The sequence below is a fragment of the Micromonospora sp. NPDC049645 genome (genome assembly GCF_040675155.1).
GTDB lineage: Bacteria > Actinomycetota > Actinomycetes > Mycobacteriales > Micromonosporaceae > Micromonospora.
Genome location: NZ_JBFAOI010000003.1, coordinates 1 through 57,671, shown reverse-complemented (window position 1 = coordinate 57,671; position 57,671 = coordinate 1). Strand labels below are relative to the sequence as shown.

The 57,671-nt window shown below is 71.0% G+C and carries 46 protein-coding genes and 1 pseudogene (1 of these 47 running past the window's edge); 27 read left to right on the top strand and 20 right to left on the bottom strand.

Translation table 11 applies throughout. The annotated features are described in order from the left end of the window. From AB0J33_RS08740 to AB0J33_RS08720, 5 genes are all read right to left on the bottom strand, one after another. Positions 1–69 carry the start of an ABC transporter permease gene (locus AB0J33_RS08740; protein WP_363611463.1) on the bottom strand. The gene continues 1,194 nt to the left of window position 1, outside the view, so 69 of the gene's 1,263 nt are visible here — the first part of the coding sequence; its start codon is at positions 67–69; its stop codon lies off the left edge, out of view. Next, the gene (locus AB0J33_RS08735; RefSeq protein WP_363611461.1) at positions 66–884 is read right to left on the bottom strand and encodes an ATP-binding cassette domain-containing protein; all 819 of its coding nucleotides are present in this window, start codon (positions 882–884) and stop codon (positions 66–68) included. Before AB0J33_RS08735 ends, AB0J33_RS08740 begins: the two co-directional genes overlap by 4 nt. 114 nt (positions 885–998) lie before the next feature. Then, positions 999–2,093: a substrate-binding domain-containing protein gene (locus AB0J33_RS08730; RefSeq protein WP_363611459.1), complete on the bottom strand. Its 1,095-nt coding sequence runs from the start codon at positions 2,091–2,093 to the stop codon at positions 999–1,001. Between the two features lie 178 nt (positions 2,094–2,271). After that, the gene (ybaK, locus tag AB0J33_RS08725; RefSeq protein WP_354974164.1) at positions 2,272–2,751 is read right to left on the bottom strand and encodes a Cys-tRNA(Pro) deacylase; all 480 of its coding nucleotides are present in this window, start codon (positions 2,749–2,751) and stop codon (positions 2,272–2,274) included. A gap of 29 nt (positions 2,752–2,780) precedes the next feature. Further along, on the bottom strand, positions 2,781–3,974 hold the full coding sequence (locus AB0J33_RS08720) for a methyltransferase domain-containing protein (RefSeq protein WP_363611457.1): 1,194 nt from the start codon (positions 3,972–3,974) through the stop codon (positions 2,781–2,783). A gap of 259 nt (positions 3,975–4,233) precedes the next feature. On the opposite strand from AB0J33_RS08720, the gene groES reads away from it, so the two are divergent. From groES to AB0J33_RS08705, 3 genes are all read left to right on the top strand, one after another. After that, positions 4,234–4,548 (top strand): co-chaperone GroES, encoded by a 315-nt coding sequence (gene groES, locus AB0J33_RS08715; protein WP_030330046.1) that lies wholly within the window; start codon positions 4,234–4,236, stop codon positions 4,546–4,548. A gap of 70 nt (positions 4,549–4,618) precedes the next feature. Next, complete coding sequence (groL, locus tag AB0J33_RS08710) at positions 4,619–6,259, top strand: chaperonin GroEL (protein WP_363611454.1); 1,641 nt, start codon at positions 4,619–4,621, stop codon at positions 6,257–6,259. Between the two features lie 134 nt (positions 6,260–6,393). Then, the gene (locus tag AB0J33_RS08705) at positions 6,394–8,214 is read left to right on the top strand and encodes a molybdopterin-dependent oxidoreductase (RefSeq protein WP_363611452.1); all 1,821 of its coding nucleotides are present in this window, start codon (positions 6,394–6,396) and stop codon (positions 8,212–8,214) included. Positions 8,215–8,453: 239 nt separating this feature from the next. On the opposite strand, the gene AB0J33_RS08700 is transcribed toward AB0J33_RS08705, so the two are convergent. Beyond that, positions 8,454–9,038 (bottom strand): hypothetical protein, encoded by a 585-nt coding sequence (locus tag AB0J33_RS08700; protein WP_363611450.1) that lies wholly within the window; start codon positions 9,036–9,038, stop codon positions 8,454–8,456. 807 nt (positions 9,039–9,845) lie between these two features. Beyond that, on the bottom strand, positions 9,846–10,229 hold the full coding sequence (locus tag AB0J33_RS08695) for a WhiB family transcriptional regulator (RefSeq protein ID WP_091406539.1): 384 nt from the start codon (positions 10,227–10,229) through the stop codon (positions 9,846–9,848). A gap of 252 nt (positions 10,230–10,481) precedes the next feature. Between AB0J33_RS08695 and AB0J33_RS08690 the strand changes: the two genes are divergently transcribed. After that, positions 10,482–11,300: a response regulator transcription factor gene (locus AB0J33_RS08690; protein WP_363611448.1), complete on the top strand. Its 819-nt coding sequence runs from the start codon at positions 10,482–10,484 to the stop codon at positions 11,298–11,300. A 42-nt stretch (positions 11,301–11,342) separates the two neighbouring features. On the opposite strand, the gene AB0J33_RS08685 is transcribed toward AB0J33_RS08690, so the two are convergent. Continuing rightward, complete coding sequence (locus AB0J33_RS08685; protein WP_363611446.1) at positions 11,343–11,762, bottom strand: DUF5319 domain-containing protein; 420 nt, start codon at positions 11,760–11,762, stop codon at positions 11,343–11,345. Between the two features lie 209 nt (positions 11,763–11,971). Between AB0J33_RS08685 and guaB the strand changes: the two genes are divergently transcribed. Next, positions 11,972–13,534 (top strand): IMP dehydrogenase, encoded by a 1,563-nt coding sequence (guaB, locus tag AB0J33_RS08680; protein WP_363611444.1) that lies wholly within the window; start codon positions 11,972–11,974, stop codon positions 13,532–13,534. Between the two features lie 30 nt (positions 13,535–13,564). Further along, positions 13,565–14,683, top strand: coding sequence for a GuaB3 family IMP dehydrogenase-related protein (locus AB0J33_RS08675; protein WP_091406427.1), 1,119 nt, complete (start codon positions 13,565–13,567; stop codon positions 14,681–14,683). 67 nt (positions 14,684–14,750) lie between these two features. Here the strand turns inward: AB0J33_RS08675 and AB0J33_RS08670 are convergent, their stop codons facing one another. Then, positions 14,751–18,068, bottom strand: coding sequence for a ThuA domain-containing protein (locus AB0J33_RS08670; RefSeq protein ID WP_363611442.1), 3,318 nt, complete (start codon positions 18,066–18,068; stop codon positions 14,751–14,753). A 212-nt stretch (positions 18,069–18,280) separates the two neighbouring features. Beyond that, positions 18,281–19,396 carry a sugar phosphate isomerase/epimerase gene (locus AB0J33_RS08665; protein ID WP_363611440.1) on the bottom strand — a complete coding sequence of 372 codons (1,116 nt, stop codon included), beginning with the start codon at positions 19,394–19,396 and terminating at the stop codon, positions 18,281–18,283. 322 nt (positions 19,397–19,718) lie between these two features. Here AB0J33_RS08665 and AB0J33_RS08660 point away from each other — a divergent pair, with 322 nt between their 5' ends. Both AB0J33_RS08660 and AB0J33_RS08655 read left to right on the top strand, forming a co-directional pair. Further along, on the top strand, positions 19,719–21,122 hold the full coding sequence (locus AB0J33_RS08660; RefSeq protein ID WP_363611438.1) for a M1 family metallopeptidase: 1,404 nt from the start codon (positions 19,719–19,721) through the stop codon (positions 21,120–21,122). 110 nt (positions 21,123–21,232) lie between these two features. Then, on the top strand, positions 21,233–22,690 hold the full coding sequence (locus tag AB0J33_RS08655) for a M1 family metallopeptidase (protein ID WP_363611436.1): 1,458 nt from the start codon (positions 21,233–21,235) through the stop codon (positions 22,688–22,690). A 6-nt stretch (positions 22,691–22,696) separates the two neighbouring features. Here AB0J33_RS08655 and AB0J33_RS08650 read toward each other — a convergent pair whose 3' ends face one another. Next, on the bottom strand, positions 22,697–23,815 hold the full coding sequence (locus tag AB0J33_RS08650) for an LCP family protein (RefSeq protein WP_363611434.1): 1,119 nt from the start codon (positions 23,813–23,815) through the stop codon (positions 22,697–22,699). 145 nt (positions 23,816–23,960) lie between these two features. Between AB0J33_RS08650 and AB0J33_RS08645 the strand changes: the two genes are divergently transcribed. Both AB0J33_RS08645 and guaA read left to right on the top strand, forming a co-directional pair. Next, positions 23,961–25,658, top strand: coding sequence for a GMC family oxidoreductase (locus tag AB0J33_RS08645; RefSeq protein WP_363611432.1), 1,698 nt, complete (start codon positions 23,961–23,963; stop codon positions 25,656–25,658). A gap of 66 nt (positions 25,659–25,724) precedes the next feature. Beyond that, on the top strand, positions 25,725–27,281 hold the full coding sequence (guaA, locus tag AB0J33_RS08640) for a glutamine-hydrolyzing GMP synthase (protein ID WP_363611430.1): 1,557 nt from the start codon (positions 25,725–25,727) through the stop codon (positions 27,279–27,281). 7 nt (positions 27,282–27,288) lie between these two features. On the opposite strand, the gene AB0J33_RS08635 is transcribed toward guaA, so the two are convergent. Beyond that, positions 27,289–27,657: a PspC domain-containing protein gene (locus AB0J33_RS08635; RefSeq protein ID WP_363611428.1), complete on the bottom strand. Its 369-nt coding sequence runs from the start codon at positions 27,655–27,657 to the stop codon at positions 27,289–27,291. Between the two features lie 143 nt (positions 27,658–27,800). Between AB0J33_RS08635 and AB0J33_RS08630 the strand changes: the two genes are divergently transcribed. From AB0J33_RS08630 to AB0J33_RS08620, 3 genes are all read left to right on the top strand, one after another. Continuing rightward, the gene (locus AB0J33_RS08630; RefSeq protein ID WP_363611426.1) at positions 27,801–28,751 is read left to right on the top strand and encodes an NUDIX domain-containing protein; all 951 of its coding nucleotides are present in this window, start codon (positions 27,801–27,803) and stop codon (positions 28,749–28,751) included. A 626-nt stretch (positions 28,752–29,377) separates the two neighbouring features. Further along, positions 29,378–30,310 carry an NUDIX domain-containing protein gene (locus tag AB0J33_RS08625; RefSeq protein WP_363611424.1) on the top strand — a complete coding sequence of 311 codons (933 nt, stop codon included), beginning with the start codon at positions 29,378–29,380 and terminating at the stop codon, positions 30,308–30,310. 345 nt (positions 30,311–30,655) lie between these two features. Then, positions 30,656–31,606, top strand: coding sequence for a CDP-alcohol phosphatidyltransferase family protein (locus AB0J33_RS08620; protein ID WP_363611422.1), 951 nt, complete (start codon positions 30,656–30,658; stop codon positions 31,604–31,606). A 57-nt stretch (positions 31,607–31,663) separates the two neighbouring features. Here AB0J33_RS08620 and AB0J33_RS08615 read toward each other — a convergent pair whose 3' ends face one another. The 3 genes and pseudogenes from AB0J33_RS08615 to AB0J33_RS08605 all read right to left on the bottom strand — a co-directional run bounded on the left by AB0J33_RS08615 (position 31,664) and on the right by AB0J33_RS08605 (position 35,608). Continuing rightward, a complete protein-coding gene (locus tag AB0J33_RS08615) occupies positions 31,664–32,917 on the bottom strand; it encodes a phosphatidylserine decarboxylase (protein ID WP_363611420.1) in 1,254 nt (417 codons plus the stop codon). Between the two features lie 706 nt (positions 32,918–33,623). Further along, positions 33,624–33,806 (bottom strand): annotated as a pseudogene (locus AB0J33_RS08610) (hypothetical protein); the annotation flags it as partial. After that, on the bottom strand, positions 33,803–35,608 hold the full coding sequence (locus AB0J33_RS08605) for a PspC domain-containing protein (protein ID WP_363611419.1): 1,806 nt from the start codon (positions 35,606–35,608) through the stop codon (positions 33,803–33,805). The gene AB0J33_RS08605 and the pseudogene AB0J33_RS08610, both read right to left, overlap by 4 nt. Before the next feature lie 157 nt (positions 35,609–35,765). Between AB0J33_RS08605 and AB0J33_RS08600 the strand changes: the two genes are divergently transcribed. The 7 genes from AB0J33_RS08600 (at position 35,766) to AB0J33_RS08570 (ending at position 44,034) form a co-directional block, all read left to right on the top strand. Next, positions 35,766–37,031 (top strand): PspC domain-containing protein, encoded by a 1,266-nt coding sequence (locus tag AB0J33_RS08600; protein ID WP_363611418.1) that lies wholly within the window; start codon positions 35,766–35,768, stop codon positions 37,029–37,031. Positions 37,032–37,033: 2 nt separating this feature from the next. Continuing rightward, a complete protein-coding gene (locus AB0J33_RS08595; RefSeq protein ID WP_363612352.1) occupies positions 37,034–37,717 on the top strand; it encodes a response regulator transcription factor in 684 nt (227 codons plus the stop codon). Between the two features lie 580 nt (positions 37,718–38,297). Further along, entirely contained in the window at positions 38,298–39,938 is a 1,641-nt protein-coding gene (locus tag AB0J33_RS08590; protein ID WP_363611416.1) for an ABC transporter substrate-binding protein, read from the top strand. Positions 39,939–40,086: 148 nt separating this feature from the next. Continuing rightward, positions 40,087–41,013: an ABC transporter permease gene (locus AB0J33_RS08585; protein ID WP_238657510.1), complete on the top strand. Its 927-nt coding sequence runs from the start codon at positions 40,087–40,089 to the stop codon at positions 41,011–41,013. Continuing rightward, positions 41,006–41,974: an ABC transporter permease gene (locus tag AB0J33_RS08580; protein ID WP_363611414.1), complete on the top strand. Its 969-nt coding sequence runs from the start codon at positions 41,006–41,008 to the stop codon at positions 41,972–41,974. Before AB0J33_RS08585 ends, AB0J33_RS08580 begins: the two co-directional genes overlap by 8 nt. Before the next feature lie 25 nt (positions 41,975–41,999). Further along, the gene (locus AB0J33_RS08575; protein ID WP_363612350.1) at positions 42,000–43,028 is read left to right on the top strand and encodes an ABC transporter ATP-binding protein; all 1,029 of its coding nucleotides are present in this window, start codon (positions 42,000–42,002) and stop codon (positions 43,026–43,028) included. After that, the gene (locus AB0J33_RS08570) at positions 43,021–44,034 is read left to right on the top strand and encodes a dipeptide ABC transporter ATP-binding protein (protein WP_363611412.1); all 1,014 of its coding nucleotides are present in this window, start codon (positions 43,021–43,023) and stop codon (positions 44,032–44,034) included. The genes AB0J33_RS08575 and AB0J33_RS08570 overlap by 8 nt, the downstream gene beginning before the upstream one ends. Before the next feature lie 140 nt (positions 44,035–44,174). Here AB0J33_RS08570 and AB0J33_RS08565 read toward each other — a convergent pair whose 3' ends face one another. Next, entirely contained in the window at positions 44,175–44,570 is a 396-nt protein-coding gene (locus AB0J33_RS08565; RefSeq protein WP_363611410.1) for a chorismate mutase, read from the bottom strand. A gap of 326 nt (positions 44,571–44,896) precedes the next feature. Here AB0J33_RS08565 and pcrA point away from each other — a divergent pair, with 326 nt between their 5' ends. Next, complete coding sequence (pcrA, locus tag AB0J33_RS08560) at positions 44,897–47,302, top strand: DNA helicase PcrA (protein ID WP_363611408.1); 2,406 nt, start codon at positions 44,897–44,899, stop codon at positions 47,300–47,302. A gap of 166 nt (positions 47,303–47,468) precedes the next feature. On the opposite strand, the gene AB0J33_RS08555 is transcribed toward pcrA, so the two are convergent. Both AB0J33_RS08555 and AB0J33_RS08550 read right to left on the bottom strand, forming a co-directional pair. Further along, the gene (locus AB0J33_RS08555) at positions 47,469–48,239 is read right to left on the bottom strand and encodes a M23 family metallopeptidase (RefSeq protein ID WP_363611406.1); all 771 of its coding nucleotides are present in this window, start codon (positions 48,237–48,239) and stop codon (positions 47,469–47,471) included. Positions 48,240–48,512: 273 nt separating this feature from the next. Then, on the bottom strand, positions 48,513–49,220 hold the full coding sequence (locus AB0J33_RS08550; protein ID WP_363611404.1) for a M23 family metallopeptidase: 708 nt from the start codon (positions 49,218–49,220) through the stop codon (positions 48,513–48,515). A gap of 460 nt (positions 49,221–49,680) precedes the next feature. On the opposite strand from AB0J33_RS08550, the gene AB0J33_RS08545 reads away from it, so the two are divergent. From AB0J33_RS08545 to sucD, 3 genes are all read left to right on the top strand, one after another. Continuing rightward, on the top strand, positions 49,681–50,085 hold the full coding sequence (locus AB0J33_RS08545; protein WP_363611402.1) for a cobalamin B12-binding domain-containing protein: 405 nt from the start codon (positions 49,681–49,683) through the stop codon (positions 50,083–50,085). A gap of 478 nt (positions 50,086–50,563) precedes the next feature. Beyond that, a complete protein-coding gene (gene sucC, locus AB0J33_RS08540; protein WP_030491850.1) occupies positions 50,564–51,742 on the top strand; it encodes an ADP-forming succinate--CoA ligase subunit beta in 1,179 nt (392 codons plus the stop codon). Positions 51,743–51,744: 2 nt separating this feature from the next. Further along, positions 51,745–52,632 carry a succinate--CoA ligase subunit alpha gene (gene sucD / locus AB0J33_RS08535; RefSeq protein WP_363611400.1) on the top strand — a complete coding sequence of 296 codons (888 nt, stop codon included), beginning with the start codon at positions 51,745–51,747 and terminating at the stop codon, positions 52,630–52,632. Between the two features lie 73 nt (positions 52,633–52,705). Here the strand turns inward: sucD and AB0J33_RS08530 are convergent, their stop codons facing one another. After that, the gene (locus AB0J33_RS08530) at positions 52,706–52,972 is read right to left on the bottom strand and encodes a DUF4190 domain-containing protein (RefSeq protein WP_363611398.1); all 267 of its coding nucleotides are present in this window, start codon (positions 52,970–52,972) and stop codon (positions 52,706–52,708) included. Positions 52,973–53,170: 198 nt separating this feature from the next. On the opposite strand from AB0J33_RS08530, the gene AB0J33_RS08525 reads away from it, so the two are divergent. After that, positions 53,171–54,484, top strand: a complete 1,314-nt coding sequence (locus AB0J33_RS08525; protein WP_363611396.1) for a DUF6350 family protein — start codon at positions 53,171–53,173, stop codon at positions 54,482–54,484. Positions 54,485–54,536: 52 nt separating this feature from the next. Here AB0J33_RS08525 and AB0J33_RS08520 read toward each other — a convergent pair whose 3' ends face one another. Then, positions 54,537–55,082 carry a DUF4190 domain-containing protein gene (locus tag AB0J33_RS08520; protein ID WP_363611394.1) on the bottom strand — a complete coding sequence of 182 codons (546 nt, stop codon included), beginning with the start codon at positions 55,080–55,082 and terminating at the stop codon, positions 54,537–54,539. Between the two features lie 288 nt (positions 55,083–55,370). Between AB0J33_RS08520 and purN the strand changes: the two genes are divergently transcribed. Both purN and purH read left to right on the top strand, forming a co-directional pair. Beyond that, positions 55,371–55,991 (top strand): phosphoribosylglycinamide formyltransferase, encoded by a 621-nt coding sequence (purN, locus tag AB0J33_RS08515; RefSeq protein WP_363611392.1) that lies wholly within the window; start codon positions 55,371–55,373, stop codon positions 55,989–55,991. Next, positions 55,988–57,559, top strand: a complete 1,572-nt coding sequence (purH, locus tag AB0J33_RS08510; protein WP_363611390.1) for a bifunctional phosphoribosylaminoimidazolecarboxamide formyltransferase/IMP cyclohydrolase — start codon at positions 55,988–55,990, stop codon at positions 57,557–57,559. Before purN ends, purH begins: the two co-directional genes overlap by 4 nt. Positions 57,560–57,671 lie beyond the last annotated feature (112 nt).

Here is a 57,671-nt window from a genome sequence, read left to right as displayed (position 1 = left end):
GTGGCTCCCGACGGTCGGCGGCGGTGTGACGGCCGCGGGGCCGTCCTTCCGCACGGCGGTGGTGGTCATCGGACGCCTCCTGAGATCGAGTCGGCCGGCTGCGGGCCGTCGCCGTTGCTGCCCGGGTCGGTGGCGAGGCCGAGCCCGCCCGAGCGCCCGGCGGTGATCAGTTCGACCACCTGGGCGTGGGTGATGTCGGTGGTCTTCACCTGGGCGACCATCTGGCCGAGGTACAGCGCGGCGATCCGGTCGGAGACGGCGAAGACGTCGTTCATGTTGTGCGAGATGAGCACCACGGCCAGGCCGTTGTCGGCGAGACGGCGGACCAGTTCGAGCACCTGGGCGGTCTGTGCCACGCCGAGCGCCGCGGTCGGCTCGTCAAGGATGACCAGCTTGCTGTTCCACAGCACCGCCTTGGCGATGGCCACGGTCTGGCGCTGGCCGCCGGACAGGCTGGACACGTGCTGGCGAAGTGAGGTGACGGTGCGGATGGAGAGCCCCGCGAGTGTCTCGGCGGCTAGCTGTTCCATGGTCGGCTCGTCCAGGACGATGCCGTTGCGCTTCTCCCGGCCGAGGAACATGTTCTGCACGATGTCCAGGTTGTCGCAGAGCGCGAGGTCCTGGTAGACGACCTCGATACCGAGCGCGGCGGCGTCGCGGGGGCTGCCGATGTGTACCGGTTCACCGTTGAACAGGAACTCTCCGGCGTCGGTGGGGTGGATGCCGCTGATGCACTTCACCAGGGTCGACTTACCGGCGCCGTTGTCGCCGACGAGTGCGGTCACTTCTCCCGGGTGGACGGTCAGGGCGACGTCGCGGAGCACCTGGACGGGACCGAAGCTCTTGTCGATCCCGCGGAGTTCCAGCAGGGGGGTCGCGGACACGGGGGTCTCCTTCTTAAGGGAGGGTCGGGGCCCGTCCGGCGGGCGCCGCCCGGCACGGGAGGGTGCTCCCGTGCCGGGCGGCGTTGTTCGTCGCGGCGGGTACTACGGCGTCGGTCAGCTGATGCCGGCTTCGCCGCAGAGCTTGGCGTACGCCCCGGCGCAGACCTCTTCCTTGGTCACGTAGCCGTCGGCGATGACGTCCTTGATGGTGTCCTTGTAGATGGCCTTCGGGGTGAGCAGCACCGAGGGCACGTCGCGGCCACCCTCGGGGTCCTTCACCGTCTGGCCGGTGTCCTTCTTCTCGCCCTTGGCGAGCGCGATGGCCAGGTCGGAGGCCGCCTTGGCCTCTTCCCGGACCGCCTTGTAGACGGTCATGCACTGGTCACCGGCGAGGATGTTCTGCAGGCCCTCGGTGCTGGCGTCCTGACCGGTCACCGGCACCTTGCCGTTGAGCTTGTTCTTCTTCAGGATCGAGATGGCCGCGTTGCCGAGACCGTCGTTGGCGGCCAGCACGCCGTCGATCTTGCCGTTGGCCTTGGTGAGCTGCTGCTCGAAGATGGTCGCGGCCTGCGCGTTGTCCCAGGCCGGCACGGCGTCCTCGGGGCCCTTGACGTACTCCTTGGCGTCGAACTTCGGCTTGAGCACCGAGTCGTAGCCGGCCTTGAACAGGGTGGCGTTGTTGTCGGTGGGGGAGCCGTTCAGGTACGCCACGACGGGGTTCTTGGCGCCCTTCTCGGTCAGGCACTTCGACAGGCCCTCGCCCTGGAGCTTGCCGACGGTCTCGTTGTCGAAGCTCACGTAGTACTGGGCCGAGCCGCCGAGGGTGAGCCGGTCGTAGTCGATGGTGGCGACGCCCTGCGACTTGGCCTTGTCGAGCACGGCCTTGCCGGTGCCCGAGTCCAGGTTGACGATCATCAGGGCGGTGACGCCACCGGTGATCATCTGGTCGGCGATGGTCTGGAAGGCGGTCTTGTCGTTCTGGGCGTTCTGGATGTCGTACTGGACGCCGGCGGCCTTGAACGCCTCCTCCAGGAAGCGACGGTCCGCGGTCTCCCAGCGGGCGGAGGACTTGCTGTCCGGAAGGATCACGCCGATCTTGGGAGTCTTGTCGGAGCCGGCCGACCCGGAGCCGGAGTCGTCGCTACAGGCGGTCAGCCCGCCGGTCGTCAGCAGGCCCACGGCGGCAATGGTGAGGATCCCCTTACGCATGTGCAGGGTCCTTTCGGGGTGGGGGAGGTGTTGTTTTGTTGTGCCCGGCAACGTATTTCGCGTCACACCGGCTCCACAAGACCGCGCAGCTACCTAGTTTGTTGGGGGCGATAACAATTCAGCAACGCGACTGTTACTCCCCGGGTATCCCACCCAGGAGCCGATGTAACGGCGGTCGTCAGCGGGTCTGCAACGGCGCGGTGCGAGCGTCGGTCAGCGCCACCAGATCCGCCGCCGCCAGTTCGAGTTGCAGGCCGCGTCTACCAGCCGAGACGTAGATCGTCGGAAGATCCAGCGCGGATTCGTCGAGCACCGTGGGCAACCGCCGACGCTGCCCGAGCGGGCTGATCCCACCGCGTACGTAGCCGGTGGCCCGCTCGGCGACCGCCCGATCGGCCAGTGCCGCCCGCTTGCCGCCGACCGCCGCCGCGAGCGCCTTGAGGTCCAGCTCGCCGGTGACCGGAACGACCGCCACCGTGAGCGCGCCGTCGACCTCGGTCACCAGCGACTTGAACACCCGCTCGGGTGCCACGCCGAGCGCCACCGCCACCAACGCGCCGTAGTTCGGGGCGTCCGGCGCCACCCGGTACGGATGGGTGCGATGCGCGATCCCGCGCTTGACCAACAGTGCCGTCGCCGGCGTGCCCTGTCCCGCCACGGCGACGAGGTTAGTGCCTGTGTCAGGTGCTAATCGACCGGCCGGCCGATCAGCACCGTCGGTGCGCCGTCGACGCGGGTGAGCACCAGGCTCGCCGCCGCGTCCCCGTTCAACCGCAGATCACGCCGCAGCTGCTCCGGGGTGAGCGCCGAACCCCGCTTGAGGATCTCCACCCGGCCCACCCGACGCTCGCGCAGCAGCGCCCGCAGCCGCTTGAGCGAGAACGGCACAACGTCGGTGATCTCCAGGCAGCGCGCGTACGGGGTGCGGACCGGCTGGTCGGCGTAGAGGTAGGCGATGCTCGGATCGCCCAGGGTGGCGTCCAGCTCGGTGGCCAGTTCGGCGACGAGGTGCGCGCGGACCACGGCCGGGTCCGGGTCGTACAGGTAGCGGCGCGGCGGCCCGACCGGTGCCTCGGCGGCACCCGACCCGGTGAGCTGGTGGCGGGCTCCGGTGCCCTGCTGGCGGTAGAGGGTGGCGCGGCGGGGCACCTCCGCCAGCTCGCCGCACCACAGCGCGGCCTCGACCAGGTCGCCGTCCACGCCGACCCACTCCGCCTCCGCGCCGGCCGGAATGAGCGCGTGGTCCAGGCCCGGTGCCACCTTCACCACCGTGCGCGGCACCCGCTCGGCCAGCCCGGTGACGAAATCCCACGGTGGCGAGTAGGCGCGTGGGTCGAAGATCCGTCGCCCGGTGCCGGTGCTGCGTCGGGCCGGATCGCAGAAGACCCCGTCGACCCGCGACACGTCGAACGCGGTCGCGTCACCGCACTCGACCGTGAACAGCTCGGCCAGCCCGGCCGCCTCGGCGTTGGCGGCGGCCATCGCCGCGGTCACCGGGTCGGCCTCCACCCCGTACACCCGGATGCCGGCGCGGGCGGCGGCCAGCGCGTCGGCCCCGAGCCCGCACCCGAGGTCGGCCAGGGTGCGCACGCCGGCCGCGGACAGCCGGGCGGCCCGACGGTCGGCGACCACCCGGCGGGTGGCCTGCTCCAGGCCGGGGCGGGTGAGGAACATCCCGGCGGCGGCGGCACCGAACTTGCCCACCGCCCGGTGGCGCAGCTCGGCCTGGGTGAGCGCCGCCGCGGCCAGCGTCGGTGGCACCCCGGCCGCGCGCAACGCCGACGCCGCGGCCAGTGGATCACCGCCGGCCAGCCCGGCCGCCGCCGTGAGCGCGGCCGACCCCTCGGGGGTACGCAGCGCCGCCAGCTGATCGAGATCCACAAGGCCATTGTCCCGGCCGACCCGGAAATCCTGCCTGGCGGGGCGCGACGCGCTGGCACTCTCCTTGACGGAGTGCTAGCTACGGAATAACCTGCGATTAGCACTCTCACCCTGAGGGTGCCAGCTTCCGGGTCTCGCGACCCGGGTGCGCACGCCAGGCGGACCGGCACCCGCGACGACGGCCCCGCCCGGTGGCATGAGGCAGATTGACGCTGGTCAGCCCCGCTGGCCAGCAACGAAACCAGTACCCCAGGAGGGTATGCCCGTGACTACCGCGACCAAGGTTGCGATCAAGCCGCTCGAGGACCGCATCGTGGTCCAGGCGAACGAGGCTGAGACCACCACGGCGTCGGGCATCGTGATCCCCGACACCGCCAAGGAGAAGCCGCAGGAGGGCACCGTCCTCGCTGTTGGCCCGGGGCGCGTCGACGACAACGGCAACCGGGTTCCGGTTGACGTCCAGGTCGGCGACACCGTCCTCTACTCGAAGTACGGCGGCACCGAGGTCAAGTACGCCGGCGAGGAGTACCTGGTGCTCTCCGCCCGCGACGTCCTCGCGGTCATCGAGAAGTAACCAACCGATCAGTGCCACTGCCCCGGTCCGGCTCGCCGGGCCGGGGCAATGGCGCTTCGAAGGGACATTAATGGCGAAGATCCTGAGCTTCTCGGACGACGCCCGGCACCTGCTGGAGCACGGTGTCAACGCCCTCGCGGACGCGGTCAAGGTCACCCTCGGCCCGCGCGGGCGCAACGTCGTCCTGGACAAGAAATTCGGTGCGCCGACGATCACCAACGATGGTGTGACCATCGCCAAGGAGATCGAGCTCACCAACCCGTACGAGAACCTCGGCGCGCAGCTGGTCAAGGAGGTGGCGACGAAGACCAACGACGTCGCCGGCGACGGGACCACCACCGCGACCGTGCTGGCCCAGGCGATGGTTCGCGAGGGTCTGCGCAACGTGACCGCCGGGACCAACCCGGCCGGCCTCAAGCGGGGCATCGACGCGGCGGCCACCAAGGTCTCCGAGGCGCTGCTCGGCCGTGCCGCCGAGGTCACCAGCAAGGAGTCGATCGCGAACGTGGCGACGATCTCCGCACAGGACTCCACCATCGGCGACCTCATCGCCGAGGCGATGGAGCGCGTCGGCCGCGACGGTGTCATCACCGTCGAGGAGGGCTCGATGCTCACCACCGAGCTGGACGTGACCGAGGGTCTCCAGTTCGACAAGGGCTTCATCTCGCCGAACTTCGTCACCGACCTGGAGAGCCAGGAGTCCGTCCTCGAGGACGCGTACATCCTGGTCACCACCCAGAAGATCTCGGCGATCGAGGAGCTGCTGCCGCTGCTGGAGAAGGTCCTGCAGAACAGCAAGCCCCTGCTGATCATCGCCGAGGACGTGGACGGCCAGGCGCTCTCCACCCTGGTGGTCAACTCGCTGCGCAAGACCCTCAAGGTCTGCGCGGTCAAGGCCCCGGGCTTCGGTGACCGGCGCAAGGCGATGCTCCAGGACATCGCGATCTCCACGGGCGCCGAGCTGGTCGCCCCGGAGCTGGGCTACAAGCTCGACCAGGTCGGCCTGGAGGTGCTCGGAACCGCTCGGCGCGTCGTGGTCGACAAGGAGAACACCACGATCGTCGACGGCGGTGGCCAGAAGGCCGACGTCGCCGACCGGGTCGCCCAGATCCGCAAGGAGATCGAGGCCTCCGACTCCGACTGGGACCGGGAGAAGCTGGCCGAGCGGCTGGCGAAGCTCTCCGGTGGCATCGCCGTCATCAAGGCTGGCGCGGCCACCGAGGTCGAGATGAAGGAGCGCAAGCACCGCATCGAGGACGCCATCGCGGCGACCAAGGCTGCGGTCGAGGAGGGCACCGTGCCCGGCGGCGGCGCCGCCCTGGTGCAGGTCCTCTCGGTGCTCGACGACGACCTGGGCTTCACCGGTGACGAGAAGGTCGGCGTCTCGGTCGTCCGCAAGGCGCTCGTCGAGCCGCTGCGCTGGATCGCCCAGAACGCCGGTCACGACGGCTACGTCGTGACGCAGAAGGTCGCCGACCTCGAGTGGGGCAACGGCCTCGACGCCGCCAAGGGCGAGTACGTCGACCTGGTCAAGGCCGGCATCATCGACCCGGTGAAGGTGACCCGCAACGCGGTCACCAACGCCGCCTCGATCGCCGGTCTGCTGCTCACCACGGAAAGCCTCGTGGTGGAGAAGCCGGAGCAGGCCGAGCCGGCCGCCGCCGGCGGGCACGGCCACGGTCACGGCCACCAGCACGGCCCGGGTTTCTGACCCGGTAGCGACACCCGTCCCGGGGCACACCGTCGTACGGCGGTGTGCCCCGGCTCGTTCTGCGGTCGCTGCCGGGTCTTACCGAACGCTGACGTTGTTGGCGACCCGGCAGCATGATCGCGCACACTGGGCCGATGAGCACCACGTCACGGCGATACGCCGCGTTGGCCGGGATCACCGCCGCCGCCGTCGCGATCGGGATCGCCGAACCGGTCGCGGTGTTGACCGGCCCCCGGTCGGCGCCCCTGGTCGCGGTCGGCGGGGTCGTCGTCGACGCCGTCCCCGAGTCGCTGAAGCAACTCGCCATCGACCTCTTCGGCACCGCTGACAAGATCGCGCTGCTGGTCGGCACGGCCCTGCTGCTCGGAGGCTTCGCCGCGCTGTTCGGCGTACTCGCGGTTCGTCGGCTGGCCCTCGGCCTGGCCGGCATCGCGCTGTTCGGCGTCATCGGTGTGGCCGCCGCCTTGACCCGCTCCGGAGCGGACCTCGCCGACGCGCTGCCGTCGCTGGTCGGCGCCGGTCTCGGCGCAGTGGTGCTCTGGCTGTTCATCGCCGGGCCGTTCGAGCTGGACCCCTGGTCCTGGTCACCACCCACACCGACCACGCGGTCCGCCGGCCCGGCGTCGCCTGCCGCTTCGGTGCCGCCTGTCAGTTCGGTGCCACCCGCCGGCTCGGTGCCGCCTGTCGGTTCGGCGTCGCCCATCGGGCCGGTGCCGCCTGTCGTCCCGGTGCCGTCCGCCGACTCGGGGCCAGCGTCGCAGGGTGAGCCGCCGACGGAAGCCCCGCCGGCATCCGAGAGCCTGCCGGTGTCTCCGGCCGCGCCGGTGCCGGTGACTCCCTCCGTACCGACGGCGGCGGACGAGGGGGTCGGGCCCGCGGGAGTCGACCCGGAGTCACGGCGGCGGTTCCTCACCGGGAGCGGGGTGCTGCTCGGCACAGCCGTGGTGGCCGGTCTCGGCGGGCGATGGCTGGCCGGTCGGCGCGGCGTGTCGGCAGCCCGGAACGCCATCCGCCTACCCGCGCCGGTCGCCCCCGCACCGGCCGTGCCGGCCGGCGCGGATCTCGCGCTGACCCAGCTCGCGCCGTACGTCACCCCGAACTTCGGGTTCTACCGGATCGACACCGCACTGGTGGTGCCGCAGGTCGACCCGGACACCTGGCGGCTGCGGATCCACGGGCGGGTCGGCAAGGAGCGCACCTACAGCTACGCGGATCTGTTGGCCCGGCCGCTGGTCGAGCGGTACGTCACGCTGGCCTGTGTCTCCAACGAGGTGGGTGGGGACCTGATCGGCAACGCCCGCTGGCTCGGCGTACCCCTGCGGGAGCTGCTCGACGAGGTGGAGCCGGACGACGACGCCGACCAGGTCGTCGGCCGATCGGTCGACGGCTGGACCTGCGGCACCCCCACCGCCGCGCTGCGCGACGGACGGGACGCGCTACTGGCGGTCGGGATGAACGGCGAGCCGCTGCCGGTCGAGCACGGCTTCCCGGTCCGAATGGTGGTGCCGGGCCTCTACGGCTACGTGTCGGCCTGCAAGTGGGTGACCGAACTGGAGCTGACCCGGTTCGCCGACTTCGACGCGTACTGGGTGCCGCGCGGCTGGTCGGCCCAGGGCCCGATCAAGACCCAGTCGCGGATCGACACGCCCCGAGGGCGCAACCGACTGACCGCCGGGCCGGTGACCGTCGCCGGTGTGGCCTGGGCGCAGCACCGGGGCATCCGCCGCGTCGAGGTACGCGTCGACAACCAGGATTGGCAACAGGCTGAGCTGGCTCCGACCGTGTCGGTGGACACCTGGGTGCAGTGGTCCTGGCGGTGGGACGCCACGCCGGGCGAGCACCGGCTCCAGGTCCGAGCGACGGACGCGACCGGCGAAACCCAGACCGAGCGTACGCAGGACGTCGCCCCGAACGGCGCCACCGGCTGGCACACCGTCACCGTCACCGTCCGCTGACCCACCGGCCCAGCGTCGCGCCACCCGGGTTCGCGGCATCGACGAACTGCTCGGACACCGGTGCCGGTGCCGCCAGGTCGGCCCCCGCAGCCCCCGATCAGACCGTGCGGGCAACCACCGGTTGAGCCTGCTTCAGGCCGGTACCCAGGATCTGCGGTTCGGGCGCGTGGAAAGGCCGCTGGCCGGCACCCGGTGGTGGGTGCCGGCCAGCGGTCGGTGTCCTGCTGTTCTCGTGTGGGTCAGCTGTTCCAGTACTGGCCGACGAGGTCGGCGGCCTGCTGCTCCCACTGGGCGTACGCGTCCGGGTAGGCCGAGACCTGCACGGTCTGGGCGGCCTGGGTCAGCGGCATGTCCTGCCAGCCGTCAACCTGGCGCAGGCCCTTGAGGAACGCGGTCGTCGAGTACTCGGGGTTGGTGATCTGCTCCGGCGTGCCCCAACCCGAGCTCGGGCGCTGTTGGAACAGGCCCAGCGAGTCGTGGTCGTTCATGTCGCCGAGGTGGCCCAGGTTGTCCAGCTTCGATTCCTGCAGGCTCGTCGCGATCGAGATGACCGCGGCCCGCTCCGGGAGACCGGCCTTCTTGGTGGCGGCGATGATCGCCTTGGCGTTGGCGCTCTGCTCGTCGTTCAGGGTGATGCGGGACTGGTCGCCCTGGGTGCCGTGCGGGATCAGCTTGCTGGTGTCGGGCTTGTCAGCCTGCGCCGCCACCGCGACGGGCTTGGCATCGACCGGGTTGGCGTGGGCGGCGATCGGGCCGGCGAACACACCACCGGCGAACGCGAGACCAGCAACGGACAGCATGCTCTTACGCATGATCGTGTTCATGGGGGTAGCTCCTTCGGGGGTAGGACACCCCGGCCGCCAAACAGGGGGACGGCGGTCAGGGTGTGAGCACCTCGTCCGGCGCTGCACAAACAAGGGGAAAGTCTGGGGGGTGACGCCTACGGTTACTTGGCGTCGGGGTCGGCGGCCTGACGAGCGGGGGCTCGTGGCGCCGGGACCGTGTGTAACGACCCGGGGGCCGGGGTCATTCCGGGGGGCTGGCCCCTAGCTCGGGCGGTGCCCGAAGCGGGCCGGTCGTGGGGACTGCAATGACCGGGGGGCCGGGGTCATTCCGTGGCCCACCTGCCGGCACCCCATCGTGGCGGTGTCCGGTCGGTCGTGGGGACTGCAACGACCCGGCGCCGGTTGGCATTCCAACCCGCGTGACCTGCACCCCGTGAGGGCGGGAGCGAGCCGGTGGTGCTGCGATCGTCAGGGTGTGTAACGACCCCGGGCCGGCCACGATTCCGGCCCACGGGTGCGACCGGTCACAGGACGGAGTGTCACAGACCACGCGCGGGCCGCAGCACAAGGCAAGCCACAGGACCGCAGACCGGACAAATCCCCCACGACGTCGTCAGTCCGCCCGTCGGACTCGCGCGCCCATGCCTTGATCCACTCGGTTTTGCTGAAATCGGGGCATCCCGCCCACCGGGACGCCCCGACTTCAAGAACCTCGTGTTGATCTTGCCCTTTTCCCGAACCTTCGGCGAGTAGGCGAAGCTCGGAACCCGGCGGAACGGGTGAAACCGCGCGAACCGCGCTTCCGGAGCGGAGGCGCGGTTCGCGGATGTCAGGGTCGTGGTCGGGTCAGGCGACGTTGCGCTGTGCCGGAACGGTCGACTTGTGCGGGCGGCCCAGCCGGGCCTCCAGCCGTGCGACGTCGACCCGGGCGTGCCGGCGGTCCGCCAGGTCCTCCCAGCCGACGGCGAGCAGGCGCAGGCGCTCCGACTCGCTGAACCCGCCCCACACCCCGTACGGCTCGCGCACGGACAGTGCGTGCGCGGCGCATTCGGCGCGAACCGGGCAGGCGCGGCAGACCGACTTGGCGGCGGACTCCCGACGCAGCCGAGAGGAGCCGCGTTCGCCGTCGGGGTGGAAGAACTGTGCGCTGTCGCGCCCTCGGCAGGCACCGAGTCGCTGCCAGTCCCAGAGATCGACGATGGGTCCGGGCAGTCTACGTACGTTCGACATCAGCACCCCTCCTCCCGCGCGGCTCCGCGAGAATCCTTGTGGCCGGCATCCGGGCGGCGGGCCGCGCAGGCGCACCGTCCCGGCCTGGATCTCCCGGTACCCGGGCTGTCGTCAACTCACACGTGTGTGATCGAAAACGTCCCGGAAATTGCGGCTTTTGCCCCATCTGTCGGAAAAGTTCGAAGGATTGCCGGGAACCCCCTCCCCAGCCGACCGGGTCATGGTCTGCTCGTGGGCGGAGAGGAGACCACAGTGCGTACCGTTCTTGTGTGCGTTCGGACACCACTCGCGGCCCAGCACCTTACTTCTGCTGCCGCGCGGCTGGGGTTGTCCGCGATCGTTCGTACCGCCGTCTCTGATCCCGAGGTGATGCTGCGGTTGGCCGAGCGCCCGGCCGACGTGGTGCTGGCCGACACGGCCCTCACCCGGCCGGACAGCGCCGGCTTCGTCCGCCGGGTGTTGGCGCGTGCGCCGCAGGCGGCGGTGCTGCTGCTCGGCACCGAGGAGTCCGAGGCCGCGGCCGCCACCATCAGCGCCGGTGCCCGGGGCCTCATCCAGAATGTCGACCATGACCTGACCAGCGCGGTGGCGAAGGCCCTGCTGCTGCTCACCGCCCCCGGCCGTGCCTCCCGGCAGCGGATCACCGATCCGGTCCGCGACGCCGCGGCGGTGGGTGGTTCCGGTCGCTCCGGGCCGTCGCCACGCGGCTCCGGCGAGCCCGGCTGGGCGGCCACGCCCGGTGACGGGCCGGCCGGTCTGGCGTCGGTGCCGGTGCAGCGGGGCGACGACGAGCCGGAGGCGGCGACCGGCGAGTCGGGGGCGGCTCAGACCGATGCCGCCCGTCCCGCCCCGAACAGTCGGCCCACCCGGGCGTCGATCGGTCTGACCGAGCGGGAACTTCAGGTGCTGCTCGGCATGGCCGAGGGCAAGAGCAACGCGGAGATCGGCCGGGAGCTGTTCGTCTCGGAGGACACCGTGAAGACGCACGCCCGGCGGTTGTTCCGCAAGCTTGGCGCTCGGGACCGGGCGCACGCGGTGGCGGCGGGGTTCCGGGCGGGTCTGGTCGCCTGACCTACCCGCCGCGCGGAAGCCGGACCCGCTGGGCGGCAGGCGTCACGCGGTGGCTGTCGGGGCGCCCGGCTCGTCCTCGGTGCCCTCGGACAGGGTGTCGTGCACCCCATCCGCGTAACCCCGGGCGTAGTCCCAGGTCACGTAGTGGTCCGGGTCGGGGTCGTACGCGGGCTCGTGCACCCGGGGCCGCCCTGAGTTGAGCAGGTGCCGCAGGTTGCCGCGCAGCAGGTCCCAGTCGAAGTAGTGCGGCTCGCGGCAGTCCTCGCATTCGATGACCAGCCCGCGCACCCCGATCGGGGCCAGCAGCGCCTGGTAGATCTCCAGATCGGCGAGGTCCTCCAGCACGTCCTGCCGCTCGACGTCGGTCAGCGGATCCGGCGTCGCGTCATCGCCCGGGTCATCCAGACCCGCGGTCGGATCGGCCGGGTCGCCATTGAACGGGTCGATGGGCTCGTCGTGCACCCCCTCACCGTAGACCCAACGCGGCGCGAACGTCCGCCCCCCGGCCTCCGCGCCGAGCCGGCCCGCCACGGAGGGCCGAGCCGGCCCGCCACGGAGGGGTCGCCCAGCTCACTGGGTACGATGAAGCGACGTGCCGGCACCGTGGTGCGCTCCGGTGCCCGCCCGCGCCACCTCGCTGAAGCCCATCCGAGCAGCTCAGGGGAGCAATCGTGGAAAATTCGCCCAGCACCGATCTTCCGGCCGGCGTCGAGCACGCCGACCTGGGCGGCCACCTGCCCGAGTTGCCGGCCGGCTCCGCGCGGGTGGTTCCGCTCGGGCTCACCTTCGATGACGTGCTGCTTCAGCCGGGCGAGTCGGACGTGGTGCCCAGTCGGGTCAACACCCGGACGAAGCTCACCCGCAACATCGAGCTGTCCATTCCGCTGCTGTCCAGCGCGATGGACACGGTGACCGAGGCCCGGATGGCCATCGCCATGGCCCGCCAGGGCGGCATCGGCGTGTTGCACCGCAACCTCTCCCTGGAGGACCAGGCGCTCCAGGTCGACCTGGTCAAGCGCTCCGAGTCCGGCATGATCACCAACCCGGTGACCGCCAGCCCGAACGACACCCTGCGCGAGGTCGACGAGCTGTGCGGGCGTTACCGCATCTCCGGCGTCCCGGTGGTGGACGGTGAGGGTCAGTTGGTCGGCATCGTCACCAACCGGGACATGCGTTTCGTCACCGAGCCGAACACTCCGGTCCGCGAGATCATGACGCACACCCCGCTGATCACCGCCCGGGTCGGCGTGAGCAAGGACGAGGCCCTGGCGCTGCTGCGTCAGCACAAGGTCGAGAAGCTGCCGATCGTGGACGACTCGGGCCGGCTGCGTGGCCTGATCACGGTCAAGGACTTCACCAAGAGCGAGCAGTACCCGGACGCCAGCAAGGACGACGCCGGCCGGCTGCGGGTGGCGGCGGCCATCGGGGTGGGCGAGGACGCCTACAAGCGGGCCCGTGCCCTGGTCGACGCGGGCGTCGACGTGCTGATCGTGGACACCGCGCACGGTCACCAGCGGGCCGTGCTGGACATGGTCCGCCGGCTCAAGGCCGACGTGACGGTCGACATCATGGGCGGCAACGTGGCCACGTACGCCGGCGCGAAGGCGCTGGTCGACGCTGGCGCCGACGGCGTCAAGGTGGGCGTGGGCCCGGGCGCGATCTGCACCACCCGGATCGTCGCCGGGGTCGGGGTGCCGCAGGTGACCGCGATCATGGAGGCGGCTCGGGCCGCCCGCCCGGCTGGTGTGCCGGTGATCGGCGACGGTGGCATCCAGTATTCCGGCGACATCGCCAAGGCCCTGGTGGCCGGCGCCGACACGGTGATGCTCGGCAGCCTGCTCGCCGGCTGCGAGGAGAGCCCCGGTGAGCTGATCTTCGTCAACGGCAAGCAGTTCAAGACGTACCGCGGGATGGGGTCGCTCGGCGCGATGCAGTCCCGGGGCCAGGCCAAGTCGTACAGCAAGGACCGGTACTTCCAGCAGGACGTGCTCAGTGACGACAAGCTGGTCCCCGAGGGCGTGGAGGGCCAGGTGCCCTACCGGGGGCCGCTCTCCCGGGTGGCCCACCAGCTGGTCGGCGGTCTGCGACTGGCCATGGGGTACGCCGGTGCGGAGAACATCCCCGATCTGCACCGCCGGGGCCAGCTCATCCGGATCACCGCGGCCGGCCTGAAGGAGAGCCACCCGCACGACATCCAGATGACCGTCGAGGCGCCCAACTACCACACCCGCTGACCCACCACCCCCAACCACCTGGAGTCCCCCATGCGTGACGTGGTCGAGATCGGGCTGGGCAAGACCGCGCAGCGCGGCTACCACCTGGACGACATCGCCATCGTGCCGAGCCGCCGTACCCGGGACGTCGACGACGTCTCGACGTCCTGGCAGCTCGACGCGTACCCGTTCGGCATTCCGTGCGTCGGCCACCCCTCCGACGCCACCATGAGCCCGGCCTCGGCGGTGCGCCTCGGTCAGCTCGGCGGCCTCGGCGTGCTCAACGTGGAGGGTCTCTGGACCCGCTACGAGAACCCGACGAAGGTGCTGGACGAGCTTGCCGGCCTCGACGAGGAGGCCCGCGCCACCAAGCGACTCCAGGAGGTGTACGCCGAGCCGATCCGCCCGGACCTGATCGCGGAGCGGGTCCGCGAGCTGCGTGCCGGCGGTGGCACGGTGGCGGTGCGGGTCTCCCCGCAGCACACCCTGGCGCTGGCTCCGGTGATCCTGGACGCCGGGGTGGACATCCTGGTCATCCAGGGCACCATCGTCTCGGCCGAGCACGTGTCGACCACCGACGAGCCGCTGAACCTCAAGGAGTTCATCGCGGACCTCGACCTGCCGGTGATCGTCGGCGGCTGCACGGACTACAAGACGGCGCTGCACCTGATGCGTACCGGCGCGGCGGGCGTGATCGTGGGCATCGGTGGCGACGAGTGGTCGACCACCGAGTCGGTGCTGGGCATCCGGGTGCCGATGGCCACCGCGATCGCCGACGCCGCGGCGGCCCGTCGCGACTACCTGGACGAGACCGGCGGCCGGTACGTGCACCTGATCGCCGACGGCGACATCCAGACCTCGGGCGACATCGCCAAGGCGCTCGGCTGCGGCGCGGACGCGGTGATGCTCGGTGAGCCGCTGTCGCTGTGCGACGAGGCGCCCGCCGGTGGTGCCTGGTGGCACTCGGCGGCGAGTCACCCGTCGCTGCCCCGGGGCGCCTTCGAGGTCTCCGGTGAGCCGCTCGGGTCGATGGAGCAGCTGCTCTTCGGTCCCGCCGACGAGGCCGACGGCCAGCTCAACCTGTTCGGTGGGCTGCGTCGGGCCATGGCCAAGTGCGGTTACCGCGACCTGAAGGAGTTCCAGAAGGTCGGTCTGGTCCTCGACCGCTGACCGGTCCCAGACGCCGGAAGGCCGGCCCCGCGACACTGCGGGGCCGGCCTTCGTCGTACCGGGGGTGTCAGCCCTCGGTGAACTCGACCCAGTTCAGGTTGGCGAGGCCGCTGGTCGGGCCGCCGGGCACAGCGGTGAAGACCAGGTAGAGCCGGTGCGCCCCGGCGGGCTGGTCCACCGGCACCGTGGTGCTGGTGAAGGCGGAGTTGCCAGTGGTGGCGTTCAGCGCCGCCGTGGCGACGACCGGACCGGTCGGCGAGTCAAGGCGTAGCTCCACCCCGGCTCGGGGGGTGCCGGCGGTGGCCGCCGAGCCTCCCGAGTGCCGCAGCGTCACGGTGGACACCCCGCCCAGGTTGATCGGGTCGAAGGCGACGTGGTCACCCGGGTCGATCCCACTGACGTGCTGGCCGCCGCCGGTGTCGCCGGTGGTCGCCACCTCCACACCCTGCCTCACCTGGGCGTTCTCGGCCTGCTGGCGAGGGGTCTGGATGATCGCCTGGCCGACCGTGGTGAGTGCGGCCTGGCCGCCACCGCCGAGGTCGGTGTAGGAGGCGCTTATCCCGCCGTACAGGTAGCCACCGGCGTGGTCGCCGCCGTCGGCGGGGGTGGCGAGGGTCCCGGTGCAGCCGGTCGTGGAGCTGTCCGGGTGGCCGTGGCTGTCATGACCGAGGACGAAGGTGACGGTCACCCGTGCGCAGTCCACCGGCCCGTCCTCCGGGTCGGTCACCGTGACGGTGAACGGCACGTTCTCGCCCCAGGTGAAGAAGCTGCCGGACACCGGGGACGTGACGGTCACCGTGGGCGCGGTGTTGCCGACCACGATCTCCTTGGTGAGGACCGCCGTCTTCCCGCTGGAGTCGGTCACCGTCAGCTTGGCGGTGTACGTCCCGTTGGCGATGTAGGTGAACGACGGGTTGGGGTCGGCCGAGTCGACGGTGCCGTCGCTGGTGAAGTCCCAGGCGTACGAGATGGACTCGCCCGGGTCGGGGTCGTAGCTGCCCGCTGAGGAGAACCGCACGGTCAGCGGCGTAACTCCCGACGTCGGCGTGGCGTCGAGTTTCGCCACCGGAGACCGCTTGCCCTTGACGTACCGGATCACGGACAGCTGTGCGTCCGGGTTGGCACGGAAGAAGCCGTCGCCGTACTCCAGCAGGTAGAGAGAGCCGTCGGGGCCGAACTCCATGTCCATCGGGTTGTCGAAGACGACGCCCGGCAGGAACTGCTCGACGCCGGTCAGGGTGCCCCGGCCGTCGGTGCGCATCATGAAGATCTTGTCTCGGGTGAACTCACCGAACACCACCGCGTTCTGGTAGTACTCGGGGAACTTCACCTCCGACGTCGACGCCGGATCGTACGAGTAGATCGGGCCGCCCATCGGGCCGACGCCGCCGGTGCCGATCACCGGCCACTTGAAGTCGCAGCCGGCCGCCGGGGTCTCCAGGTACGACCCGGCACACGGGGTGCGCGCGTCGAACGTGTACCAGAACTGCGGCTGCTCGACCTTCGGGAGGACCCGCAGCCCGGTGTTACGCGGTGAGTCGTTGACCGGGGCGCCGCAGTTGAACGGGGCTCCCGAGGTGCGGGTCACGAAGTCGAAGTCGATGTACGGCAGGCTCGGTGAGTAGCAGTAGGGCCAGCCGTAGTTGCCGGCCTTGTTGGTGGCGAACCAACGGCCGGTGCCGTCTGGTCCCCGGGTGGCGCTGGGGACGCGAGAGTCCGGCGAGTAGTCGCCGACGTAGACCATGCCCCTGGCGTCCACGTCGTACCGGAAGGGGTTCCGCAGCCCCATCAGGAAGATTTCCGGCCGGGTCTTTCCGGCGGTGTCGTTCTCCTCGGGGAAGAGGTTGCCGTTGGGGACGGTGTACGTGCCGTTGGCCCGTACCTTGATTCGCAGCAGCTTGCCGCGCAGGTCGTTCGTGTTGGCGGCGGAGCGCTGCGCGTCATAGCCGGGCCCCTGGGTGGGTGACTCGTTGATCGGGGTGTATCCGTCGGAGCCACCGGCGTTGGTGTCGTCCCCGGTGATCAGGTAGAGCAGGCCCTTGCCATCGAACTTGATCTCGCCGGCGACATGGCAGCAGATGCCGCGGTCCACGTCGACCCGGAGGATCTGCTGCTCGGTGCTCATGTCCAGGCGCGGGGTGGGTGAGTCCACCAACTTCACCCGGGAAAGCTGGTTGTAGCCCTTGAACTTGTTCCACACGGTCGGGTCGGTGGACGTGGCGGGGGCGTCGCCCTCGTTGATCCCGGGGGTGGCCGGGTCGTCGACCGGGGTGTTCAGCCTCGGCGCGTAGTAGATGTAGACCCACTTGTTGGTCGCGAACTCCGGATCGATGGCCACCGACTGGAGGCCGTCCTCGTCGTGCTGGTACACGTCCACGGTGGTGATCACCGGACTGGCGCCGGTGGTCGGGTCGTAGAGCCGCACCTCACCGCCCCGGGTGTTGTGCAGCACCCGGCCGTCGGGGAGCACGGCCAGCGACATGGGCTCGCCCGGGTCGTCGTTGAGGGTGACCTTCTCGTAGTTGCCGAGCACCGTCGCGCCGCAGTCGCCCTCGACCACGCCGGCGGACCACTGGATGCCGCCGAGCAGGTGCTCGCGGAACCTCGCCGAGCGGTACGTCTCGATGCTGTGCCCGAGTCCGGTGTAGAAGGAGCGGCCACCCTGGTGGTCCTTGCACCAGGTGACCGGGTGGTCGTATCCCATGGCGCCACCGGCGTAGGTCTTCTCGTCGATCGTGGCCAGCACGTGCGCGGCGCCCCGGACGTTGCGGTTGAAGTTGTACCACTCCTCGGTGAGGGTGAGCGTGCGCGGCAACGTCTCGGTGGCCGGGTGGGCCCGGTCGGCCACGTCCACCACGCCACGGACGGCCGGTGAGGCGCCGGCGACCTTCGCGCCGACCAGGTCCTGGTAGAAGGCCCAGTCCGGCTCGGTCTCGGCCGCCGCGTGCACACCCACGTAACCGCCGCCAGCCTTGACGTACGCCTCGAAGGCCGCTTCCTGGCTGGCGTTGAGCACGTCGCCGGTGGTGTTGAGGAAGACGACAGCACGGTACTTCGCCAGCTCGGCGGCGGTGAAGACGGCGGCGTCCCGGCTCACCGTGACGGTGAAGTCGTTCGCCTGGGCCAGTTGCCGGATGGTCTCGACACCGTCGGGGATGGACGCGCGACGCTCACCGGCGGTCTTGGTGAAGACCAGCACCCGGTACGTCTGCGGGGCACGTGCGGTCGAGCGCAGCGCGGTTGGTCCGTTCTCCGCCACGGCCGGCGTGGTCGGGGCCAAGTCGTCTGTCGGTGCGGCGGTCGCGGAAACGGCGGAGGTGAGGGGGATGGTGAGGATCAGTCCAGCGGCGACGGCGAGCCATCGTCGTCCGGTCGGTCGGGGCATCGGTTCCTCCGGTGGTCGGCAGACGCGCGGCATCCCCAGCCCATGGAGGGCCGGCAGCACGTCTGCGTGGGGGATGGACCGGGCGCGTCCCGTCGCCGTACGGGAGGCGCGGGGTGAGGGGGCCGGTGTCGATCGGCCCGTCACCGAGCCGGCGCGGGGGGCCGGCGGAGGGGGCGCGACCGGTGTCCGCCGGACACCGGTCGCGCCGGGGATCACTTGTCGACGTAGATGGTCAGGTCGGACATGTTGCGGTAGCTGGTCGCCGCGAAGTCCAGCGACTGGCCCCTGTTCTCGGTGCCGCCGGGGGCGGTGTCCATCTCCCAGTTGGCGTGGTGGAAGTTGCGCTCGCCGATGGTCTGGAAGAACTGCTGGAAGTTGATGTCGCCGTCGCCCAGCGGGGTCATCTGGTACCCGTTGGGGACGCTGGTGTCCCGGTCCCCGTCCTTGGCGTGGAAGAGCGGGAACCGGGTGGTCCGGTCGGCCACGGTGAGGATCGGGTCGAACAGGTCGGTCACCTCCTGGCCGGCCGGGTTGACGTACTTCTGGTGCTTGTAGCGGGCGACGTAGGCCCAGTAGATGTCCAGCTCGAAGAAGACGTACCGCGGGTCGGTGATCTCGAAGAAGTACTCCAGTCGGCGGATGCCGGAGGAGCGGGTCTGCCGGCCCTGCGCGTCGCGCGGACCCCGGTCGATCAGGAAGCTGTACGCGGCGTCGTGGTTGTGCGTGTAGAGCCGCATGCCCCGGGCTCGGGCCTGGCGGCCCAGCTCGTTCCAGATGTCCGCGGCGGCGTCCCACTCGGCCTTGTACGCGCTGCTGGTCGGGTCGCTGCCGGTGCCGATGTTCTTCATGCCGAGTTCCTCGGCGATGTCGAGCTGCTGCTGGAAGGTGGCCGGCTGGATCGTGGCGTGGGTGCCGTTGGCCACCAGACCGTTGTCGTCGAGGATCTTGCGAATCTCGGCGGGGGTGATCTGCCGACCGAGGATCTCGGTGCTCTGGGTGTAGCCGGCGAACTCGATCTCCTTGTAGCCGATCTCGGCGAGTCGGGCGAGGACGCGCTCGAAGCCGTACGGCACTCCGCTGTCGTCGGGCGCGGCGGTGATCCGGTCGCGGACGCTGTAGAGGATGATGCCGCGGTTTTTGGTCGGGATCAGCGGCTCGACCCGCAGCTTGCTCGCGTTGCCGGGGTTGGCGAGCGCGGGGGTGCCGGTGGCGAGGACGGGTAGGCCGGCCGCGCCGATCGCTGCGGCGGCCCCGGCGGAGGCGGCGAGCAGGGACCGACGGCTGAGCCGGCCGGTGGGGGTGGCGTCGGGGGCGGTGTGGTCTGGCATGGTTCCACCTTTCGCGACGGCGGTTGCCGTCGATAACGATCAGCAGAGGGCGACGAGATCCGGTCGCGGGGCGCCGCCGAGCGCCCGTTGGGTGTGTTGGGCCAGGACGGAAGGTGTCGTCCCGACCGTGATCGGTTTGAATGTGCCGAGCACGTTACATCTTGGAGACAGACACTAACGTCGGTCTTAGTCGAAAGAAAGTGTCGATCGACGGCAACTTTCGCTCGATTCAACGAAAGTCACTGATGATCGTCGATACCGGCTGCATGGCCGGTGGCGCTGACTACGCTCTTCCTGACCGGAGGTACCGCAGGGGGTGCGCATGGTCCGGACCGGACGGAGAGTCGGCGTCGCCGCGCTGAGCTGCGTTCTCGTGCTGGTCGGGGCCGGCTGCACGGGCGACGACCGCGACGGCTTCCGGCCCGGCGCGGCCGATGTCGGCGACCCGTACGTGCCGGGGCACGGCAACGGCGGCTACGACGTCACGCACTACGGCCTCGACGTCCGCTACGACCCGTCGACCGACCGGCTGACCGGTCGGGCCGTCATCACCGCCACCGCCACCCAGAACCTGTCCCGGTTCAATCTGGACCTGGTCGGGCTGGAGGTCCGCGCCGTCAAGGTGGGTGACGCGGCGGCCGAGCACCGGCGCGGCGACGGCGAGCTGGTGGTGACACCCCACGACGGCCTGCCGCGCGACCGGCCGTTCACCGTGACGGTCGACTACGCGGGCGTGCCGACGGCCGTCGACGACGGGGCGTTGGGCAGCGGCGGTTTCCTGCACACCGCCGACGGCGCGGTGGCGCTCGGCCAGCCCGACTCGGCGGCCACCTGGTTCCCGGTCAACGACCACCCGTCGGACAAGGCCACCTACGACCTGGCGGTGACCGTTCCGGACGGGCTGGCCGCGCTGAGCAACGGCGCACCCGGGCCGAAGAGCAGCGCCGACGGCTGGACCACCTGGCGCTGGTCGGAGCGTGCCCCGATGGCCAGCTACCTGAGCACACTCGTGATCGGTGACTACCGGGTGGTGACCGGCACGCACGCCGGCCGGCCGATGGTCACGGCGGTGGCCGCGAGTCTGCCGGCGACCGGCGGGGCGGCCACCTCGCTGGCCCGCACCGGCGCGATCGTCGACTTCCTGGCCAGCCGCTTCGGCCCGTACCCCTTCGACTCGTACGGGGGGATCGTGATCGCCGACGACCGGATCGGGTACGCGCTGGAGACCCAGTCCCGCCCGGTCTACGGGCCCGCCTTCTTCGCCGACGACCGGCCCAACCCGAGCGTGGTCGCGCACGAGTTGGCCCACCAGTGGTTCGGCGACAGCGTGTCCCTGACCAGGTGGAGCGACATCTGGCTCAACGAGGGCTTCGCCAGCTACGCCGAGTGGCTGTGGGAGGAGCACGACGGCGGCCGGACCGCCCAGCGCAACTTCGAACTCCAGTACGCGGCGACCGACTGGTCGCAGCCGTCGGTCGAGCCGGGTCGGGAGCAGATGTTCGGCACGGCCGTCTACAAGCGTGGGGCGCTCGCCGTGCACGCGTTGCGCCGGACCGTCGGCGACGACCTGTTCTTCCGCATCCTGCGCACCTGGACCACCGAGCGGGCGGCGGGAAACGCGACCACCTCGGACCTCGTCGCACTTGCCGAGCGGGTCGCGAACCGGCAACTGCGACCGCTCTTCGACGCCTGGTTGGTGGGTGGGTCGGCCCCCACACTGCCCTGACCGGGCCGGGCGGGCCGGTCGATATGCTGCCGGCTGCGAACGGCCGGTGAGCGCCCGTTCGCGCGGGGCGGCGGAGGCCGTGACCGGCCACCGTGCGGAGAGGGTGTGGGATGCGGGGGACGCGGCACAGACTGCGGATGGCTGGCGGTCTGCTGGTGACCGGGGCACTCGCGCTGTCCGGATGCGACTCGGCGGCCCCGGAGGGGGCGCCACCACCGAGTGCGTCCCCCACGCCGTCGCGGACGTTCACCGCCGGCGCCGACGGGGTCGGCGACGCCTACTTCCCGAGCTACGGCAACGGCGGCTACGACGTCGCGCGGTACACGGTGAAGGTGCGCTACGACCCGGCCAAGGACCAGTTGACGGGTACGACCACCGTGCGGGCCACCGCGACGGCCGACCTGTCGGCGTTCAACCTCGACCTGGCCGGCCTGACCGTCAGCGCGGTCACCGTGGACGGCGTCCCGGCGACCCACAGCCGCAAACGGAACGAGTTGGTGATCAAACCGGCCTCCGGTCTGATCAACGGCAACGGGTTCGTCGCCGAGGTCACCTACGCCGGTAAGCCGAAGCCGTTGACGAACGAGACGCTCGGTGACGGCGGCTTCCTACACACCTCAGACGGTGCCATCGCGCTGGGCCAGCCCGAGTCGGCAAGCACCTGGTTCCCGGTCAACGACCACCCGTCGGACAAGGCCGCCTACGATTTCGAGGTCACCGTTCCGGACGGTCTGACCGCCATCAGCAACGGCGTTCCCGGCGGCAAGGCCAGCACGGGCGGCTGGACCACCTGGAAATGGTCGGAGAAGTCACCGATGGCCAGCTACCTGAGCACGCTGGTGATCGGCAAGTTCCGGATCACCACCGGAGAGCACAAGAGCCGTCCGGTCTACAGCGCGGTCAGCACCACCGTGGCCAAGGGCGACGCGGACGAGTCCATCGCCCAGACCGTCACGGTGGCCGACTACCTGGAGAGCGTGTTCGGGCCGTACCCGTTCGACGCGTACGGCGGGGTGGTGATCTCCGACAGCCGGATTTCCTACGCGCTGGAGACGCAGAGCCGGCCGGTCTACTCGGCGAGCTTCTTCCGGCAGGGCGAGAACACCGAGGTCGTCGCGCACGAGCTGGCGCACCAGTGGTTCGGCAACAGCGTCGCGTTGGCCAAGTGGGAGGACATCTGGCTCAACGAGGGCTTCGCGACGTACGCGGAGTGGCTCTGGGCCGAGCACACCAGGGCGTACACCGCCAAGGAGGCGTTCGACAGCCGGTACGCCCGGATGACCGCGCAGGTGTGGCGGACACCGCCGGGCAAGCCCGGCGTGGCGGGGCTGTTCAGCGAGTCGGTCTACCAGCGCGGTGGCATGACCCTGCACGCCCTGCGGGTGGCCGTCGGCGACAAGGCGTTCTTCGAGATCGTCAAGACCTGGGCGGCGGAGAAGCGCAACGGCACCGCCACCACCGCCGAGTTCGTGGCCCTGGCCGAGCGCATCTCCGGCAAGCAGCTCGACGCGCTCTTCGACGCCTGGCTCTACGGCACCAAGAGGCCCGCCCTGCCCAAACGGCTCTGAGCGGAGTCAGTTCTTGACGACCAGCTTGGGGTGGGCGGCCAGGTAGGCGTCGGCGCGGCCGGCGCGGAGTTCGGTGAGGAACGTCCGACCCTCGGTGGTCAGCTGCTCGCCCCGGTAGGCGCTGCCCTTGCCGACACCGGAGCCGGGCAGACCGACCAGCGTGAAGCGGTTCTCCGGCAAGCCACCCAGGGCGTACGCGATGTCGACGATCCGGCGCCCGCCCACGTAGACAAGCGTGTCGCCCAGCGCGGAGACCACCTGGTCGACCCGCTCCGGTTGCCGGGCCAGGCCCTCGTCCAGGATCTTGCGGGTCATCGCCCGGACGAGCTGTTGCTGGTGACGCTGCCGCGCGTAGTCACCGCCGGTGATGTAGCGCTGCCGCGCGTAGTCCAGCGCCTGCCAGCCGTTCAGGTGCCGCTCGCCCTTCTCGTAGACCTGCTGCGGCCCGGTGTATCCGCCCGGCGCGCTCTGCCGGTACTTGCCGTCCGGCCGGCGGTGCAGCGAGGCGACCCGCTGGTCCACATAGATGTCCACCCCGCCCAGGGCGTTCACCAGCCGGTCGAACCCGTTGAACGTGAGCACCGCGCCGGCGTCGATGCGCAGCCCGGTGTAACCGCTGACCGTGCTGCGCAGCAGCTCGTACCCCTGGGCCGTGCTCGGCTGTTTGGGTTTGCCCGGCACCCGGCTGCCGAAGCTCATCGCGTGCGTGAGCTTGGTCTTGCCGCCCTTGTAGCCGGCCTTCGGGAACGCCGGGATGTCCACCAGCAGGTCGCGGGGGAGCGAGAAGAGGTACGCCCGGTCCAACCCCTTGGGTACGTGCAGCACCAGCACGGCGTCCGAGTGCGGCTCCCAGCCGGGCACGCTGACCCGGGTGTCCACACCGACCAGCAGCAGGTTGAGCGGGCCGGTGATGTCCGCGCCCGGTGGTGGACCGCTGGGGCTCGGGGTCGGCGTGACGATCGGCGACGGGGTCGGTGAGCCGGCCACCGGAGCGCCGCTCGGCTTGTCGTCGCCGGTCAGCCGGGTGACCACCACCGTGCCGGCCGCGATCAGCGCGACGACGGCGAGGGCCGTCAGCCCCAGCAGCAGCCACCGTCGGCGCGGCGCCATCGACCCGAGAACCATTTTGGATTCCTTCCACCCGTCTGCTGAACAACGCTCCGACGGGTGCCCCGGGTTGCGGCCGGGTGGCGCCGGGTCGGACGGCCGGTGCATGATCGCGCGAAAAGTGCCGCTGGCGCGAGCGCTACTCGCGAGTAATGATGCGTCCATGCGGTACGACGTGGTCGTCATCGGGTCCGGCTTCGGCGGCAGCGTCACCGCGCTCCGACTGGCCGAGAAGGGTTATTCGGTCGCGGTGCTGGAAGCCGGCCGCCGCTTCGCCGACGACGAGTTCCCGCGGACGTCCTGGCGTGCCCGCCGCTTCCTGTGGGCGCCGAGGCTGGGCTGCTACGGCATCCAACGGCTCACCCTGCTCAGGGCGGCCGACCGCAGGTTCGGCGGCGGGGTGCTGGTGCTCTCCGGCGCCGGGGTGGGCGGCGGTTCGCTGGTCTACGCGAACACCCTCTACGAACCGCTGCCGGCCTTCTACGCCGACCCGCAGTGGCGGGACATCACCGACTGGCGCGACGAGCTGGCCCGCCACTACGACCAGGCGAAACGGATGCTCGGCGTCACCACGTACCCGCTGGACACCGGCGCGGACCGGGCCATGCGCGCGGTGGCCGAGCGGATGGGGGTGGGGCACACCTTCCACGCCACCCCGGTGGGCGTGCACATCGGCCGGCCCGGTCAGCGGGTCGCCGACCCGTACTTCGGTGGCGTCGGCCCGGAACGCACCGGCTGCCTGCACTGCGGCTCGTGCATGACCGGCTGCCGGCACGGGGCGAAGAACACGCTGGTGAAGAACTACCTCTGGCTCGCGGAGCGGCTCGGGGTGACGGTCCGTCCGTTGACCACGGTGACCGCCGTGCGACCCGTGGACGGTGGCGGGTACCAGGTGCACACCGAACGCACCGGCGCCTGGCTGCGCAAGGGTCGGCAGGTCGTCCACGCCGACCAGGTGGTCCTCGCCGCCGGGGCGCTGGGCACCCAGCGGTTGCTGCACGCGATGCGGGCCGACGGAGCACTACCCGGGCTCTCGCCCCGCCTCGGTGAGCTGACCCGGACCAACTCGGAGGCGATCCTCGGTGCCTCGGTGCCACGACAGCGGGCCCGGTCCGAGCGGTTGGACTACACCGAGGGGGTGGCCATCACCAGCTCGTTCCACCCCGACCCGCAGACGCACATCGAGCCGGTCCGCTACGGGCGGGGCTCCAACGCGATGGGTCTGCTCCAGTCGCTGCTGGTCGACGGCGGCCCGCACCGGGTACGCCGCTGGCTGGACAGCATCGTGCGGCAACCCCGGTTGGCCGCGCGGATGCTGTCGGTGCGCGGCTGGTCGGAACGAACGGTGATCGCCCTGGTCATGCAGTCGGTGGACAACTCGCTGACCACCCGTTGGCGGCGTGGCCCGCTCGGCGACAGGTTGGTCACCGGCCCGGGCCACGGCACGCCCAGCCCCACCTGGATCCCGGCCGGCAACATCGCGGCCCGGATGCTCGCCGACGAGATCGGCGGCACCCCGGGCGGCTCGCTCACCGAGCCGTTCGACATTCCGATGACCGCGCACATCCTGGGCGGGGCGGTCATCGGCGCCACCCCGGCCGACGGGGTGGTCGACCCCTGGCACCGGGTGTACGGGCACCCCGGGCTGCACGTGGTCGACGGCGCCGCGGTCTCGGCCAACCTCGGCGTGAACCCCTCCCTGACGATCACGGCGCAGGCGGAACGGGCGATGTCCTTCTGGCCCAACCGGGGCGAGGAGGACCCCCGACCGCCCCTCGGCACCCCGTACCGCCGCCTCCCACCCGTACCCCCGCACCACCCGGCGGTCCCGGCGGACGCCCCGGGCGCGTTGCGTTCCTGAACCCCGCCGGCCTACGCGGCGAGCCGGTGCAGGGGGTGGCGGTGACTGTCGGTAGGCTTTGTGCACATGAGCCTGCCTCGCCCCGTCCTCGTGGTGGACTTCGGAGCCCAGTACGCCCAGCTCATCGCGCGCCGGGTTCGCGAGGCGAAGGTCTACTCCGAGATCGTGCCGCACTCGATGCCGATCGCCGAGATGCTGGCGAAGAACCCCGCCGCGATCATCCTCTCCGGTGGTCCGTCCAGCGTCTACGCCCCGGACGCGCCGCAGATCGACGCGGGCGTGTTCAGCGCCGACGTGCCGGTCTTCGGCATCTGCTACGGCTTCCAGGCGATGGCCCAGGCGCTCGGCGGCACGGTCACCAGGACCGGCAACCGGGAGTACGGCGGCACCCCGCTGCGCCCCCGCCTCCTCGACCCCGGTGTGCTGCTCCGTGACCTGCCGGCGGACCTGCCGGTCTGGATGAGCCACGGCGACTGCGTCACCGAGGCGCCCGAGGGCTTCACGGTGACCGCCGAGTCGGCGGGCGCGCCGGTCGCCGCCTTCGAGGACCTGGCCGGGCGTCGGGCCGGCGTGCAGTTCCACCCGGAGGTCGGGCACACCGCGCACGGTCAGGAGATGCTGACCCGCTTCCTCTACGACATCGCCGGCATCGAGCCGACCTGGACGCCCGAGAACATCATCGACGAGCAGATCGCCCGGATCCGCGCCCAGATCGGCGACAAGGAGGTCATCTGCGGCCTGTCCGGCGGGGTGGACTCCGCCGTCGCCGCGGCCCTTGTGCACAGGGCGGTCGGTGACCAGCTCACCTGCGTCTTCGTCGATCACGGGCTGCTGCGCGCCGGTGAGGCCGAGCAGGTCGAGAAGGACTACGTGGGCGCCACCGGCATCAAGCTGAAGGTGGTCGACGCCGCCGACCGGTTCCTCGGCGCGCTCGCCGGCGTGACCGACCCGGAGCAGAAGCGCAAGATCATCGGCCGGGAGTTCATTCGGGTGTTCGAGGCCGCGGCCCGCGAGATCGCCGCCCACGGTGACGTGGAGTTCCTCGTCCAGGGCACCCTCTACCCCGACGTGGTGGAATCCGGCGGCGGCACCGGCACCGCCAACATCAAGAGCCACCACAACGTCGGCGGCCTCCCGGAGGACCTGAAGTTCGCGCTGGTCGAGCCGCTGCGCACCCTGTTCAAGGACGAGGTCCGGGCGCTCGGCCTCCAGCTGGGCCTGCCCGAGGCGATGGTCTGGCGGCACCCGTTCCCCGGCCCCGGCCTGGCCATCCGGATCATCGGTGCGGTCGACCAGGAACGGCTCGACCTGCTTCGCCAGGCCGACCTGATCGCCCGCGAGGAGCTGACCGCCGCCGGCCTCGACCGGGGCGTCTGGCAGTTCCCGGTGGTGCTGCTCGCCGACGTGCGAAGCGTCGGCGTGCAGGGAGACGGGCGCAGCTACGGGCACCCCGTGGTGCTGCGCCCGGTCTCCAGCGAGGACGCCATGACCGCCGACTGGTCCCGGTTGCCCTACGACGTGGTGGCCCGGATCTCCACCCGGATCACCAACGAGGTCGCCGAGGTGAACCGGGTGGTCCTGGACGTCACCAGCAAGCCGCCGGGCACCATCGAGTGGGAGTGAGCGCCGCTCAGGCGGCCGGCGGCGGCCCGAACGGGGTCGCCGGCGGGTAGGGCTGCGTCGGGGCGTACCCCGGCGTGAGCCCACCGGGCGCGGGCCCGGCGGTGGGCGGCGGGCCGTTGTGCGGCGCGACGCCCGCGGTGTGCGGCCAGGCCGGGGCGCCGGTCGGCTCCTCCGGCATCAAAAACCACATGATCGGGTACGCGAGCAGCGCGAGCCCGCCGGTGAGCAGACCGGTGACCGCGAAGACCACCCGGACCAGGGTGGGATCGACGGCGAAGTAGCGGCCGACGCCGCTGGCGACCCCGGCGACCATGCGGTCGGTGGTGGGGCGCCGAAGCTGCTTGTACGGGGCGTGGGGAGCGGTGGTCGATGTCATACCTCCACGGTCCACGCCGACGCTCGACTCGCCCTCGGTGACCGCCCGGATCAATACCCTGACCCATCCCTGATCGGGGTCAGACAGTCAGGAATCCGACTCTTTTCCGTTCCGGTAACCCGGCCCGGGGAGAATTTGCTTCCGTGACCACCTTGCTGAAGCCGCTCCGCAGGATCGCGGCATACGCAGTTTGTGCTGATTCAAGCGGCCGAGTCCTGCTGGTCCGCGCGTCGGAGCGCTCCGGCACCCCCGGTGCGTGGTCGCTGCCCGGCGGCGCGGTCGACCACGGCGAGGATCCAAACCACACGGTCGTTCGTGAAACCGCCGCCGAAACCGGCCTATCGGTCGCCGTCTCCGGCCTGGCCGACGTGCTCGCCGACATGCGGGCACTCCCGGATCGGGGCATCACCATCCACACCGACCGGCTGATCTACCGGGTGGCGGTGCGGGGCGGCACCCTCGCCGACCGGGCCGGCGAACGCCCCACCGACCTGGCCCGGTGGTACACCCTCGACGAGGCGCGCGACCTGCCGCTGCGCTCGTTCACCGCACGCGCCCTCGGGCTGCCCGCCTCCTCGGCCGACGTGGTGCCCGACGAGGCACCCGAGTTCCCCTCCTTCTACGCCGTGCCCGGCCCCGACGGTCTGCACCGGGCCCAGCGCTTCGCCGCGTACGCGGTCTGCACCGACCCCGCCGGCCGGGTACTGCTGACCCGCATCTCCGACGGCTACCCGGGCGCCGGCTGCTGGCACCTGCCTGGCGGCGGCACCGACTACGGCGAGCAGCCCGGCGCGGCCCTCATCCGAGAGCTGGTCGAGGAGACCGGCCAGGCCGGCCGCCTCGTCGAGCTGCTCGGCGTCGCCAGCCACCGCGACGCCGCCTCGCTCGGCCCCGAGGGCTACCCCATCGACTGGCATGGCGTACGCGCCTTCTACCGGGTCGTCGTCGACCAGCCCAACCCGCTGACCGTCGCCGACGTCGGTGGCTCCACCTGCGAGGCCCGCTGGTTCGCCCGCGAGGAACTGGGCGCCCTCCCCACCGACCGCCTCACCGAGGTGACCGCCGAGGCAGTCCAGGCAGCGCAGCTCACCTGACCCCGACCCGTCCGTGAGGGGCCGGCGGCCCGCCGCGCCGCCGGCCGTTCCCACGTCCGCGCCTCGCACCCTCGCGCCCGTGTCTCGCGCCCTTGCGCCCGTGTCTCGTGCCTTGCGCCCGTGTCTCGTGCCTTGCGCCCGTGTCTCGCGCCCTTGCGCCTCGCGCCCAAGATCCGAGCAACTTTCCCGATGTTGCTGCCTCCGCGACGCGGAGACAGCAACATCCCTGAAACTGTGCGGATCTTGACGACAGCACCGTCCCCGAGTGACCGGGAGGGGTTTCGCGCGTCCGCTGCGGACAAGGTCACGCTCGAACCAGGATGTAGTGGCATCACCGGCGGCCGAGGCCACTACATCCTGGATATTGCGCGATCTTGAGGTCGGATGGCCCCCGAAGAGGGCAGCTGGGGCAGCTGGGATCTTCCGCCAGGCGATCATCGGCCGGCTCAGCCCATCCCGAGCCCCGAGTGCGCTGGCCCGCCAGCTCGGCGGGGTCTTCCACGCTTCACCGCGCCTTGATCACGACGTTCTCGCATTGATCATGAAGTTATTGTCAGGGCGCAGGATGGATGGGCGACAACTTCATGATCGACTGATCTGGGGTGCGAAACCGGGGGTGGGCGAGAGTGCAATTCACGCGGCGAGTCGGGGCCTATGGGCTGTTGCGGGATTCGGGTCGGGTCCTGATGCTGCGCGACGGGGCGGAGGGTGAGTTCCCGGGGTTCTGGCGGTTGCCGGGCGGTGCCGTTGGGCATGCGGAGCACCCGGAGCGCACCGTGATCCGCGCGGTCGCCGCACAGGTCGGGCTGACCGTGACGGTGACGCGACTGGTCGCGGTGGTCGCCGATGTCACCACCTCTGCGGAGGAAAAGGTCGCGCTGCACACCGACCGGTTGCTGTTCGAACTCAGCACGTCCCACGGGCGGGCCGAGAACGGGCGGGCCGAGGGTGCGTTGCGTGACGCCGGGGCTGGCTCGGTTGACGAGGCCCGCTGGCTTCCCCTGGAGGAGATCGCGCAACTGCCGCTGACCCCGTTCACCGCCGAGGCGCTCGGCCTGCCGGTCACCCCGCTGCCGCCCGGAGCGCACCAGACGCGCGACCCGTTCCCGTCGTCGCACCCCGACCGTCGGCTGCGCTTCGGGGCGTACGGGCTGGTCACCAACCCTGCCGGGCGGATCCTGCTCACCCAGATCGCGGAGGGTTACCCGGGGGCTGGCCTGTGGCATCTGCCCGGTGGTGGCACCGATCACGGTGAGCAGCCGGCTACCGGTCTGCTCCGCGAGTTGGTCGAGGAGGGTGGTCAGGTCGGCCGGGTGGTGGAGCTTCTCGGAGTGAACAACCTGCACAACCCGGCCGCACTGGGCCCGGAGGGTCGGCCTCTGGACTGGCACGGCGTACGGGTGATCTATCGGGTGTTGGTGGACGTACCCACCGACGCGATGGTGACCGAGTCCGCTGGCGGCTCGACGGCTCGGGCGGGTTGGTTCACCCGCGCCGAGGCGGTTGACCTGCCGTTGAGCGACATCGCTGCCTCGGCAATCGGGCAGAGTGGCCGATAGCACCCCGCTCGGTGAGCCGAGATGGTGACCCTCCGGTACAGTCAAAGGCGGGAATGATGGAGGAAACGGGCGATGAAGCCCGGGATGGGAACAACCGAGCGGTTCGAGCGGTTTAAGCCAGATATAAGTACCGCCGGCAGCTATCGCCAAGCCATGTTCCCCTATGCGATGGTGTACTCCGCAAAACGGCTGCCGGGCCATGCAAGGTCCGGCACGAGACAGCCGGACACCCGCCACACGGCGGTCAGCAGATCCGGTGATGGAGGAAACGTGCCGAGAGCCCCATGGCGCCGGCGTCGTACCACTGACAGTCCGCGCCCCGCAGGGCGTCGCTGGGCGGGCCGCTTGCGCCGCAGCAGCACGTTCGCCCGCCAGGTGCTGTTGGTCCGGGTCGGTCGCCGCGACGGCGACCTGCACCCGACCGACCTGGCCCCGACCGAGCACCGGTATGCCGACCGGCAGCGCCGTCGCTACGGCCTGGACCGGCTCAGCCGCCCGACACTGGGCGTGGACCCGGCACTGGGCGTGGACCGAGCGAAGATCGAAGTGGTCATGCCGGTGAGCCCGGCGATGCCGCCGATGGCGCAGGTCGACGAGGCCCGCTCGATCCCGTTGCTCCCCGGCGAGCGCACCATCGCGCGCCGGATGAAGTTCGGCCTGGTCAACGCCTGCACGCTGGCCAGCCTGATGCTCGGCATGCTGGCCATCTTCCTGGCCATGCAGGGCCAGGTGCGCATCGCCGCGCTGTGCCTGATCGCGTGCGTCGCCTTCGACGGTCTGGACGGCGCGTTGGCCCGACGGCTCGGCGTGGCCAGCCCGTTCGGCGCGCAGATGGACTCACTGGCCGACATGTGCTCGTTCGGTCTCGCCGCGCCGGTCGTGGTCTACGCCTCGCTCGCCGGCTCCGTCTCCACCGCTGCGGCGGCGGTGGCCTGCGCCCTGGTCGCGGCGTGTGCCGCGATCCGACTGGCCCGCTTCAACGTCTCGCCGAAGGACGGCCGGTTCTTCTGCGGGGTGCCCACCACCATGGCTGCCGCGGTGCTCGCCGTGACCGTGGCGATCGGCCTGCCGGTGCCCGGCGCCGTACTGGTCGCCGGGGTGGCGCTGCTGGCCTTCGCGATGGTCTCCAGCTTCCCGTACGCCAAGCTCGCCCGCCTGGTGAAGCTGCCGCCGTGGCTGTGGCTGGCCCCGGTGATCGGCGCGCTGGTCGACATCCGGCTCACGTTCGCCCTGATCGTGGTGGGCTACCTGGTCAGCGGTCCGGTTCTTTGGCTGCGGCAGCGTCGTACCGCGTGATCTGAGCAGACGGAACGGGGCGTCGCGGACAGCGACGCCCCGTTCCTCGTTCGTGGGTCAGCGCCAGCGGGCGATGACCGTGGAACCGCCGATCACCTTGTCGCCCGGCCCGACCAGCGGGTCCGCGGCCTCGGCGGGCAGGTAGACGTCGGTCCGGGAGCCGAACCGGATCAACCCGAAGCGCTCGCCCTTGGCCAGCAGCGCGCCGATCGGCGCGCGCTGCACGATCCGGCGGGCGATCAGCCCGGTGCGCTGCGCGACCACCACCGTGCCGCGGGCGGTGTCCAGCACGGTGTACGCCGCGACGTTGTGCTCGGCGTCCGGCTTCATCGCGTTGACGAACCCGCCGTCGGCGACGAAGTAGTCCACCACCTTGCCGGCGACCGGGGCGCGGTTGACGTGCACGTCGAGTACCGACAGGAACACAGCGATCCGCAGCCACTCACCGTCGCCGAAGCGCTCGTCGTGCAGCCGTTGCACCGACAGGACCTTGCCGTCCGCGCTGGCGACCACGGCGGCCGGGTCCTCCGGCACGTCCCGCTCGGGATCCCGGAAGAACGCGGCGACCGGCCCGGCGGCGAGTGCCGGCAGCAGCCACAGTTTGGACGACGGACGCGCCACCCGGGCCAGCGCCGCCAGGCCCAGCGCGATGCCCGCCGCCGCCACGCCGTTGGAGTCGATGTGCATCCCCCGGGTCAACGGCACGCTCGACGGCCGGTACGCGGGGGCCAGGCTGTCAGCCGTGGCCGGGCTGGCCGGGGTGAACCGCAGTCGGTAGACCCGCACCGGTGGCGAGTTGCGCAGCACCAGGTCGGCCCCGACGCCGTACAGGGCGTCCTGCCGGGCCAGTTCGGCGGCGGCACCGTCGGTGCGGCCGGGCGTGGCGACGGTAGCCACGCTCAGCACCGCCCCGTCGGACAGGTACTTGGCCAACCCCTCGATGCCGCCGCGAGCCGCCTCGGCGGTGCCGGTGAACACCTCACCGGCGATGACGACCCCGGCGGCCTCGGCCTCGGCGAGCGAGTCGACGACGCTCACCCGGTCGGCGACCCAGCGGCCCTGGGCGGTGACGTGTTCGCGCAGCGCTGCGGCGTCGACCGGCTCGGCGGGCACCACGGTGAGCCGGTCGCCGGGGAGCAGCGCGTCGATCGCTGCGGCCAGCACCGCGGAGTCCGGGTTCACCCCGACCAGGAGGGCGGCCTTGGCATCGTTGATCCGGGCCAGCTCGGCGACGAGGGTACGGGCGGCTCGCTCGCCGATGCGGACCGGACCGGACCGGCCGGTGGTACGCACGGCGGGGGACTGGGTCATGTCGGGCGGGCTCCTGACGGGGGTAGAGACGGGAATCGCGGCGGGGCCGCCATGGGCGGGGACGGGCCGGCCGGCGGAGGCGAGACTCCACCGGCCAGCATATGCGTCCGTCCGCGCCGGCCGCACCGCCGTGGCGATGCGCTGGGCCGACGCCACCGGGCCCCCGAGGTCAGGCGTCCCCGCGCGGCCTCTCCCGCCTGTCCCGCTCGTCGTCCGGCCGGTAGCCGGTGGCCTCGCCCGACTGGTCGCCGGCATCCTTGCCCGGCTGGTCGGACCGGGTCGGCTCGTTCCCCTCGGATGGGGTCGGCCGGGCGGGGATCCCGATGGTCGGCTCCTCGTCCGCGGCGTGGGGTTGGTCGGGGATCGGCTCGGTCCGCGGCTCCGAGGGCGGATGCGCCAACCAGGCCGGGTGGATCACATCGGTGGCCGGCGCGTCCGCCGCTGGCACTCCGCTGGTCGACGTCGCCGGCGTGCGGTCCGAAATGAGCGTCGGGTCCGAGGGGTACGTCGGGTCCGAGATGAGCGTCGGGTCCGGGGCGGGAGTGTCCCAACTGGACTGTTCGGCTTCCCAGACCGGTAGGGCCGCGCCGGAGGTCGACGTGGCGGCACCGGAGACCGGCACGGGCGCACCGGAGATGGGCGCGCCGGAGACGGACGTACCGGAGACGGGTGCGACCGCCTCGACGGTCGGCTCCGGCTGGTTGGGGCGACTCGACCGCAGCGCGCCGACCAGACCGAAGACCCCGATCAGGATGAGTGCGCTGGCCAGGAACCAGCCGACCGGTGGCAGCGCGAGCCCGAGCAGTTGGGCGAGCAGCCACCAGGCCGACAGCGCCAGGAACACGAGCCCGAAGGCGAACGACACCAGATCCGTGCGGTGAGCCTTCACCGGGTCACCTCCAGGTTGCCGGCATTGACGTGGATGTAGAGGCGCAGGGTCCCGCCGCCGGGCCCGTCCGCGCCGACGTCGGTGGATTCCCGCAGGCGGCCGTCCAGCCCCCCGGAGCGGTTGCCGAAGATCTTGGCGTCACCAGCGTTGACGTCGGCCACGGTGGTGACGTCCACGTTCGGCGGCACGACCACTGTCGCCTGGCCGAAGTTGATGGCCACGGTCACCTGGCTGTCCCGTTTCGCGAAGTCGATCCCGCGCAGGTCGAGCACGGCGTCACCGAAGCTGTTCTCGTACCGGTCGGCGAGGTCGCGGTAGTCGGTCGGCGCCCAGGTCACCGCACCGTCGACGCCCCGGATCCGGTCGTAGGACTCGGCGACCGTCGCCGTGCCCAACGCCGCAGCGGTCACCAGGCCGAGCGCGATGAGCCAGCGGGCCCGCCCGAACCAGGTGCCGACCAGCAGCCCCAGGGCGATCGTGGCCAACGCGGCCGCGAAGTACGCCGAGGCGCTGATGGTGAAGACGTCCAGCAGGTCGAGCAGGGCGACGAAGCCGAGGACAAGGAAGATCAGCGAGAAGGTCACCGCGCCGAGCGGCGAACGCTCCTTGGGGCGCTTCGGCGGCTTCGGTGGCTTGCGCGGAGGGGCCGCGGCCGGGGCTGGCGACGCGTACGGGCCGTGCGGCGCGAACGGGGGGCGGTAACCGGAGGGCGGCGAGGCGGTCGGATAACCGGCTGGGGCAGTGGGTGTGCTGCTCGCCGGTGCCGACGGCCAGCCGGCGCTCGGCATGCCGGTGCTCGGCCAGCTCGTCGGAGCTGCCGGCCAGCCGGGTTGGACAGCCGTCGTGCCGGCCGCCTGCCCGGACAGCGGGCCCACCCCGGACACCGGCTGCGCGGCGGTGGACGGCAGCGGATCGGTGGTCGGCGCACCGTCGTACGCCGGGATGGTGGCGGTGGGCGCGGACGCCGTCGCGGGGGCGTACGCCGGATCGGCGCCGAACACCGGTGGCGTCACCGCCGGGCCGGCCGACGGCGCGGGCCAGGCCACCGGCGGGACCGGGCCGGACGGGTTACCGGACGGCGGTGGTCCGGCGGGGGTGCCGGACCGTGGATTGCGGCCGTCCCGGTTGAGCAGCAGCGCCCCGGCGACCAGGATTGCCGCGCCGAGCAGCACCGCCCGGAAGGCGTCGGTGACGATGTACGCGAAGCTGGCCGCGACCAGGATGCCCAGGACGATCACTGTGACCGGCGACATGCTGGAGCGACCGCGCCCGAGCATGGACTCGATCGGGGATGCCGTGTCGCCCTCGTTCGGGATGATCAGCCAGGCGGCGACGTACACCAGGATGCCGATGCCCCCGAAGAACCCGAGCACCGCGAGCAGCACCCGCCAGAGCACCGGATCGGTGTTCGTGGCCCGCCCGATCGCCGCGCAGACGCCGGCCAGATAGCGCCCCTCGCGCGGGCGGACCAGCCCGTACCGCGAGGTGAAGCCGGTGCCGCCCAGCGGCGGTGGCGGTGCGGACGGGCCGGGACCACCCGGTCCGTCCGGTGGCGTGCCGCCCGGGCCGTAGCCGGTGCCCGCCGCGAACCCCGGGCCCGGCCCGGTGCCCGCCGTGGGCGGCGGCCCGTAGCCGCCGGCCGGACCGCCGGGTGCGGAGTCGGCGGTGGCGCCGGTGCCGGCGTGCGGACCGAACGTGCGGGGTTCGGTCCATTCGGTGGGCGTCGCGGCGGGCGGGGGCGGTGCTGAACCGCCCGGCTGTGCCGACCCCGGTCGGGGTGGCGGGGCAGCTTCCTCGGTCATGCTTCGATCCTGCTGCCGGGCGCACCCGAGCGACCTCAGGACCCGACCCTGACCCCACCCTGAGATCCGGCGGCCGGAATGTCGGGGGCGTCCCCGTGGTCGCGGACGCCGCAGCGTGTGACGATCGAGTCACCGACCTCGACCCCCGCCCGCCACCGTGACCAGGGAGCCTCCGATCAGCATCGCGACCCCGCCCCCGCGGCTCTACCGCGCCCCCGAGCACCGGATGGCCGCGGGCGTCGCCGCCGGCATCGCCGACCACCTCGGCATCTCGGTGCTGCGGGTACGCGTCGCGTTCATGGTCCTGCTCGGGCTGAGCGGGCTCGGCCTGCTGCTCTACGCGGCGTTCTGGGCGGTGGTGCCGCTGCGTCCCGGTGACACCGCGGTGCCGCCCCGGCGGGACGTCGCCCAACTCCTGCCGTTCGTGGGGATCGGGCTCGGTGTGCTGTTGATCCAGGTGATGGTCTTCGACTCGGTGGGTGCGGCGGGCACCGCCGGTTGGCTGGTGGCCATCATCGCGGTCGGCGCCGGGGTCATCTGGCACCAGTCCGCGCCCGAGCGGCGGCGGCAGTGGGGTGACGCGATGCCGGTGCCCTGGCTCGGCGCGGTCGTCGAGGAGAGCGACCGGCGGGCGTTCGTGCTCCGGTTCATCGGCGGGGGAGTCCTCGTCGCGGTCGGCATCATCGGTGTCGCGGCCGTCTACTCGCCAGCGCAGAACTTCGACGCGGTGATCAATGGCGTGATCTTCGCGCTGGTCGGTCTGGCCGGTGTCGGCGTGGTCGCCGCGCCGGTGCTCTGGCGGACGTACAGCCAGCTCCGCTCGGAGCGCGAGGGGCGCATCCGCGAGCAGGAGCGGGCCGAGTTGGCCGCGATGGTGCACGACCAGGTGCTGCACACCCTGGCGCTGATCCAGCGCAACGCCGGCGACGTCAAGACGGTGCAGCGGCTGGCCCGGGGCCAGGAGCGTTCGCTGCGCAACTGGCTCTACAAGCCGACCGCGTCGCCGAGTGAGCGCTTCGCCGCCGCGCTGGAGCAGGCCGCGGCCGAGGTCGAGGACACCTTCGCGATCAGCGTGGAGACGGTGGTGGTGGGTGATCGGGAGACCGACGAGAAGGTCGGCGCGCTGGTCGCGGCGGCGCGGGAGGCGCTGGTGAACGCCGCCCGGCACGCCGGCGTGCAGACCGTGTCCCTCTACGCCGAGGTGGAGCCGGATCAGGTCAGCGTCTTCGTCCGGGACCGGGGGAAGGGCTTCGATCCGGATACCGTGGAGGACCACCGGCACGGCGTACGCGGCTCGATCATCGGGCGGATGAAGCGGCACGGCGGACGGGCCGAAATCCGGTCCGGCCCGGGGGAGGGGACCGAGGTCCGGTTGATCCTGCCGATCTCCCGGGACCCGTCCGCAGCGGAGAGGAACAGATGACCATGGCCGAGCAGACCGAGCACCTCGACCCGGCGGATGCCCGCCCCGAGCGGCTGCGGGTGTTCCTGGTGGACGACCACGCCATGTTCCGAGCCGGGGTGCGCGCGGAGTTGGGCGCCCACGTCGAGGTGGTGGGCGAGGCGAGCACGGTGGCCGAGGCGGTAACCCGGATAGCGGCCGTCGGCCCGGACGTGGTGCTGCTCGACGTGCACATGCCCGACGGTGGTGGACGCGCGGTGCTGGAGGCCATGCGGCGTACGCACCCGCAGGTCAAGTTCCTGGCGTTGAGTGTCTCCGACGCGGCGGAGGACGTGATCGGGCTGATCCGGGCCGGTGCCCGGGGGTACGTCACCAAGACCATCTCCCCGGACGAGCTGGCCGCGGCGATCCGTCGCGTGGCGGACGGCGACGCGGTGTTCAGCCCGAGGCTGGCCGGGTTCGTGCTGGACGCGTTCGCGGCCCGACCGGATGCCCCGGTGGCCGACCCGGAGCTGGACCAGCTCACCAACCGTGAGCGGGAGGTGCTGCGACTGCTGGCCCGGGGGTACGCGTACAAGGAGATCGCCAAGGAGCTGTTCATCTCCATCAAGACGGTGGAGACGCACGTGTCGAACGTGCTGCGCAAGCTCCAGATGTCCAACCGTTACGAGCTGTCCCGCTGGGCGGCGGACCGCCGGCTGGTGTGACGGTGGGGGCGTCACCGGCGAGGATCAGAGGAACGTCCGTCGCGCCCTCGTCCACCCAGCCGGTGATCGTGCCCGTGCAGCCGTAGTCCCCCTCGTCCGGACGGCTCGAAACATGAGTGGTGACGGACGTCCCATCGGGTCGAGGTGCCCGGGGCCCGGTGTGCGGTCCGAGGGCCCGCGCGCGGGTGACGCAACGTATTTCCTGGTCAGCGTCGTCCGCGGCGACCGTTTTATGATCATTTTTCAAGTATCGGCAACGTGGCGGGCAACTAACGGCTTGATAACGGCACCTTCACGGAAGCGGCCAGTGGGTGTCACAGTGGCAGCACCTCACCGTCGGTGTGTGGCACTCCGTGCGCCCCACGACCACGTCCTTGCCGATCGCGGCAGTCCGTGGCTGTGTCGATTGCGTCGTGTCGCGCCCCGTTGGTGGGGAGCCCGGCGGATCGGAACATCAGGGGTGTCCCCAACTTCCCTGTGGTCCCGGCGACCCGCGCCCCGGGGTGGTCGGGCGGTGTCACCCCCCAAACGTGCGTGAAACCCACGACGGAACCTGGTTAGAAAGAGGAGGCCCCTCGGAATGAGAGTCTCGAAGCGGGCGACGAGCGCGATCGCGCTCAGCGCGGCTGCCGCGCTTGTCGCGAGCGGTTGCTCGAGCGGTGACGGTGACGGCGACGCCGCCGCCAGCAAGGACGGCTCGATCAGTGTCCACGGCGTCCAGCCGGAGAACCCGCTGGTCCCGTCGAACACCACGGAGACCGGCGGCGGCAAGGTGATCGACTGGCTGTTCACCGGCCTGGTCGAGTACCCGAACGACGGTGGGGCCCCGCGTAACGCGCTTGCGGAGTCGATCAACACCACGGACTCCAAGGTCTTCACGATCAAGATCAAGGCCGGCACCAAGTTCCACGACGGCACCGAGGTGAAGGCGAAGAACTTCGTCGACGCCTGGAACTGGGCCGCCTACTCGCCGAACGGCGCGCAGAACGGCAGCTTCTTCTCCGACATCGCGGGCTTCGACAAGACCTACACCACGGACCCGGATGGCCCCGACGGCCCGCAGAAGGCCCCGACGCCGAGCACCGACAAGCTGTCCGGCCTGAAGGTCGTCGACGACCAGACCTTCGAGGTCACCCTGGCGGCGCCGACCGCGGTCTTCCCGACCAAGCTCGGCTACAGCGCCTTCATGCCGCTGCCGGACGTCTTCTTCACGCAGAAGCCCGAGGAGTTCGGCAAGAAGCCGATCGGCAACGGCCCGGTGAAGTTCGTGTCGTGGGAGGACAACGTCCTCATCAAGCTGACGCGCTTCGACGACTACAACCTTCGCGACAAGATGAAGGTCAAGGACGTCGACGTCAAGCTGTACCAGGACGAGACGGCCGCCTACGCCGACCTGCTGTCCAACAACCTCGACTTCATGGAGGTTGTCCCCACCTCGGCGCTCGCCGGTGACAAGTGGAAGACCGACCTCGGTGACCGGGGCCTCTCGACCGTCACGCCGACGACCGCGCTGATCGCGTTCCCGCTCTACGACAAGCGCTTCCAGAACCCGAAGCTGCGTCGTGCCGTGTCGCTGTCGATCAACCGGCAGGAGATCTCGGACAAGATCTTCTTCGGTACCCGCAAGCCGGCCGACAGCTGGGCGAACCCGCTGACCCCGGGCGCCAAGCCGGGCAACTGCACCGCCTGCAAGTTCGACCCGACCACGGCCAAGCAGCTGCTGACCGAGGCCGGCGGCTTCACCGGTGAAATGGTCTTCTACTACAACTCGGACTCCAGCCACAAGGAGTGGATGGACGCCGTTGCGCAGCAGGTCAAGACCAACCTGGGCATCAACGCTCGGGCTGAGGGCGTGCCGACCTTCGCGGTCTTCCGCCAGGGCGTCAACGCCCACTCGATGAAGGGCCCGTACCGCGCTGCCTGGCAGCAGGACTACCCGGACGTCGAGAACTGGGTCAACCCGCTCTACGTCACCGGTGGCTCCTCGAACGACGGCCTCTACAGCAGCCCCGAGGTCGACGCTCTTGCCAAGCAGGCCAGCGGCGCGCCGAGCCTGGAGGCCTCGCACGAGGCGTTCGCCAAGGCCGTCGAGAAGGTCGACCAGGACGTCCCGAGCATCCCGATCTACTTCTACGGCCAGCAGTCCGGCCACTCGGAGAAGATCAAGAAGCTCGAGCTGAACAACGTCGGCGAACTCGACATCACCTCGGTCGAGCTCTGATCCGAACGGTCTGACCCCGGGTCGGGCTCGCCACATCCGGTGAGCCCGACCCGGGGCCGTTCCGCGATTGGGTGTTACAACACTCCACTCGCACGTTGTCACCACCGTGTCGGCCGTCCGACGCGCCCCCTGTCTGGAGGACCACCCCATGGGCCGTTATCTGTTGAGACGGCTGCTCCAACTCGTGCCCGTCTTCATCGGTACGACGTTCCTGATCTACTGGCTCGTCTGGGCCGTTCCGGGCGATCCGTTCGCCGGCAAGTGCGGCGAGCGTCGCTGCCCGGACCAGTACATCGCCTTCATGACCGAGAAGTACCACCTCGACCAGAACGTCTTCGTGCAGTACGGCAACTACATGAAGAACCTGCTCCAGGGTGACTTCGGTCAGACCTTCTCGCAACGCGATATCGGCGACATCATCGCCACGGCGTACCCGAACACGCTGAAGCTGGCCCTGGTGGCGCTCGCCATCGAGGCCGTGATCGGCCTGGGCGCCGGCGTGCTGACCGGTCTGCGCCGCAACGGTTTCCTGGACAACCTGGTCCTGGTCTCCACGCTCTTCCTGATCGCGTTGCCGGTCTTCGTCGTCGGCTTCGTGCTTCAGTGGCTGCTGGGCGTGCAGTGGGGCCTCGTCAAGCCGACCGTCTCCTCCGAGATGCGGTGGTCCGAGCTGATCGTGCCGGGCTTCGTGCTCGGCAGTGCGTCAGTGGCCTACATCGCCCGGGTCGCACGAACCAGCATCGCGGAGAACCGCCGCGCCGACTACGTGCGCACCGCGATCGCCAAGGGTCTGCCGATGCGCCGGGTGGTGGGCGTGCACCTGCTGCGCAACTCGCTCATCCCGGTGGTCACCCTGCTCGGCACCGACCTCGGTGCCCTGATGGGCGGCGCGATCGTCACCGAGGGGATCTTCGGCATCAACGGAATCGGTCGCGCGGTGTACCGGGCGATCGTGACCAAGGAAAGCGCCACCGTCGTGGGCATCGTGGTCGTCCTGGTGCTGGTCTATCTCGTGATGAACCTGCTGGTTGACCTGCTCTACGCCGCCCTGGACCCGAGGATCCGTTATGAGTGACCCAAGCACCGCATCGATCGTCAGCACCCCTGGCGCGCACCCCACCGACTCCGGCACCCCCGCCACCGCGGGCCAGCCGCAGAGCAACGAAAAGCCCCGTGGCCTGCTCGGTGACGCCTGGCGGGACCTCCGACGCAAGCCGTTGTTCTGGATCGCGAGCACCCTGATCGTGATCTTCGTGTTGATGGCGCTCTTCCCGGCCCTGTTCGCCCCGGGCGACGCGGTCAACGGATCGTTGTCCCGCAGCCTGGACAAGCCGTCCGGGCACGCCTGGTTCGGGTACGACCTGCAGGGCCGCGACGTCTACGCTCGCGTCATCTACGGTGCCAGCGCGTCGATCCAGGTTGCTGTGCTCGCCGTGCTCGGCACCCTGCTGGTGGGCGGCACGATGGGCATCATCGCCGGCTACCGCGGTGGCTGGGTGGACGGGCTGCTGAGCCGGATCGCCGACGTCTTCTTCGGTCTGCCGTTCGTGCTCGGCGCGATCGTCATCCTGACCACGTTCAACGGCTCGGGCTCGGGCAACAGCAAAGTGAAGATCATGAGCCTGGTGACCCTCTCGCTGATCGTGCTGAGCTGGCCGGTCGTGATGCGACTCATGCGTTCCTCGGTGCTCGCCACCAAGGAGGCCGACTACATCGTGGCGGCCCGCGCGCTGGGCGCCGGCACCGGCCGGATCATCCTCAAGCACCTGCTGCCGAACTGCCTGGCCCCGCTGCTGGTCTACGGCACGATCATGGTCGGCTCGTTCATCGGTGCCGAGGCCACCCTGTCGTTCCTGGGCGTCGGCCTGAAGTCGCCGGTGGTCTCCTGGGGCATCATGATCAGCGACGGTAAGGACTTCCTCCGGGTCGCGCCAGGGCTGGTCTTCTTCCCCGCCGCGTTCCTCGTCACCGCAGTGCTGAGCTTCGTGATGCTCGGTGAGGCGGTCCGCGAGGCCCTCGATCCGAAACTCCGCTAGGGGATATCCAGTGTCCGACATTCTCGTGTCCGAGCAGTCCGCGCCGGGACCCGGCGGGTCCGGACGTCCCTCCGGCCGCCTGCTCGAGGTCGACGACCTGCGGGTGGAGTTCCGCACCCGGGACGGCGTCGCAAAGGTCATCAACGGAGTCACGTACCACGTCGACGCGGGGGAGACCCTCGCCGTGCTCGGCGAGTCCGGCTCCGGTAAGAGCGTCACGGCGCAGACCATCATGGGCATCCTCGACACTCCCCCCGGCTTCGTGACCGGTGGGCAGGTCCGCTTCCACGGCAAGGACATGCTCCGCATGTCCGACGAGGAGCGCCGCCGCATCCGCGGCGAGGGCATCGCGATGATCTTCCAGGACGCGCTCTCCGCGCTGAACCCCGTCTTCACCGTCGGGTTCCAGATCGCCGAGCAGTTCCGGGTCCGGCGGGGGATGGGTCGCGCGGAGGCCAAGAAGCGCGCGATCGAGATGCTCGACCAGGTCAAGATCCCGAACGCCAAGGGTCGGTTCAACAACTACCCGCACCAGTTCTCCGGCGGTATGCGGCAGCGCGCGATGATCGCGATGTCGCTGGCGCTCGACCCGGAGGTGCTGATCGCGGACGAGCCGACCACCGCCCTCGACGTGACCGTGCAGGCCCAGATCATGGACCTGCTGGCCGAGCTTCAGCGTGAGCGGCAGATGGGCATGATCCTGATCACCCACGACCTCGGCGTGGTCGCCGACGTCGCGGACCGGATCGCGGTCATGTACGCGGGCCGGATCGTCGAGGAAGCCGACGTGTACGACCTGTACGCCAAGCCGGCGCACCCGTACACGATGGGTCTGATCGACTCGATCCCGCGCCTGGACGAGAAGGGGCAGCAGCTCCGGACGATCAAGGGCCTCCCGCCGAACCTGATGAACATCCCGCCGGGCTGCCCGTTCAACCCGCGCTGCCCCATGGCTCAGCCGGTGTGCCGGGAGAAGGTCCCGCCGCTGCTGCAGGTCGGCACCGCCCGGGCCAGCGCCTGCCACTTCGCCGAGGAGCTGGTGAACCGTGTCTGAGAACATCCTCGAGGTCCGTGACCTGGTCAAGCACTACCCCGTCACGCAGGGTGTGGTGTTCAAGAAGACCGTCGGTCAGGTCAAGGCGGTCGACGGGGTCTCGTTCGGTCTGCGCGCCGGTGAGACGCTCGGCGTGGTCGGCGAGTCCGGCTGCGGCAAGTCGACGCTCGCCCGGGTGCTGATGAACCTGGAGAAGCCGACCGCCGGCAGCGTGAACTACAAGGGTCAGGACATCTCCACGCTCTCCGGTGGGGCGCTGCGACGCCTGCGCCGGCAGATCCAGCTGGTCATGCAGGACCCGTACACCTCGCTGAACCCGCGCATGACCGTGGGTGACCTGCTCGGTGAGCCGTTCGAGATCCACCCGGAGGTGGCGCCGAGGGGCAGCCGTCGGGCCAAGGTCCGGGAGCTGCTCGACCTGGTCGGGCTCAACCCGGAGCACATCAACCGGTACCCGCACCAGTTCTCCGGCGGTCAGCGTCAGCGCATCGGCATCGCCCGCGCGCTCGCGCTGCGGCCCGAGATCATCGTCTGCGACGAGCCGGTGTCGGCGCTGGACGTCTCCATCCAGGCCCAGGTGATGAACCTGCTGGAGCAGTTGCAGGGCGAGTTCGGGCTGTCGTACGTCTTCATCGCGCACGACCTGTCGGTGGTCCGCCACCTCTCGGACCGCGTCGCGGTGATGTACCTCGGCAAGATCGTCGAGATCGGCACCGAGGACGAGATCTACGAGCGTCCGACCCACCCGTACACCCAGGCGCTGCTGTCCGCCGTGCCGGTGCCGGACCCGACGCAGCGGAACAACAAGACGATCATCCGGCTCACGGGTGACGTGCCGTCGCCGATCAGCCCGCCCTCGGGCTGCCGGTTCCGGACCCGCTGCTGGAAGGCGCAGGACGTCTGCGCCGAGCAGGTCCCGCTGCTGGAGATCCGACGGGACTCGGACCACCCGAGCGCCTGCCACTTCGCGGAGAAGCGCGAGATCGTCGCCACCCACGAGGTGTGAGTCACCGAAACCGCCTGCCGACGTCACCACGACGACGGCAGGCGGTTTCGTCTGTCCCGTACCCGGAAGGGGCCGCGCGTGGCGCACGGCTGCCCGGGTGGCGTCCGCGGGCCGGACTGCTCACCGGGGCCGCAGGTGGCTCACAGCGGGCCGCGACCCGCGCGGAGCAGCAGCAGGGCCAACTGGGTGCCGTCGGCGCCGAGCGCGACCCGGAACCGCTCCAGGATCTCCCGTTCCCGGGACAGCACCAGGCGTGTCCCGCCGGACGCCATGCGGGTCACCCCGACCTCCTGGGACAGCGCGGCCCGCTCCTGCCAGAGCGTGATCAGCGCGTGGTCGATCTCGTCGATCCGTTCCCTGATCTGCACGATCCGCGCGGCGGCGGACGGCTCCTCGGTGCCGGTCTGCTGCTCGGCCGGCTCGGCGCTCGCACCCGTCGGCGGCGTGGCCACCGCCGGCTCAGCCCCCTGCGTGGCGGCCTGCCCAGCCTCCGGTCGGGTCGGGCCGCCGCTCTGCTCCATCACGTCTGTCATCATCGGGTACCTCTCGCAATGTGGTGCCCGGTGCCCGGAACCTGGGACGGAAAAAGCCCCGGACTCCAGGAGCCCGGGGCTTTAGCAGGTCTGAATCGATCAGGCGCGACCTACGGCAGCCGGACTCCCGGTGCCATAGTAAAAGTAGTAGCGCGCAGCGATCACGCCGTCGAGTATGCCCACGTCGCCGCCGGGTGCGCAAGCATTCCGCGTCGAGACGGGCACCTTTCTCGGCGGTGGGCGTACCGGGTGGTGGTGCGCGTCGTCGGGCACGAGCTGCTGAGCACCAGAGGCACAGTGTCTGACCGGCGGCATAGACTTGTCGGGCGATGCATCCTCTCTTCGACTTCCCCGCGTCCCCGCCTGCGCCGGAGTCCGCGCCGGCCCGCCCGCACCGACCCGGGGCGGCCGCCGTGCGCCTCGACCCGCAGCAACTGCTCGCCGGGCTGAACGGGCCGCAACGCGACGCCGTCAGCCACGCCGGCTCGCCGCTGCTGATTGTGGCCGGCGCCGGGTCCGGCAAGACCCGGGTGCTCACGCACCGGATCGCCTATCTGCTCGCCGCCCGGGACGTGCACCCCGGTGAGATCATCGCGATCACCTTCACCAACAAGGCTGCCGGCGAGATGAAGGAGCGGGTCGCCGCGCTGGTGGGCCCCCGGGCCCGCCTCATGTGGGTGTCGACGTTCCACTCGGCCTGCGTCCGGATTCTGCGGGCCGAGCACGAGCACGCCGGCCTCAAGTCGACGTTCTCGATCTACGACGCGGACGACTCCCGCCGGCTGATGCAGTTGGTGACCCGCGAGCTGGATCTCGACCCGAAGCGCTACCCGGCGCGGGGGCTGGCCGCCCAGGTCTCCAACCTGAAAAACGAGCTGGTCGACCCGGAGCAGTTCGCGGCGCGGGCCACCGGGCCCAACGAGCGGGCGCTGGCCGAGGCGTACACGCTCTACCAGCGCCGGCTGCGTGAGGCGCACGCCCTGGACTTCGACGACCTGATCATGACCACCGTGCACCTGCTCCAGTCGCACCCGCACGTCGCGGAGAGCTACCGCCGGCGATTTCGGCACGTGCTGGTGGACGAGTACCAGGACACCAACCACGCCCAGTACATCCTGATCAAGGAGCTGGTCTCCGGCACCGACGGGCTGGAGCCCGCCGAGCTGTGCGTCGTCGGTGACGCCGACCAGTCGATCTACGCGTTCCGTGGTGCGACGATCCGCAACATCCTGGAGTTCGAACGGGACTTCACCGACGCGCGGACGATCCTGCTGGAGCAGAACTACCGCTCCACCCAGACCATCCTCAACGCGGCCAACGCGGTGATCGACCGCAACACCTCCCGCAAACCCAAGCGGCTGTGGAGCGAGGCCGGCGCCGGCGAGCAGATCGTCGGCTACGTGGCCGACACCGAGCACGCCGAGGCCGACTGGGTGGCCCGGGAGATCGACCGGCTGGTCGACGCCGACGAGACCCGCCCCGGCGACGTCGCGGTCTTCTACCGCACCAACGCCCAGTCCCGCGTCTTCGAGGAGGTGTTCATCCGCGTCGGCCTGCCCTACAAGGTCGTCGGCGGGGTGCGCTTCTACGAGCGCAAGGAGGTTCGCGACGCCCTCGCGTACCTGCGGTCGGTGGTCAACGACGACGACACGGTGAGCCTGCGACGGGTGCTCAACACCCCACGCCGGGGGATCGGCGACCGCGCGGAGGCGTGTGTCGAGGCGCTGTCCAGCCGTGACCGGATCTCGTTCGGTGCGGCCCTGCGCCGGGCCCGGGAGGCGCCGGGCATCTCCAGCCGGGCGGCCAACGGCATCGCCGATTTCGTGGCGTTGCTCGACGGCGCCCGTGAGCTGGCTGAGACCGGCACCCCGGAGGAGGTCCTGGAGGCGCTGCTGACCCGCTCCGGCTACCTCACCGAGCTGGAGGAGAGCCTGGACCCGCAGGACGCCGGCCGGGTGGACAACCTCCAGGAGTTGGTCAGCGTCGCCCGGGAGTACACCGAGCGGATCGAAGCGCTGGGCGAGGAGGGGGAGCGGGCCACCCTGGCCGGCTTCCTGGAGCAGGTGGCGCTGGTCGCCGACGCCGACCAGATCCCCTCCGACGACCCGGACCACCAGGGTGTAGTCACCCTGATGACGCTGCACACCGCCAAGGGGCTGGAATTCCCGGTGGTCTTCCTGACCGGGCTGGAGGACGGCGTCTTCCCGCACCTGCGCTCGTTGGGCGACACGCGGGAGTTGGAGGAGGAGCGCCGCCTGGCGTACGTCGGCATCACCCGGGCCCGGCAGCGGCTCTACCTCTCCCGGGCGGTGACCCGCTCGGCCTGGGGGCAGCCGTCCTACAACCCGCCGTCACGCTTCCTGGAGGAGCTGCCGACCGAGTTGGTGCACTGGGAGCGCACGGAGGGGTCGTACACCTCCTGGGCCGGCGGTGGCGGCGGCGTCGGTGGTCGTGCGGACCGCGCGCCCGGCGGTCGTGGCACCTTCACCGGCGGCACGCCGAAGGCGGCGCAGCTGGCCCAGCGGCTCGGCGTGGACGCCAGCCGGCTGACCATGGCCAGCGAGCTGCGGCAGGGGCCGAAGGTGGCCGCGGGCGACCGGGTCAATCATCAGCGGTACGGGCTGGGGCGGGTGCTCGCCGTCGAGGGGCACGGCCCGGGTGCCCGCGCGCAGATCGACTTCGGCGACCAGACCATGTGGCTGGTGCTGCGGCACGCCCCAGTCGACAAGCTCTGACCCGCCCCCGCCCCCGCCCCCGCCCCCCGCGCCCCCCGCGCCCCGCGCCCCCGCCCGCGCCGATCTTGCACTTTCGGTTGTCGACATGTGGGCTTGTGCCCTTTGTGTCGCCACCGAAAAGTGCAAGATCGACGCAACTGGGGGTGCGGGCGCGAACCGCGCTGTCTCAGCAGCCCAGGTCGACGCCGCGGGCCCGCATGAACGGGGCCGGGTCGATCTGGTTCCACATGCCCTGGTGCACCTCGAAGTGCAGGTGCGGGCCGGTGGCGTCGCCGGTGGCGCCCTCGTAGCCGATGACCTGACCGGCCTTGACCTTCTGGCCGACGGTGACCGCGATGCGGCTCTGGTGGGCGTAGTGGGTCAGGTATCCGTTGCCGTGGTCGATGAAGACGGAGTTGCCGTACCCGTCGGAGGCGTCACCGGCCTGGGTCACGGTGCCGGCGGCGGCGGCGCGGATCGGCGTACCGGAGGGCAGCGCCAGGTCGATACCGGCGTGCAGGGTGCCCCAGCGCTGCCCGTAGCAGGAGGTGACGGCCGCGCCGGGCATCGGGTCGACCCAGGCCGGCGTGGGCCTGGTGGTCTTCTTCGGCTTCGGCTTGGCCTTCGCGGTCGCCGTCTTCGCCGGTGTCGGGCTGGCGCTGACCGTCGACGGGCTCGGTGTCGGGCTGGCCGCGGGGGTGACCGGCGTGCTCGACTCGCGTACCGAGCGGTCGGCCCGGTCGGCGGCTTCGGCGCGGGACTGTGCGTCGAGGGAAACGGTGGCGGGTGCCGGGTGGTCGGTGCCGGCGGTGGCCACGGCGACACCACCGAGGCCGAGGGCTACCAGGGCGGCGGCGCCGAGCACGATGAGGCGGTTCCGCCGGCCCGGGCGTTGCGGGCGCCCGGCCGGGGCGGTGTCGGGGGTGTTCTCGTTCTGGACGGGGCTGTCTTCCTGCACGGCGGACCTTCACAGTCGAGGGGCACTTGACCTCGAAATACTGGTGTCGGGCCGAGTTGGGGCAGGTGTGGGGACCGAACGACCGGGCGGCGAACCGGTGGCCCCCTGCCCGGATATGACCCGCTGTGCGGCGATCCATCCGGATAAGTGATCATGCCGCACGGTGCCGTCGATCACAATCACGCCTGTGACCGGGGACACCTTCGTCGTCCGCGCAGCATGCAGAACCGCCCGGATCGACAGATCCGGGCGGTCAACGGTCACTACGCACCGTCAGGAGGCGGCTACCTCGCTGTAGATTGCCTCGACTTGCAGCTTGATGTCCACTCCGCGCTCCTGGAGGAACGGCACCGGGTCGACCGGCTGCCCCTTGACATGGATCTCCAGGTGCAGGTGCGTGCCGTACGCGTGGCCGGTCTGGCCCACGAGGCCGAGCTGGTCGCCCGCCTTGATCTGCTGGCCTTCCTTGACGCTGACCGCGGAGGAGTGGCCGTAGATGGCCTCGCTGCCGTCGGCGTGCTGCACGATCACGGCGTTGCCGTACCCGCCGAACCAGCCGGCCTTGGTGACCAGCCCGTCATGGATCGCCACGTAGGGGGTGCCCTCGGCGGCGACCAGGTCGACACCGGTGTGCAGCTTGCCCCAGCGCACGCCGTAGGGGGAGTTGAAGTCGTAGCCCTGCAACGGCAGCAGCCAGACCTCGGGCTCGGCGCTGTCCTTGGAGCGGTTGTCCCGGGAGGCGCGGTCGGCGTTGTCCGCACGGGCGGCGGCGTCCTGACTGGTGACCGACGCCTGCTTGAGCTCGTCGAGGACCGTCGGGCTGACGTCCTTGGCATCCGGCAGGGCGCTCGCGCCGAGGGCCACGATGCCGGCCCCGACGAAGGCGGTGGTGACGACAGCTGCGTAACGGCTGCGGGGTGGGGTGGGTACGCGGCGGCGACCGCGATATCGATCGGGCTCAGACGACAGGCGCTGGCGCACGCACACCCTCCGTTGTCGGGGTTCCGAAGCGGCCGGTGGGCGTTCCTGAAGCTCCAGTGAACGTCCGCTGACCGCGTCGTCACCCGTCCATGGACCTGATGACAACCGTGGACACGTTAGCCAACCACCAGGCGAGTCACAAGCTAGAGCGGAAAATTGGCGTGTCGATCTGTCCGTTTGCGTCCATGATTGTCACGCATCGTGACGCCGAACGGTGCCCCTGTTGCTGCCCGTTCGTCGCCGAGCGTGACCGGTCCGGCGGAGTCGTCCGGCTTGACTCCGGGCGGCGCCGGGGTGGGGGTCGGCGGCGACGCCGGACGACCTGGGGGCGACCTCGCCGGGTTGCCGGCTGGACGCGGCGGGTAACGGCCGGTGGCGGAGCCCGGATTTCCCGGGCCGGGTCCGCCGGGTTACCGTTCGTTAAGGTGAAGGCCGTGGAGCCGGTGAAAGGTGTGCGCTGATGAGCTCTCGTATTCGGGTCGTCGTCGCGAAGCCTGGCCTGGACGGCCACGACCGAGGCGCGAAGGTCGTCGCGCGCGCCCTTCGGGACGCCGGGATGGAGGTCGTCTACACCGGCCTGCACCAGACCCCGGAGCAGATCGTGGAGACGGCCATCCAGGAGGACGCCGACGCGGTCGGCCTGTCCGTCCTCTCCGGCGCGCACATGACGCTGTTCCGGAGGGTGCTGGAACTGCTCGGCGAGCGCGACGCCCGCGACATCGTCGTGTTCGGCGGCGGCATCATTCCGAACGGCGACATCCCCGAGTTGGAGAAGCTCGGTGTCGCGAAGATCTTCACGCCGGGCGCCACCACCCAGGCGATCGTCGAGTGGGTCCGGGCGAACGTGGCCCAGCCGGTTTCCTGAGGCCCGCCGCATTCCTGAGGCCCGCCGGCTTTCTGGCGGTGTGCCACGGAGAGCTTCGCTGCGCCGAAAAGGATTTGGGCACGGGGGGAGGGGCCGGACGCACCCCTCACACGTCCGGCCCCTCTATGCACGATGCCCCGCCGCCACCCCTCGACCGACAGGGCATCGGCCGTCTCCCGTCATTGCGCTTTGCAGCGCTCCGACACCTGACTCAACGACGCCCCCACGGCCGGGTTACGCAGGTCGGACAACATCGCCCGGATGGTGGATGCCACCCGACTCGTGGCTGGAAACCGGCCATGCCCGATGTCCGGTTGTGCATTACCGCACACCACGCACCCGCTCGGTTGCCGGTGGTGCCGACCTCGCTAGGCTGCGGCCAATGGCCTGTTTCAACTGATGACAGGCGTCAAACTGTTTTCTGAACGCTGGTGGCGGCGCGACGGCGCGCCGCGGAGACGGGACGGGACGCGCAATCGTGGACCTGTACGAGTACCAGGGGCGGGACCTGTTCGAGCGGCACGGCTTGCCCGTGTTGGCCGGCGGCGTCGCCACTACCCCCGAAGAGGCCCGCGCGATCGCCGAACGCCTCGGCGGTCGAGTGGTCGTCAAGGCGCAGGTAAAGGTCGGTGGCCGAGGTAAGGCCGGCGGCGTCAAGCTGGCCGAGGGCCCGGATGAGGCGGTGGCCCGGGCCACCGACATCCTCGGCATGGACATCAAGGGCCACACCGTCCACAAGGTCATGATCACGGTGACCGCCGACGTGGCCGAGGAGTACTACTTCTCGTACCTGCTGGACCGGGCGAACCGCACCTTCCTCTGCATCGCCAGCGTCGCCGGCGGCATGGACATCGAGCAGGTCGCCGCCGACACCCCCGACAAGGTGGTGAAGGCCCCGATCGACGCCGTGAAGGGCGTGGACGAGGCGAAGGCCCGCGAGATCGTGACCGCTGCCGGTTTCCCGGCCGAGGTCGCCGACCAGGTGGTCGAGATCGCCGTCGGCCTGTGGCAGGCGTTCGTCGCCGAGGACGCCACCCTGGTCGAGGTCAACCCGCTCGCCAAGAACGGCGACGGTCGGATGCTGCTGCTGGACGCCAAGATCAGCTTGGACGAGAACGCGGCGTTCCGGCACCCGGACCACGAGGCCCTGGTCGACCAGGCCGCGGTGGACCCGCTGGAGCAGGCCGCCAAGGCCAAGGACCTCAACTACGTCAAGCTCGACGGCGAGGTCGGCATCATCGGCAACGGCGCGGGTCTGGTCATGTCGACCCTCGACGTGGTCGCGTACGCCGGTGAGCGGCACGGCAACGTCAAGCCGGCCAACTTCCTCGACATCGGCGGTGGCGCGAGCGCCGCGGTGATGGCGAACGGGCTGGAGATCGTGCTCTCCGACCCGGCCGTGAAGAGCGTCTTCGTCAACGTCTTCGGCGGCATCACCGCCTGCGACGAGGTCGCCAACGGCATCATCCAGGCGCTGGCCCTGCTGGAGCAGCGCGGCGAGCAGGTCACCAAGCCGCTCGTCGTGCGTCTCGACGGCAACAACGCCGAGGCTGGCCGGGCGATCCTGGACAGCGCGAACAACCCGCTGGTGCAGCGGGTGGACACCATGGACGGTGCGGCCGAGCGGGCCGCCGAGCTGGCAGCTGCGGGGGTCTGATCATGGCTATCTGGCTGACCAAGGACTCGAAGGTCATCGTCCAGGGGATGACCGGTTCCGAGGGTTCCAAGCACACCCGGCGGATGCTCGCCGCCGGCACCAACGTGGTGGGTGGCGTCAACCCGCGCAAGGCGGGCCAGAAGGTCGACTTCGACGGCACCGAGCTGCCGGTCTTCGCGTCCGTCGCGGACGCGATGGCCGAGACCGGGGCCGACGTCACCGTCATCTTCGTGCCGCCGCAGTTCACCAAGGCGGCCGTGGTCGAGGCGATCGACGCCGCGATCCCGCTGGCCGTGGTGATCACCGAGGGCGTGCCGGTGCACGACACCGCGTCGTTCTGGGCGTACAACGTGGCGCAGGGCGAGCGGACCCGGATCATCGGGCCGAACTGCCCGGGCATCGCCTCGCCGGGCGCGTCCAACGCCGGCATCATCCCGGCCGACATCACCGGCTCCGGTCGGATCGGCCTGGTCAGCAAGAGCGGCACGCTGACCTACCAGATGATGTACGAGCTGCGCGACATCGGCTTTTCCACCTGCGTCGGCATCGGCGGTGACCCGATCATCGGGACCACCCACATCGACGCGCTGGCGGCGTTCGAGGCCGACCCGGAGACCGACGCCATCGTCATGATCGGTGAGATCGGTGGCGACGCCGAGGAGCGGGCCGCCGAGTTCATCAAGGCCAACGTCACCAAGCCGGTGGTCGGGTACATCGCCGGCTTCACCGCGCCTCCCGGCAAGACCATGGGTCACGCCGGGGCGATCATCTCCGGCTCGGCGGGCACCGCCGAGGCGAAGCAGGCGGCGCTCGAAGCCGTCGGCGTCAGGGTCGGCAAGACGCCGACCGAGACCGCCAACCTGATGCGGGAGATCATGTCCGGCAGCTGAGCCGGCCAGGCAACACCGAAGGGGGTCGACCGCAACCGGTCGGCCCCCTTCGGCGTACGGGTACGCGCGCCGGTCAGTCGTTGTTCCAGAACGGGTAGTTGCCGGTGGCGCGCAGAATCGCCCCGCCGATGATGTTGATCACGCCGAGCGCGATGGCGAGGTAACCGAGCAGCGGCGACTGCCCGTACCGCCGGGCGTCACGGATGGACAGGTAGCCGAAGACGATGCCGAAGATGCCGCAGCAGATCAGACCCAGCACGATGCCCAGCACGCCCCAGAGGGTGCTCCGGTCCCGTCCCCGCGCCGGTGGTGGCGGGGGAGGCGGGTATGGCGTCGTCACGGCTTCCTCCGAACTGTCGTGGGCGACCTGCCGGACCGGCCCGCCTCCGGCGGGCCCGTCCCGGTGGTGGCGACTCGCGCCCCTCCGGGCCGAGGCTAGACCGGCCCGGGTGGCGTGGACGCCGGTTCGGTGAACTCGCCGCACTCAGGAGGGGTTAACGGACTGCCACCGCCCGCATGACGTGCCAGAGTAGAGCGGATGTCCCCCGTCACCCCTGATCGTCCCAGCCGTCCCGGCGGTGTGAACGCCGACGACCGGCCGGTCGACCGTGCCGCGCCGGCCCGGCGGGTGCCCGCGCCCCGCGCGGGTGGGTCGCCGCGTGGGCGTGCGCCGTTGCCCGTCGCCGCCGGGGTGGCTGCCGGCTGGGCCGCCCTCACCTCCTTCCTGCCGGTCGCCGTCGTGCTCGGCCTGGTCCAGCTCGGCGCGGACTCCACCACCCTGACCGGCACCCTGCGCACCGCACTGGCGGGCTGGCTGCTCGGGCACGGCGTACCGCTGCACACCGGGTCCGGTCCGCTCGGGCTCGCCCCGCTCGCGCTGACCGTGCTCGCGCTCTGGCGGTTGACCCGCGCCGGCGTGCACGTCAGCCGGGCGATCGGTGCCCGCGACACCCGCTCGCCGCGCCGGGCGCTGCTCGCCGCGAGCGCGGTCGGCATCGGGTACGCGCTGCTCGGCGCGCTCGCGGCGGTGCTGGTCGGCGCCGGTGGGCTGGACGTGTCCCCGATCCGGGCGGGTGCCACGTTCGCGGTGGTCGGCACCCTCGCGGCGCTGGTCGGCGCGACCCGCATCACCGCCGTGACCCGGTTGCTCGTCGCGCGGATGCCCGGCCCGGTGCGTGACGGCGTGCGCACCGGTCTGGTGGCCGGGCTGCTGCTGCTCGGCGCGGGGGCCGGCGCGGCCGGTCTGGCGGTGGCCACCGGCGGCGGCGACGCGGCGGACATGATCGGGGCGTACCGCACCGGGGTCGCCGGGCAGGCCGGCATCACCCTGGTCAGCGTCGCGTACGCGCCGAACGCGGCGATCTGGTCCACCAGTTACCTGCTCGGGCCGGGCTTCGCGGTGGGGACCGACACCGCGGTGCGCACCAGTGAGGTGTCGGTCGGCGCGCTGCCGGCCGTACCACTGCTCGCCGGCCTGCCGCGTGGCCCGCTGGACGGCTTCGGCGCCCTGCTGCTCGCGGTGCCGGTGCTGGCCGGAATGGTCGCCGGTTGGCTGCTCGCCCGCCGGGTGGCCCGGCTCGCCGGTCCGGAGCGGGCCCCGCAGCGCTGGGCCGAGTTGCTGGCGCCGGCCGCGCTGGCCGGGCCGGTGGCCGGGGTGCTGGTCGGTGTGGCCGCCAAGGTCTCCGGTGGGCCGCTCGGCGCCGGCCGACTCGCCCAGCTCGGGCCGGTGGCCTGGCAGGTCGCCGCCGTGGCGGCCGGTGTCATAGCGGTCGGGGCGCTGCTCGGCGCCGCCGCGACCCGAGCGCTGACCCGCGCGCCCGCGCCGTCGAGCCCGACCGGGCTCGCGCGCTAGACGAGCGCGGGGCGCCCCGGCGAACCCGGAGCGCCCCGTCGAATCCGACCCGTCAGGGCTGAGTGGGCAGGTTGACCTGCGCCACGATGCTCAGGATGAACGCCAGGATGCCCAGCCCGACGCCGACCGCGCCGCAGATCAGGCCGGCCTTGGCCTGCCCGGCGTTGTTGGCCTGGCCCTGGGCCACCTTCTGCTTGGCGAGGTAACCGGTCACGATGCCCGCGATGCCGACCGGGATGCCCAGGTAGAGGCAGCAGACCAGCGGGATCGACGCGATACCGAGGATCATCGACACCAGGCCGAGGGTGTTGTTCTGCCCCTGCGCCTGCGGGTATCCGGCGTTCGGGTACGTCGGGCCGGCGCCGTACGGGGGCTGCTGCTGGCCGTACGGGTCCTGGTACGGCGGCTGCTGGCCGTACGGCTGCCCCGAGGTGGGCTGCTGACCGTACGGGGCCTGCGGCGCGGCGTACGGATCCTGCTGCTGGCCGTACGGCTGGCCGGGCTGCTGGCCGTACGGGGCGGCTGGCGGCTGGGGAGCGGTCGGATCCTGGTTGGGCTGCTGGCCGTACGGGTCCTGACCGGGGTTACCGGGCTGCATTCGAGAAGCTCCTTGGACTGGTTCCGTCAGTTACTGCTGTTTGTTTCCATCCATGATCGCGGTCAGTCCTCCGGATGCCCAGTACAGCAACAGGACGACATGTCTCCCAAAGCACACGGAAGGGGCCTTGTTGACCGCTTCCGTGTCCCGGATCAGGGCGCTGTGGGGCCGGCGCGGCGTTCGGCCCGAGCGAGCGGCAGCGTACCGGGTCGGCGCACGCCGGCACTGCGCCGATCGGTGCGCCGCCCAGCCGAGGGGCGTACCTGACCTGCCCGATAGGGTGGCCCGGTGACCGAGCCCGCGTCCGTCGCCCGCATCGTCGTCCTCATCTCCGGCTCCGGGAGCAACCTTCAGGCGTTGCTGGAGGCCGCCGCCGACCCCGCGTACGGCGCGCAGGTCGTCGCGGTCGGCGCGGACCGCGACGGCATCGCGGGCCTGGACCGGGCCGACGCGGCGGGGGTGCCGACCTTCGTCGAGCGGGTCAAGGACCACGACAGCCGGGAGTCCTGGGACCGCGCGCTCACCGCGCACGTCGCGAAGCACCAACCCGACCTGGTCATCTCCGCCGGCTTCCTCAAGCTGGTCGGTCCGCACTTCCTCGCCGCCTTCGGCGACCGCTACCTGAACACCCACAACACGCTGCTGCCGGCGTTTCCCGGCATTCACGGCCCGCGTGACGCCCTCGCCTACGGCGTGAAGCTCACCGGCGCCACCCTCTTCTTCGTCGACGCCGGCATGGACACCGGGCCGATCGTCGCGCAGGTCGCGGTGCCGGTGCTCGACGACGACGACGTGGACACGCTCACCGAGCGCATCAAGGAAGCCGAGCGGCGCCAGCTCGTCGAGCAGGTCGGTCGCCTGGTCCGCGAAGGCTGGACCATCACCGGAAGGAAGGTCACGGTTCCGTGAGTCCCACTCAGGACGGGCGTCGCCCGATCAGGCGGGCGCTGGTCAGCGTCTATGACAAGACCGGGTTGGTCGAGCTGGCCCAGGCCCTGCACGCGGCCGGTGTGGAGATCGTTTCCACCGGCAGCACGGCGGGCACGATCGCCGCTGCCGGCGTGCCGGTGACGCCGGTGGAGACGGTGACCGGGTTCCCCGAGGTGCTCGACGGCCGGGTGAAGACCCTGCACCCGAAGGTGCACGCGGGTCTCCTCGCGGACCTACGCAAGGACACCCACGTCGCGCAGCTCGACGAGCTGGGCGTCGCGGCGTTCGACCTGCTGGTCTCCAACCTCTACCCGTTCCAGGCGACCGTCGCGTCCGGCGCCGGCGTCGAGGAGTGCGTGGAGCAGATCGACATCGGTGGACCGGCCATGGTGCGGGCCGCCGCCAAGAACCACGCCTCGGTCGCCGTGCTCACCGACCCGGCCGGTTACCCGGCGCTGATCGGCGCGCTCGGCGAGGGTGGCTTCACCCTGGCCCAGCGCCGTGCGTTGGCCGCCCGGGCGTTCGCCGACATCGCCGAGTACGACGTGGCCGTGGCCCAGTGGTGCGCCCGGGAGCTGGCCCCGGCCGACGACTCCTGGCCGGCGTTCGCCGGGTCGGCGCTGCGCAAGTCGACGGTGCTGCGCTACGGGGAGAACCCGCACCAGCCGGCCGCGCTCTACACCGACCCGGACGCCCCGGCGGGGCTGGCCCAGGCCGAGCAGTTGCACGGCAAGGAGATGTCGTACAACAACTACGTCGACGCGGACGCCGCCTGGCGTGCCGCGAACGACTTCACCGACCAGCCGGCGGTGGCGATCATCAAGCACGCCAACCCGTGCGGCATCGCGGTCGGCGCGGACGTCGCCGAGGCGCACCGCAGGGCCCACGCCTGCGACCCGGTGTCGGCGTTCGGCGGTGTCATCGCGGTCAACCGGCCGGTGTCGGTCGAGTTGGCCCGGCAGGTCGCCGACATCTTCACCGAGGTGGTGGTCGCCCCCGGTTTCGACGAGGGCGCGGTCGAAGTGTTGCAGGGCAAGAAGAACATCCGGCTGCTGCGTGCGCCGGCGTGGACCCCGGCGACGTTCGAGTGGCGGTCGGTGACCGGTGGCGTGCTCACCCAGGTCGCCGACCGGGTGGACGCCCCCGGTGACGACCCGGCGAGTTGGCGACTGGCGACCGGCGAGGCCGCCGACGAGGAGCTGCTGCGGGACCTCGCGTTCGCCTGGCGGGCGGTCCGCGCGGTAAAGAGCAACGCGATCCTGCTCGCCAAGGACGGCGCCACCGTCGGCGTCGGCATGGGCCAGGTCAACCGGGTCGACTCGGCGCAACTCGCGGTGAGCCGCGCCGGTGCCGAACGCGCCCGCGGCTCGGTCGCCGCCTCGGACGCGTTCTTCCCGTTCGCCGACGGCCCGCAGATCCTCATCGACGCCGGCGTACGGGCCATCGTGCAGCCCGGCGGCTCGATCCGCGACGAAGAGGTCATCGAGGCGGCCAAGAAGGCCAACGTGACCATGTACCTAACGGGAACCCGCCACTTCTTCCACTAACCCCGTGCTCCGCGTCGATCATGGAGTTGTGGTGCCCGGCAAAAGGGGCGCGGGGGGGGGAGTAGCCCCCCCCCAAACCCAAATAAACCCCCGGGAGGGGGGGGGCGCGGGG

Excerpts from the sequence above, each read along its gene's own strand:
- pcrA (WP_363611408.1), top strand. The coding sequence starts at position 44,897 with ATGCATCCTCTCTTCGACTTCCCCGCGTCCCCGCCTGCGCCGGAGTCC.
- AB0J33_RS08635 (WP_363611428.1), bottom strand. The coding sequence starts at position 27,657 with ATGACATCGACCACCGCTCCCCACGCCCCGTACAAGCAGCTTCGGCGC.
- AB0J33_RS08615 (WP_363611420.1), bottom strand. The coding sequence starts at position 32,917 with ATGACCCAGTCCCCCGCCGTGCGTACCACCGGCCGGTCCGGTCCGGTC.
- groES (WP_030330046.1), top strand. The coding sequence starts at position 4,234 with ATGCCCGTGACTACCGCGACCAAGGTTGCGATCAAGCCGCTCGAGGAC.
- AB0J33_RS08565 (WP_363611410.1), bottom strand. The coding sequence starts at position 44,570 with ATGATGACAGACGTGATGGAGCAGAGCGGCGGCCCGACCCGACCGGAG.
- AB0J33_RS08665 (WP_363611440.1), bottom strand. The coding sequence starts at position 19,396 with ATGCCAGACCACACCGCCCCCGACGCCACCCCCACCGGCCGGCTCAGC.
- AB0J33_RS08580 (WP_363611414.1), top strand. The coding sequence starts at position 41,006 with ATGAGTGACCCAAGCACCGCATCGATCGTCAGCACCCCTGGCGCGCAC.
- AB0J33_RS08655 (WP_363611436.1), top strand. The coding sequence starts at position 21,233 with ATGCGGGGGACGCGGCACAGACTGCGGATGGCTGGCGGTCTGCTGGTG.
- AB0J33_RS08520 (WP_363611394.1), bottom strand. The coding sequence starts at position 55,082 with ATGCAGCCCGGTAACCCCGGTCAGGACCCGTACGGCCAGCAGCCCAAC.
- AB0J33_RS08660 (WP_363611438.1), top strand. The coding sequence starts at position 19,719 with ATGGTCCGGACCGGACGGAGAGTCGGCGTCGCCGCGCTGAGCTGCGTT.
- AB0J33_RS08670 (WP_363611442.1), bottom strand. The coding sequence starts at position 18,068 with ATGCCCCGACCGACCGGACGACGATGGCTCGCCGTCGCCGCTGGACTG.
- AB0J33_RS08525 (WP_363611396.1), top strand. The coding sequence starts at position 53,171 with ATGTCCCCCGTCACCCCTGATCGTCCCAGCCGTCCCGGCGGTGTGAAC.
- AB0J33_RS08585 (WP_238657510.1), top strand. The coding sequence starts at position 40,087 with ATGGGCCGTTATCTGTTGAGACGGCTGCTCCAACTCGTGCCCGTCTTC.
- AB0J33_RS08595 (WP_363612352.1), top strand. The coding sequence starts at position 37,034 with ATGGCCGAGCAGACCGAGCACCTCGACCCGGCGGATGCCCGCCCCGAG.
- guaA (WP_363611430.1), top strand. The coding sequence starts at position 25,725 with ATGAGCCTGCCTCGCCCCGTCCTCGTGGTGGACTTCGGAGCCCAGTAC.
- AB0J33_RS08705 (WP_363611452.1), top strand. The coding sequence starts at position 6,394 with ATGAGCACCACGTCACGGCGATACGCCGCGTTGGCCGGGATCACCGCC.
- AB0J33_RS08730 (WP_363611459.1), bottom strand. The coding sequence starts at position 2,093 with ATGCGTAAGGGGATCCTCACCATTGCCGCCGTGGGCCTGCTGACGACC.
- AB0J33_RS08645 (WP_363611432.1), top strand. The coding sequence starts at position 23,961 with ATGCGGTACGACGTGGTCGTCATCGGGTCCGGCTTCGGCGGCAGCGTC.
- AB0J33_RS08590 (WP_363611416.1), top strand. The coding sequence starts at position 38,298 with ATGAGAGTCTCGAAGCGGGCGACGAGCGCGATCGCGCTCAGCGCGGCT.
- AB0J33_RS08695 (WP_091406539.1), bottom strand. The coding sequence starts at position 10,229 with ATGTCGAACGTACGTAGACTGCCCGGACCCATCGTCGATCTCTGGGAC.
- AB0J33_RS08700 (WP_363611450.1), bottom strand. The coding sequence starts at position 9,038 with ATGAACACGATCATGCGTAAGAGCATGCTGTCCGTTGCTGGTCTCGCG.
- sucD (WP_363611400.1), top strand. The coding sequence starts at position 51,745 with ATGGCTATCTGGCTGACCAAGGACTCGAAGGTCATCGTCCAGGGGATG.
- groL (WP_363611454.1), top strand. The coding sequence starts at position 4,619 with ATGGCGAAGATCCTGAGCTTCTCGGACGACGCCCGGCACCTGCTGGAG.
- AB0J33_RS08545 (WP_363611402.1), top strand. The coding sequence starts at position 49,681 with ATGAGCTCTCGTATTCGGGTCGTCGTCGCGAAGCCTGGCCTGGACGGC.
- AB0J33_RS08675 (WP_091406427.1), top strand. The coding sequence starts at position 13,565 with ATGCGTGACGTGGTCGAGATCGGGCTGGGCAAGACCGCGCAGCGCGGC.
- AB0J33_RS08650 (WP_363611434.1), bottom strand. The coding sequence starts at position 23,815 with ATGGTTCTCGGGTCGATGGCGCCGCGCCGACGGTGGCTGCTGCTGGGG.
- AB0J33_RS08605 (WP_363611419.1), bottom strand. The coding sequence starts at position 35,608 with ATGACCGAGGAAGCTGCCCCGCCACCCCGACCGGGGTCGGCACAGCCG.